Origin of the sequence: Halobacterium sp. DL1 (assembly GCA_000230955.3) — an archaeon.
In the GTDB taxonomy this organism is placed as follows: Archaea; Halobacteriota; Halobacteria; order Halobacteriales; family Halobacteriaceae; genus Halobacterium.
On sequence record CP007060.1, the window covers coordinates 792481 to 847595 of the forward strand.

General features: G+C 69.9%; 61 protein-coding genes (2 of these 61 only partly in view). 34 read left to right on the plus strand and 27 right to left on the minus strand.

The features are described 5' to 3' along the window. The 9 genes in view from HALDL1_05520 to HALDL1_05560 are tightly spaced (at most 39 nt apart) and all read left to right on the plus strand, a layout consistent with a single transcriptional unit that may run on beyond the window. Positions 1–1350, plus strand: partial view of a type II/IV secretion system ATPase gene (locus HALDL1_05520; protein AHG03107.1) — the 3' portion only. The gene continues 450 nt to the left of window position 1, outside the view; 1350 of the gene's 1800 nt are visible here — the last part of the coding sequence; its start codon lies beyond the left edge, outside the window; the stop codon is at positions 1348–1350. Next, positions 1347–2924 (plus strand): type II secretion system transmembrane protein, encoded by a 1578-nt coding sequence (locus tag HALDL1_05525; GenBank protein ID AHG03108.1) that lies wholly within the window; start codon positions 1347–1349, stop codon positions 2922–2924. The genes HALDL1_05520 and HALDL1_05525 overlap by 4 nt, the downstream gene beginning before the upstream one ends. Positions 2925–2956: 32 nt before the next feature. Further along, positions 2957–3427, plus strand: a complete 471-nt coding sequence (locus tag HALDL1_05530) for a hypothetical protein (protein AHG03109.1) — start codon at positions 2957–2959, stop codon at positions 3425–3427. Continuing rightward, positions 3405–3797, plus strand: coding sequence for a hypothetical protein (locus HALDL1_05535; GenBank protein AHG03110.1), 393 nt, complete (start codon positions 3405–3407; stop codon positions 3795–3797). Before HALDL1_05530 ends, HALDL1_05535 begins: the two co-directional genes overlap by 23 nt. Further along, the gene (locus HALDL1_05540; protein AHG05191.1) at positions 3788–4249 is read left to right on the plus strand and encodes a hypothetical protein; all 462 of its coding nucleotides are present in this window, start codon (positions 3788–3790) and stop codon (positions 4247–4249) included. Before HALDL1_05535 ends, HALDL1_05540 begins: the two co-directional genes overlap by 10 nt. Beyond that, positions 4237–7203, plus strand: coding sequence for a hypothetical protein (locus tag HALDL1_05545; protein ID AHG05192.1), 2967 nt, complete (start codon positions 4237–4239; stop codon positions 7201–7203). The genes HALDL1_05540 and HALDL1_05545 overlap by 13 nt, the downstream gene beginning before the upstream one ends. Positions 7204–7242: 39 nt before the next feature. Then, the gene (locus HALDL1_05550; GenBank protein AHG03111.1) at positions 7243–7674 is read left to right on the plus strand and encodes a hypothetical protein; all 432 of its coding nucleotides are present in this window, start codon (positions 7243–7245) and stop codon (positions 7672–7674) included. Further along, the gene (locus HALDL1_05555; GenBank protein ID AHG03112.1) at positions 7674–8567 is read left to right on the plus strand and encodes a sugar epimerase/dehydratase; all 894 of its coding nucleotides are present in this window, start codon (positions 7674–7676) and stop codon (positions 8565–8567) included. The genes HALDL1_05550 and HALDL1_05555 overlap by 1 nt, the downstream gene beginning before the upstream one ends. 20 nt (positions 8568–8587) lie before the next feature. Then, on the plus strand, positions 8588–9676 hold the full coding sequence (locus HALDL1_05560) for an oxidoreductase (GenBank protein AHG03113.1): 1089 nt from the start codon (positions 8588–8590) through the stop codon (positions 9674–9676). 1 nt (position 9677) lies between these two features. On the opposite strand, the gene HALDL1_05565 is transcribed toward HALDL1_05560, so the two are convergent. After that, a complete protein-coding gene (locus HALDL1_05565; GenBank protein ID AHG03114.1) occupies positions 9678–9845 on the minus strand; it encodes a hypothetical protein in 168 nt (55 codons plus the stop codon). A gap of 107 nt (positions 9846–9952) precedes the next feature. On the opposite strand from HALDL1_05565, the gene HALDL1_05570 reads away from it, so the two are divergent. The 6 genes from HALDL1_05570 (at position 9953) to HALDL1_05595 (ending at position 15931) form a co-directional block, all read left to right on the plus strand. After that, on the plus strand, positions 9953–11152 hold the full coding sequence (locus HALDL1_05570; GenBank protein ID AHG03115.1) for an MFS transporter: 1200 nt from the start codon (positions 9953–9955) through the stop codon (positions 11150–11152). Positions 11153–11178: 26 nt separating this feature from the next. Next, positions 11179–12264 carry a glycosyl transferase family 2 gene (locus HALDL1_05575; GenBank protein AHG03116.1) on the plus strand — a complete coding sequence of 362 codons (1086 nt, stop codon included), beginning with the start codon at positions 11179–11181 and terminating at the stop codon, positions 12262–12264. 25 nt (positions 12265–12289) lie between these two features. After that, complete coding sequence (locus HALDL1_05580; GenBank protein AHG03117.1) at positions 12290–12727, plus strand: hypothetical protein; 438 nt, start codon at positions 12290–12292, stop codon at positions 12725–12727. A 30-nt stretch (positions 12728–12757) separates the two neighbouring features. Next, on the plus strand, positions 12758–13351 hold the full coding sequence (locus HALDL1_05585; protein AHG03118.1) for an NUDIX hydrolase: 594 nt from the start codon (positions 12758–12760) through the stop codon (positions 13349–13351). 38 nt (positions 13352–13389) lie between these two features. Beyond that, positions 13390–15015: a phytoene dehydrogenase gene (locus tag HALDL1_05590; GenBank protein ID AHG03119.1), complete on the plus strand. Its 1626-nt coding sequence runs from the start codon at positions 13390–13392 to the stop codon at positions 15013–15015. A gap of 124 nt (positions 15016–15139) precedes the next feature. Beyond that, on the plus strand, positions 15140–15931 hold the full coding sequence (locus HALDL1_05595; protein AHG03120.1) for a luciferase: 792 nt from the start codon (positions 15140–15142) through the stop codon (positions 15929–15931). On the opposite strand, the gene HALDL1_05600 is transcribed toward HALDL1_05595, so the two are convergent. Beyond that, the gene (locus HALDL1_05600) at positions 15932–16030 is read right to left on the minus strand and encodes a hypothetical protein (GenBank protein AHG05193.1); all 99 of its coding nucleotides are present in this window, start codon (positions 16028–16030) and stop codon (positions 15932–15934) included. It abuts the gene before it with no gap. A gap of 195 nt (positions 16031–16225) precedes the next feature. Here HALDL1_05600 and HALDL1_05605 point away from each other — a divergent pair, with 195 nt between their 5' ends. Next, a complete protein-coding gene (locus HALDL1_05605; protein AHG03121.1) occupies positions 16226–17344 on the plus strand; it encodes a sarcosine oxidase in 1119 nt (372 codons plus the stop codon). Here the strand turns inward: HALDL1_05605 and HALDL1_05610 are convergent, their stop codons facing one another. Both HALDL1_05610 and HALDL1_05615 read right to left on the minus strand, forming a co-directional pair. Continuing rightward, entirely contained in the window at positions 17345–17857 is a 513-nt protein-coding gene (locus HALDL1_05610; GenBank protein ID AHG03122.1) for a heat-shock protein Hsp20, read from the minus strand. Continuing rightward, positions 17854–18012, minus strand: a complete 159-nt coding sequence (locus HALDL1_05615) for a hypothetical protein (protein ID AHG03123.1) — start codon at positions 18010–18012, stop codon at positions 17854–17856. The genes HALDL1_05610 and HALDL1_05615 overlap by 4 nt, the downstream gene beginning before the upstream one ends. A 98-nt stretch (positions 18013–18110) precedes the next feature. Between HALDL1_05615 and HALDL1_05620 the strand changes: the two genes are divergently transcribed. Further along, complete coding sequence (locus HALDL1_05620; GenBank protein ID AHG05194.1) at positions 18111–19379, plus strand: hypothetical protein; 1269 nt, start codon at positions 18111–18113, stop codon at positions 19377–19379. A gap of 61 nt (positions 19380–19440) precedes the next feature. Next, positions 19441–21135: a radical SAM protein gene (locus tag HALDL1_05625; GenBank protein ID AHG03124.1), complete on the plus strand. Its 1695-nt coding sequence runs from the start codon at positions 19441–19443 to the stop codon at positions 21133–21135. A 79-nt stretch (positions 21136–21214) separates the two neighbouring features. Here the strand turns inward: HALDL1_05625 and HALDL1_05630 are convergent, their stop codons facing one another. From HALDL1_05630 to HALDL1_05645, 4 genes are all read right to left on the minus strand, one after another. Beyond that, the gene (locus HALDL1_05630; GenBank protein ID AHG03125.1) at positions 21215–21646 is read right to left on the minus strand and encodes a deoxyribonuclease; all 432 of its coding nucleotides are present in this window, start codon (positions 21644–21646) and stop codon (positions 21215–21217) included. A gap of 93 nt (positions 21647–21739) precedes the next feature. Then, on the minus strand, positions 21740–22408 hold the full coding sequence (locus HALDL1_05635) for a hypothetical protein (protein ID AHG03126.1): 669 nt from the start codon (positions 22406–22408) through the stop codon (positions 21740–21742). 75 nt (positions 22409–22483) lie between these two features. Next, positions 22484–23260 (minus strand): metallo-beta-lactamase, encoded by a 777-nt coding sequence (locus HALDL1_05640; GenBank protein ID AHG03127.1) that lies wholly within the window; start codon positions 23258–23260, stop codon positions 22484–22486. A 37-nt stretch (positions 23261–23297) separates the two neighbouring features. Beyond that, complete coding sequence (locus HALDL1_05645) at positions 23298–23564, minus strand: ArsR family transcriptional regulator (protein AHG03128.1); 267 nt, start codon at positions 23562–23564, stop codon at positions 23298–23300. Between the two features lie 142 nt (positions 23565–23706). Here HALDL1_05645 and HALDL1_05650 point away from each other — a divergent pair, with 142 nt between their 5' ends. Next, positions 23707–24099: a pyridoxamine 5'-phosphate oxidase gene (locus tag HALDL1_05650; GenBank protein ID AHG03129.1), complete on the plus strand. Its 393-nt coding sequence runs from the start codon at positions 23707–23709 to the stop codon at positions 24097–24099. 27 nt (positions 24100–24126) lie between these two features. On the opposite strand, the gene HALDL1_05655 is transcribed toward HALDL1_05650, so the two are convergent. Then, positions 24127–24261, minus strand: coding sequence for a hypothetical protein (locus HALDL1_05655; GenBank protein AHG03130.1), 135 nt, complete (start codon positions 24259–24261; stop codon positions 24127–24129). 88 nt (positions 24262–24349) lie between these two features. Here HALDL1_05655 and HALDL1_05660 point away from each other — a divergent pair, with 88 nt between their 5' ends. Together HALDL1_05660 and HALDL1_05665 are read left to right on the plus strand one after the other, a co-directional pair. Then, complete coding sequence (locus HALDL1_05660) at positions 24350–25054, plus strand: S-adenosylmethionine-dependent methyltransferase (protein ID AHG03131.1); 705 nt, start codon at positions 24350–24352, stop codon at positions 25052–25054. A 73-nt stretch (positions 25055–25127) separates the two neighbouring features. Next, a complete protein-coding gene (locus tag HALDL1_05665) occupies positions 25128–26048 on the plus strand; it encodes a glycosyl transferase family 2 (protein AHG03132.1) in 921 nt (306 codons plus the stop codon). Positions 26049–26079: 31 nt separating this feature from the next. Here HALDL1_05665 and HALDL1_05670 read toward each other — a convergent pair whose 3' ends face one another. Further along, entirely contained in the window at positions 26080–26898 is an 819-nt protein-coding gene (locus tag HALDL1_05670; GenBank protein AHG03133.1) for an amidohydrolase, read from the minus strand. 124 nt (positions 26899–27022) lie between these two features. Between HALDL1_05670 and HALDL1_05675 the strand changes: the two genes are divergently transcribed. Continuing rightward, positions 27023–27340, plus strand: coding sequence for a hypothetical protein (locus tag HALDL1_05675; protein AHG05195.1), 318 nt, complete (start codon positions 27023–27025; stop codon positions 27338–27340). Between the two features lie 37 nt (positions 27341–27377). Here HALDL1_05675 and HALDL1_05680 read toward each other — a convergent pair whose 3' ends face one another. After that, the gene (locus tag HALDL1_05680) at positions 27378–28133 is read right to left on the minus strand and encodes an S-adenosylmethionine hydroxide adenosyltransferase (GenBank protein AHG03134.1); all 756 of its coding nucleotides are present in this window, start codon (positions 28131–28133) and stop codon (positions 27378–27380) included. Positions 28134–28261: 128 nt separating this feature from the next. Further along, positions 28262–28792 (minus strand): nicotinamide-nucleotide adenylyltransferase, encoded by a 531-nt coding sequence (locus tag HALDL1_05685; protein ID AHG03135.1) that lies wholly within the window; start codon positions 28790–28792, stop codon positions 28262–28264. Positions 28793–28992: 200 nt separating this feature from the next. Here HALDL1_05685 and HALDL1_05690 point away from each other — a divergent pair, with 200 nt between their 5' ends. The 3 genes from HALDL1_05690 to HALDL1_05700 all read left to right on the plus strand — a co-directional run bounded on the left by HALDL1_05690 (position 28993) and on the right by HALDL1_05700 (position 33225). Then, a complete protein-coding gene (locus HALDL1_05690) occupies positions 28993–31047 on the plus strand; it encodes an ATPase AAA (protein ID AHG03136.1) in 2055 nt (684 codons plus the stop codon). Positions 31048–31296: 249 nt separating this feature from the next. After that, positions 31297–32517 carry an MFS transporter gene (locus tag HALDL1_05695; GenBank protein AHG03137.1) on the plus strand — a complete coding sequence of 407 codons (1221 nt, stop codon included), beginning with the start codon at positions 31297–31299 and terminating at the stop codon, positions 32515–32517. A gap of 39 nt (positions 32518–32556) precedes the next feature. Then, positions 32557–33225: an abortive phage infection protein gene (locus tag HALDL1_05700; protein AHG03138.1), complete on the plus strand. Its 669-nt coding sequence runs from the start codon at positions 32557–32559 to the stop codon at positions 33223–33225. Between the two features lies 1 nt (position 33226). On the opposite strand, the gene HALDL1_05705 is transcribed toward HALDL1_05700, so the two are convergent. Continuing rightward, positions 33227–33691 carry a methylated-DNA--protein-cysteine methyltransferase gene (locus tag HALDL1_05705; protein ID AHG03139.1) on the minus strand — a complete coding sequence of 155 codons (465 nt, stop codon included), beginning with the start codon at positions 33689–33691 and terminating at the stop codon, positions 33227–33229. 75 nt (positions 33692–33766) lie between these two features. On the opposite strand from HALDL1_05705, the gene HALDL1_05710 reads away from it, so the two are divergent. Genes HALDL1_05710 through HALDL1_05725 form a run of 4 tightly spaced genes read left to right on the plus strand, consistent with a single transcriptional unit; the run spans position 33767 to position 37472 of the window. Further along, positions 33767–34534, plus strand: coding sequence for an indole-3-glycerol phosphate synthase (locus HALDL1_05710; GenBank protein AHG03140.1), 768 nt, complete (start codon positions 33767–33769; stop codon positions 34532–34534). Beyond that, positions 34531–35823, plus strand: coding sequence for a tryptophan synthase subunit beta (locus tag HALDL1_05715; GenBank protein ID AHG03141.1), 1293 nt, complete (start codon positions 34531–34533; stop codon positions 35821–35823). Before HALDL1_05710 ends, HALDL1_05715 begins: the two co-directional genes overlap by 4 nt. Further along, positions 35820–36650 carry a tryptophan synthase susbunit alpha gene (locus HALDL1_05720; GenBank protein ID AHG03142.1) on the plus strand — a complete coding sequence of 277 codons (831 nt, stop codon included), beginning with the start codon at positions 35820–35822 and terminating at the stop codon, positions 36648–36650. Before HALDL1_05715 ends, HALDL1_05720 begins: the two co-directional genes overlap by 4 nt. Before the next feature lie 24 nt (positions 36651–36674). Then, complete coding sequence (locus HALDL1_05725) at positions 36675–37472, plus strand: fructose-bisphosphate aldolase (protein AHG03143.1); 798 nt, start codon at positions 36675–36677, stop codon at positions 37470–37472. A gap of 17 nt (positions 37473–37489) precedes the next feature. Here the strand turns inward: HALDL1_05725 and HALDL1_05730 are convergent, their stop codons facing one another. Next, positions 37490–37666, minus strand: coding sequence for a hypothetical protein (locus HALDL1_05730; protein AHG05196.1), 177 nt, complete (start codon positions 37664–37666; stop codon positions 37490–37492). Positions 37667–37745: 79 nt separating this feature from the next. Between HALDL1_05730 and HALDL1_05735 the strand changes: the two genes are divergently transcribed. Next, entirely contained in the window at positions 37746–38912 is a 1167-nt protein-coding gene (locus HALDL1_05735; GenBank protein ID AHG03144.1) for a 3-dehydroquinate synthase, read from the plus strand. On the opposite strand, the gene HALDL1_05740 is transcribed toward HALDL1_05735, so the two are convergent. The 3 genes from HALDL1_05740 to HALDL1_05750 are packed head-to-tail and all read right to left on the minus strand — an operon-like array spanning position 38913 to position 41052. Continuing rightward, positions 38913–39356, minus strand: a complete 444-nt coding sequence (locus HALDL1_05740; protein AHG03145.1) for a hypothetical protein — start codon at positions 39354–39356, stop codon at positions 38913–38915. It lies immediately after the preceding gene. Between the two features lie 42 nt (positions 39357–39398). Further along, complete coding sequence (locus tag HALDL1_05745; protein ID AHG03146.1) at positions 39399–40064, minus strand: 3-dehydroquinate dehydratase; 666 nt, start codon at positions 40062–40064, stop codon at positions 39399–39401. Between the two features lie 34 nt (positions 40065–40098). Next, on the minus strand, positions 40099–41052 hold the full coding sequence (locus tag HALDL1_05750) for a transcription initiation factor IIB 2 (protein ID AHG03147.1): 954 nt from the start codon (positions 41050–41052) through the stop codon (positions 40099–40101). Positions 41053–41189: 137 nt separating this feature from the next. Between HALDL1_05750 and HALDL1_05755 the strand changes: the two genes are divergently transcribed. Next, positions 41190–41900, plus strand: coding sequence for an iron/cobalamin ABC transporter substrate-binding protein (locus HALDL1_05755; GenBank protein ID AHG03148.1), 711 nt, complete (start codon positions 41190–41192; stop codon positions 41898–41900). A gap of 25 nt (positions 41901–41925) precedes the next feature. Continuing rightward, complete coding sequence (locus tag HALDL1_05760) at positions 41926–42423, plus strand: hypothetical protein (GenBank protein ID AHG03149.1); 498 nt, start codon at positions 41926–41928, stop codon at positions 42421–42423. Here the strand turns inward: HALDL1_05760 and HALDL1_05765 are convergent. Then, entirely contained in the window at positions 42420–44255 is a 1836-nt protein-coding gene (locus HALDL1_05765; GenBank protein AHG03150.1) for a glycosyl transferase, read from the minus strand. The genes HALDL1_05760 and HALDL1_05765 overlap by 4 nt on opposite strands. 296 nt (positions 44256–44551) lie before the next feature. Here HALDL1_05765 and HALDL1_05770 point away from each other — a divergent pair, with 296 nt between their 5' ends. Beyond that, the gene (locus tag HALDL1_05770) at positions 44552–44791 is read left to right on the plus strand and encodes a hypothetical protein (GenBank protein AHG03151.1); all 240 of its coding nucleotides are present in this window, start codon (positions 44552–44554) and stop codon (positions 44789–44791) included. Between the two features lie 196 nt (positions 44792–44987). On the opposite strand, the gene HALDL1_05775 is transcribed toward HALDL1_05770, so the two are convergent. The 5 genes from HALDL1_05775 to HALDL1_05795 form a co-directional block, all read right to left on the minus strand. Beyond that, a complete protein-coding gene (locus HALDL1_05775) occupies positions 44988–45593 on the minus strand; it encodes a MarR family transcriptional regulator (GenBank protein ID AHG03152.1) in 606 nt (201 codons plus the stop codon). 98 nt (positions 45594–45691) lie between these two features. After that, entirely contained in the window at positions 45692–46843 is a 1152-nt protein-coding gene (locus HALDL1_05780; GenBank protein ID AHG03153.1) for a phosphoesterase, read from the minus strand. Positions 46844–46883: 40 nt separating this feature from the next. Then, entirely contained in the window at positions 46884–47411 is a 528-nt protein-coding gene (locus HALDL1_05785) for a hypothetical protein (GenBank protein AHG03154.1), read from the minus strand. 32 nt (positions 47412–47443) lie between these two features. After that, entirely contained in the window at positions 47444–47614 is a 171-nt protein-coding gene (locus HALDL1_05790) for a hypothetical protein (GenBank protein AHG03155.1), read from the minus strand. 45 nt (positions 47615–47659) lie between these two features. Next, positions 47660–49393, minus strand: a complete 1734-nt coding sequence (locus HALDL1_05795) for a pyruvate kinase (protein ID AHG03156.1) — start codon at positions 49391–49393, stop codon at positions 47660–47662. A gap of 98 nt (positions 49394–49491) precedes the next feature. Between HALDL1_05795 and HALDL1_05800 the strand changes: the two genes are divergently transcribed. After that, positions 49492–49779: a hypothetical protein gene (locus HALDL1_05800; protein AHG03157.1), complete on the plus strand. Its 288-nt coding sequence runs from the start codon at positions 49492–49494 to the stop codon at positions 49777–49779. A gap of 189 nt (positions 49780–49968) precedes the next feature. On the opposite strand, the gene HALDL1_05805 is transcribed toward HALDL1_05800, so the two are convergent. The 4 genes from HALDL1_05805 to HALDL1_05820 form a co-directional block, all read right to left on the minus strand. Beyond that, positions 49969–52020 (minus strand): methionyl-tRNA synthetase, encoded by a 2052-nt coding sequence (locus HALDL1_05805; protein AHG03158.1) that lies wholly within the window; start codon positions 52018–52020, stop codon positions 49969–49971. 461 nt (positions 52021–52481) lie between these two features. Further along, positions 52482–53045, minus strand: coding sequence for a hypothetical protein (locus HALDL1_05810; GenBank protein AHG03159.1), 564 nt, complete (start codon positions 53043–53045; stop codon positions 52482–52484). 31 nt (positions 53046–53076) lie between these two features. Then, on the minus strand, positions 53077–54141 hold the full coding sequence (locus HALDL1_05815; GenBank protein AHG03160.1) for an L-tyrosine decarboxylase: 1065 nt from the start codon (positions 54139–54141) through the stop codon (positions 53077–53079). Between the two features lie 45 nt (positions 54142–54186). Continuing rightward, positions 54187–55115, minus strand: partial view of a peptidase M48 gene (locus HALDL1_05820; GenBank protein AHG03161.1) — the 3' portion only. Its footprint extends 316 nt past the window's final position; 929 of the gene's 1245 nt are visible here — the last part of the coding sequence; its start codon lies off the right edge, out of view; its stop codon occupies positions 54187–54189.

Below are 55115 nucleotides of genomic sequence, written 5' to 3' on the forward strand. Positions count from 1 at the left end.
GCCGACGCTCGCATCGAACTGACGCCCCCACCCGACGGCCGTCTCCGCGACACCCGCGCGCTCGAAACTGGAGCGACTGTCCGCGAGTACGACGTCCCCGACGGGCTCCCCGTCTACCACCTCGTTCCATCGGAGTACGAACTCGACCCGGACGACTGGCGACTCCTCGCCGACGCTCGACGGAAACTCGCGGACGGCTCGGTTCCGGACGGCGAAGACGCTCCGGGGCGCGCGGTCCGGGCAGTCGTGGGCGAACACCGCGAACCACTCGCCGACGCGCTCAACAAGCACACGCGGGGATTCGGCGTCCTCGAGGACTGCTTCGGCGACCCGCGGGTGAGTGACGTCTACGCGAGCGCGCCGGTCGTCGACGGTTCGCTGCGGGTCACCATTGACGACGAGACGGCACGGACGAACGTCCACTTCACGCCGTCGGGTGTGGCGCGTCTCGCCTCCCGCCTCCGTGCCGAGAGCGGACGACCGTTCTCGCGGGCGAACCCGACACTCGACACCGCCGTCGAGGGACTTGGGACGGCGGGCAGCGTCCGCGTCGCGGGTGTCACGGACCCGGTGAGCGACGGCACCGGGTTCGCGTTCCGCGCCCACGACGCCGACCCGTTCCGTCTTCCAAACCTGGTCGCCAACGACACGCTCACCCCGCGGCTCGCCGGCTTCCTCGACGAAGCGGTCTCGCGCGGCGCGTCAGTGCTGTTCGCCGGTGCGCGGGGCGCCGGGAAGACGACGCTGCTCGGCGCGACCCTCTGGTCGCTCGCGCCCGCCGTCCGCGTGGTCACCATCGAGGACACGCCCGAACTCCCGGTTCGCGCGCTCCGGGCTGACGGTCGGGACGTGCAGGCGCTGTACGCCAGCGAGGACAGCGCGGGCGCCGACGTCTCGATGACCGACGCGCTCCGCACCGCGCTCCGACTCGGCGACGGCGCCATCGCAGTTGGCGAGGTTCGCGGCGAGGAGGCCCGCGTGCTCTACGAGGCGATGCGAGTCGGGTCGAGTGACGCCGCAGTCCTCGGGACGATTCACGGCGACGGCGCTGGGGCGGTCCGCGAGCGCGTCGTCTCTGACCTCGGCGTCGCCCACTCCTCGTTCGCCGCCACGGACCTCGTGGTGACCGTCGCCGAGACCGCGTCTGGTCGTCGCGTGACGCGGGTCGAGGAGGTGACCGAGGACGGCGCTCCCGCGCTCTACGAGGACGACGGGAAGGGCCCCGAACCGACGGGGCGCATCGCCCGGGGGAACAGCGCCGTCGTCGCGTCGCTGGCCGACCCCGGCGAGACGTACGCCGATGTGCGCGAGGCGCTCTCCAGTCGTGCCGTCGCGGCGCCAGACTCGTGACAGTTCCCCACAATGAGCGACGCGCTGCAACGGTCGGTGCCGTGGCAGTCGCCCTCGCGTTCGTGGCGGGTACCATCGCCCCCTACGTCGGTGCTACCGTCGCCGTTATCGGGGTCGCCGTCGCCGTCGCGCTGGTGTACGGCCCGCACCTGCGAGCGGTGGCTCGCCGTTCGCGAACGCTCGGCGCCGCGCCCGACGTCGTCTGTCTCGTGGTCCTGTCAATCCGTCTCGAACCCGCGCTCGAACGGGCCACGCGGTTCGCCGCGTCAGAGGGCTCGGGGCGACTCGCGGACAGTCTCGCTGCCCACGTCCGAGAGGCGCGCGGCAGGCCTGCGGCGGGGTTCGACTCGTTCGCGTCCACGTGGGCCGACCACCTACCGTCCCTGCGGCGCGCGGCCGCGCTCGCAGACGCCGCCGTCGAGGCACCCGCTGGTGACAGAGAACGGCTCCTCGACCGGGCGATCGCCGTCGTCGTCTCCGGCACTCGCGAGCGCACGAGCGAGTACGCCGACGCCGTCCACGGACCAACCACGGCGGTGTACGCGTTCGGCGTCGTTTTGCCCCTCGCGCTCGTCGGCGTCGTGCCGGCCGCCGCGAGCGCCGGACTCCCGTTGACGGTCGGCGCCTTCGCGCTCGTCTACGGCGTCGTCCTCCCGGTCGCCGTCCTGGCCGCCGTCAGCTGGGTCCTCGCCCGCCGCCCGGTCGCGTTTCCGCCCGCGACGGTCCCCGCTAATCATCCCGCGTTGGCTGGTCGAACTCGGAATGCCGCAGTTGCGGCGGCCGTCGGCGTAGCTGCGGCCGTCGTGGCCGCCCGGTTCCTGCCGCCCTGGTCGCTCCCCGTTCTCCTGGTGGGTTGGCCGCTCGGCGGCGCGCTCGTCTACTGGTTCCGGCCCGCCTGCGAGGTGCGCGAGGACGCCCGGGGCCTGGAGGACGGTCTCGCTGACGCGCTCTCTGTGCTCGGCCACCGGATTCGGAGAGGGGAATCGGTCGAGGCGGCCGTCACCGCTGTCGGAGACACGCTCGCTGGACCGACGGGCGATGTGTTCGTCGCCGCGGCGCGCCGGATGCGACGACTCCGCGTCGGCGTCGAAGCGGCGTTCCTCGGTGAACACGGTCCACTCACTCGCGTTCCCAGCGAACGCTCGCACGCCGCCGTCGCGCTTCTCGTCCACGCGGCCGACGCCGGTCCGGCCGGCGGTCGCGTTCTCGTCGACGTCGCCGGACTGTTCGACGACCTCGCGTCGCTGGACCGGGACGTCCGGCGCCAGTTCGCCGCGACGACGCGCACGCTCCGGCACACCGCGCTCGTGTACGCGCCGCTCGTCGCCGGCGTGACAGTCGCGCTCGCCGGCCGTGTGAGCGGCCTCGACGGAGCGTCCGCACTTCCACAGGCGGCCCTGGCGCTCGCCGTCGGCTGCTACGTGCTGTGGCTCGCCGCCGTCCTCCCCGCGCTCGCGGTCGGCCTGGACCGCGGCCTCGACCGGGCGCTCGTCGGCTACCACGCTGGCGTTTCGCTCGCGGCCGCGGCCGCCGTCTACCCGGTGACGGCGATGGCCGCGACTCGCGTCCTCTAGCTTTAAACGGGAGAACGAGACCATCCCGTGCCATGCTCGATGTACCCGCCGACGTGCCGCCGCTACTGGTCGCGCTCTCGCTCGCCAGCACTGCCCTGCTCGGCGTCGTGTTTGCCACGAGTCCCGCGCCCTCGCCGCGCGAAGCACCGCTGGCCGACACCGTCGACACCGTCGCGGCGGCCGACACGCCCGGCGTCGAGACCAGAGCCGTCGACGTCCCTCAGATTCGAATCGAGAGCCAAGAACTCGCAGTCAGTGGGCCGGGCGGGACTTCCCACGCGTCGTTCGCCTACGGTCCGGTCGTCCCCGTACACGCCGACACGCCGCTGTGGCGCGTCCTGCGCGGCACGCCTCCCGACGAGGTCTTCGAGAGTCAGTTCGCGTTCGCCAACGCCGCCGCTGCAGCGTCCACGCGGGACGCGCAGTGGCGCCGCGGTGTCGACCGACTGACCGTCCGTCGCGTCAACTGGGGTGGTGTCGATGTCACGCTCGTCGGCGCGTAGGGCCCAGGTCGAGCCACTGCCCGCGCTCGTCGCGGTCGCCGTGCTCTGTCTCGCGGTCGGCGCGTACGCGTCGGTCCGCGCGGGCGTCGCTCCCGTCGGCGGCAGCGGTCCACCCGCCGACGCGGTGCTGTCGGAGACGGTCGACGCAGCCACCGACTCGGGGTCGGTCGTCGTCACTCCGAGGGCCCTCAGGGTCGTCGCGCCGCCGGGCTACGAGGCCACTGTCACCGTGACGGTAGGCGACCAGTCGTGGACCGCGGGCGCGAGTGACCCGCCACCGGACGCCGCGACGGCGAGCAGACGCGTTCCCGTCCGGATCACACCGGGAGAGGTCAACCCGGGTCGCCTCGACGTGGAGGTGTGGTCGTGAGTCGCGCCATCAGCACGGTGCTCGACGTCTCGCTCGCGCTCCTGCTCGTGAGCGCGGCCGTCGTCGCACTGGTGACAATTCCCGGCGGCGACCGTCGGCCACCAGACCCCGATGCGGCCGCGCGCACCGTTCTCGCCAGTACGGCGACCGCGACGTACGGCCCGCCCGAGGACCGGCGGTCAGTCTCCGGGCGCGTCTCGACGCTCGTCGGGCAGGCCGCGGTCGCCGCCGACCGTGGGACCGACCCGGCGTTCGTCGACGCGGTCGAGGGCGCCGTCCACTACGTCCTCGTGCGGACGGACGGGAACGTGGAGCTCTTCGCACGGGCCGGCGACTCGACCGTCCGGGTCGGCCCCAGGCCGCCAGTGAGTGCGTCCGTCGCGGCCGTCACGCACGAGGTCGACCTGCGGAACACGACTGCGACGGTCACCGTCCGGACGTGGTCGCGATGAACTTCGCGGACGACGAGCGCGCTCGCGTCCCGTTCGCGCTGGTCGGTGTCGTGCTGCTGGTCACCAGCGCCACCGCCGCGGCCGCGCTCGCCGCCCACGACCCGGCGCCCGACCGCACTCGCGGCGACCGGGCCGCCGACCGGGTCGAGACTGGAGCGGACGTCGCGCTCGCTAGCGCGACCCGGACCGCGCTCTCGGCGGCCGCACGCGACCCCGTCGTCGTCACTGCTGGCACACGGTACGGGGCCGCTATCGACCCCGAGAATGCGTTCCGTGAGTCGCTCTCACTCAGGGTGTACGCCCGAACCGAGCGCGCCCTGCGGACCGTCGACGCGACCGCTGGCGACGTCACCGCGTCGGTCTCTCTCCCACGCGTCCAGACGACGGGGGACGCCGAGCGCGCCATCGACGCCGTGGCCGTCGAACGCGTGAACGAATCGGTCGTCCGCGTGACGGTCACCGGTGTCGGCGTCGTGCTCCGGCGGGACGGTGACGTCGTCTCCCGGTCGCGAACGAACGTCTCCACCTCGGTCCACAGCTCCGTCCTCGCGCTCCACGACCGCGTCCAACGCTTCGAGACGATGCTCGACCGGGACGCCTTCGACGGTCCGGGCCTCGACCGCCGCGTCACCGACCTGCTCCACCGCGTCGTCTGGCTCCGCGGCCCGCTCCAGTACGCCGGTCTCCCGGTCTCGAACGTGCTCGCGAACCGGCACGTCGAACTCGCGACGAACCGCGCGCTGCTCTCGCTCCAGGACACCGCGCTCGGCCGGAGCGACCACGCGGGAGACGAGGCCTACCGTCGGGCGCGGAGTCGAGTCGGCCTCCGTGACGTGGTCGCGGCCGTGGAAACGGACGCGACTGACCGCGCTACGGGCGTTCTCACTCGGTCGGGAGCGCCTGAGGGGCCGGTGAAGGTCGGTCTCTCCACTGCGACCGACGCCGCCAGAGCGGCAGGACAGGTCGTCCCCGTCGGCGTGAACGTCACCGCTGACCGGGCGTTCGTCTCGTTCGTCGACGGCGAGTCCCCACAGACGCTCGCTGGCACGCTCCGGGACGCGTACACCACGACCGTACGACGGTCCGTCGACGTCACGCGACTCGACACGACCACCACGCAGTCCGGCAGCGTGCCCGAGAACTGGACGCTCGACGCCACAAACCGGGAGTCACACACTCGCGTGGCCGGGAGGGTCGAGGGTGGCGATGGGCGGGCGACGAGTGGCCGCACCATCTCGACGCACGGCCGCCGCGTCGTCGTCACCGAGCGAACGACCCGTCGCTACGTCGACGGGAACGACGAGCAAACTGTCGTCGAGACGCGGCGCGAGACGTACCGCGTCACCGTCGTGCTTGAGTACGAGGTGACGCCGCCACCACGTACGCCATACTCCGAGCGCGCGGAATCCATCCTCGACGCCTCGGCAAGCGGCGTCAGCGAACGCGTTCACGACCGCATCGCGGCGTGTGCGACGGACGTCCTGCTTGCGGACACGAGCGTCGAGTCGCTCGCCCGCCGCGCCATCGACGAGGACATCCACACGCAGGAGCGCCACGTCCACCCGCGCGTTCCTCGCTCGGTCCGGGAGCGAGCGTACGGGGCAGTGGCACGCCTCCGAGAGCGCGCCCGTAACGTGACGGAGAACGTGTCGACTCACGCGCTGGCGAACGGTCGCGTCCCGGTAGACTCCCTCCGCTCGCGGGTCGTCGGCCTCAACGACGCAGCGCCTTCCTACGACTCGCTGTCCGACCGCGCAGTCGCCGCAGCCAGCGAGGCGTATCTCGCGCGGGTCGACGCTCGCCTCATGGAGCGCCGCGCAGACGGTGCACTCTCCGACGTGGGCGAACAACTCGGCGACCGCGGCCTCGAATCGCCACCAGACGCCCGGGCTACCGACGCCGACGCCGGCCCCGTCGCCGCCGTAGACGGCGCGCCGACGTACCTGACGCTCGCCGAAGTCACGCCGGCGATGGCGCCCGACGTCGAGCACGCCTTCCACCCGCTCGCCGCCCGGAACGTCAACTGGTTCACCGTCCCCCACGGCGACGCGGCCCAGGCGGTGCTCTCCCGGGCGCTACCGGACCCCCCGGAGACGGCGCGACTCGGCACCGCGGGGCAGGCGCTCCACTCCGCCAACCGGACGCTCGCCTCCGCCAGCAACCGGACGCTCCGACAGCGACGCGACGCCCTGCAGTCCGCCGTCGAGGAGGGCGTGTCCTCAGCCGCTCTCGCATATCGTGGCGTGCTCGCGGCGTCGAACCTCGCGTTCACCGAGGCGGAGCGACGCCGTGCGACGCGGTCGGCGCTCGCCCGCTGGGGGAGCCTCGACACCCGGGCGAGAGCGATAGCCAACGGCTCGGCGGCCCGGGCCGTCGCCACCGAAGCCGCCCGGATCGCCGACGCCGACGGCGTCAAGCGCGACCGATTGGCGGCCCTTCTCCGGTCGGAAGCTCCGAAAATCGCTCAGCGAGGCGCGGTCCGCGTCGAGTCGGGTCTGGTGTCGGACGCCGTCCAGTCGACGCGCCACGTCGGCCGCCTCGTCGCCGAGAACGCACTCTCGGAGGCCGGCGCCGCGACGGCCGAGCGCGTGGCCAGGCGCCTCGGCGCCGCCGACGTCGGGGCGGTGCCGGCCGGCCTGCCGCTGGCGCCCGTCCCCGGGTTCTGGTACGCGACGGCGAACGCGTGGTCCGTCTCGATTCGGGGGGAGTGGGCCCGGTTCGCCGTGCACGCCGCGGGCGGGTCACCGACCGGCCCGGGCAACGGGACCGCGTACGTTCGCGAGTCTGAACCGGTCGCGTTCGACGTGAACGGGGACGGCCGACCGGACCGCGTCGGCCGGAACGAGCGCCTCGCCTTCGAGGTCGAGGCGACGGTCGGCGTGGTCGTGCCCGCCGGGCCTCGCGGCGTCGGCGACGTGGGCGGTGACGCCGACGAGCAGTCGGCCGGCTGGTGAGTCGTAGCCTCCTTGAAGGCTGGGTGCCTACGTGGGGGCGTGCTAACCGACGACATCGCCGATCCGGACGCGGTGACCCCCGAAGAACTGCGTGCGGACTACCTGTCGACACTCCGGGACGTCGTCGAGTCGGGCGGCGTCGACGCCGTCGCCGAGCAGTCCGGCGTCTCGACCGAGCGACTCGACGCGCTGGTCGCGGGGGAGTCGCTGACGTTCACCCTCGAGGAGGCGGCGGGAATCCTCGGAACGAGCGACGACTGGCCGGCCGCCGAGGACATCCTCCTCGAGGTCCGGGACCACGTGATGCTCCAGATGAGCTCCGCCGTGATGGACGTGGACGCGCTCGCGGCCGGCCTCGACGGCGACCTCGACCCGAAGGAGATACAGCAGAAGATCGAGGGGCGACAGCCGATGACGCTCGCGGAGTACGCCCGCATCTACCGCCACATCGCCAGCGAGAACCCGTACTGATGGACGTCGCCGTACTCGGCTGTGGCTACGTGGGCCTCGAACTCTGCCGGCAGCTGACGGTGGGGGGCCACGACACGGTCGGCGTCCGGCGCTCCCCAGACGGCATCGACGCCATCCTGGAGGCGGGCTTCGAGGCGGTCCGCGCGGACGTCACCGACGCCGACTCCCTGGCCACGATTCCGGACGTCGACGCCGTCGTCTTCGCGGCGAGCTCCGGCGGCCGCGGGGCCGACGCGGCGCGCGAGGTGTACGTGGACGGACTGCGGACCGCGGTCGAACAGTTCGGCTCTCGGGAGAACCCGCCCGACCAGTTCGTCTACACGTCCAGCACGGGCGTCTACGGCGACCACGGCGGCGACTGGGTGGATGAGGAGACGGCCCTAGACCCGACGACAGAGAAGACGACGGTGCTCGCGGAGGCCGAGCGGGTCGCGCTCGAAGAGGGGTCGGCGGCGGGGATGGACCCGACCGTCGTGCGGTTCGCGGGGTTGTACGGTCCGGACCGCTACCGGCTGACGCGCTACCTCGACGGGCCGGTGACCGAGGGCTACCTGAACATGGTCCACCGCACGGACGCCGCCGGGGTCGTCCGCTTCGCGCTCACCGACGCGGACGAGGACGTGCTGCTCGCGGTGGACGACGAACCGGTGTCGAAGTGGGCGTTCGCGGACTGGCTCGCCGACGAGTGCGGCGTCTCCCGGCCCGACAAACAGACCGTCGAGGAGCGCCTGGACGAGGGCGACCTCTCGACGCCAGCCGAGCGCCGCCTGCGCACGAGCAAGCGCTGCTCGAACGATCGACTCCGCGAGCTGGGCTACGGCTTCTCCTACCCGACGTACCGGGAGGGCTACCGGCCCGCCATCGAGTCGTTCCGTCGCGGGGAGTACAAGTGAGCGGCGGGGCAACGTGAGGTATGGCCACCGCAGACGCGACGTTCCGGTACAAGGAGCGGTTCGGCGAGGGGATGGCGCGGACGTACTTCCGCCGCGTCGGCGACCGCGCGGTCTCCAGCGTCGGCCTCGGAACCTACCTCGGCGACCCGACCGACGCGGTGGACGAGGCGATGGGGGAGACGGTGCGGGCGGCTGTCGAGTCCGGCTGTAACGTCGTGGACACTGCCATCAACTACCGCCACCAGCGCAGCGAGCGCGTCGTCGGCCGGGCGCTCGCGGACGCCGACGTGGACCGAGAGGCAGTCTTCGTCTCCACGAAGGGCGGCTTCGTCCCCTTCGACGGTGAGCGACCCGAGAACCCGGGGGAGTACGTTCGTTCGGAGTACGTCGACACGGGCATCGTCGACCGCGAGGACCTCGCCCACGGCAGCCACGCCGTCGCGCCCGGCTACATCGAGGACCAGGTCGACCGGTCGCTGCGCAACCTCGACGTCGACACCATCGACCTCTACTACGTCCACAACCCCGAGACGCAACTCGACGAGCGGTCCGCCGACGAACTGTACGACCAGCTAGAGGCCACCTTCGAGCGCCTGGAGGAGCGGGCGGCCGCGGGGGACATCCGGCACTACGGCGTGGCGACGTGGGACGCGTTCCGCGTGCCCCGCGACCACGAGCGCTACCTCGACCTCGGCGAACTCATCTCCCGGGCGCGAGGGGCGGCGAAGTCGGTCGGGAACACGGCGACGCATCTCCGCGCGGTGCAGGTGCCGTTCAACGTCTACATGGCCGACGCGTTCACCTGCGATGCGCAGTCGGGGCCGGAGGGTGACCAGAGCGTGCTGTGGTTCGCCCACGAGGCGGGGCTCAACGTGTTCACGTCCGCGAGTCTCGCGCAGGGCGAGGTGGTTCAGGGGATCCCCGACGCCGTCGACGCGAAGCTCTCGGGAGAGACGGCTGCCCAGCGCGGCCTCAACTTCGCGCGGAGCGCGCCAGGCGTCACGTCGGCGCTCGCGGGCACGACGAACCCGGACCACGTCCGCGAGAACGTCGCCGCTGGCGCCGTCGAACCGCTGGGTGCGGACGCCTTCGACGCCGTCTTCGAGTAGCTCAGCGGAGCTGTTTCCACTCGCGACCGCAGTCGGGGCAGGCCCGCCGCCAGCCGACGCCGCCCCGGTCACGGGTGGTCAACTGCCTGTTGCAGTCCTCACACACCAGTCGCTCGTACGTGTCCTTCCGCACCGCACCGGAGCGTAGCGCCTTGGTCACCGAACTCATGGCACATCGTTGCCCACACAGTACCTTCAGTAAACGCCGGCTAACACCCGGGATACGGCCCGCTCCGGAACCACAACTGTTGAGGCGTCGGCCCGTCAACTCCGGCCGTGTCCACTCCGTCAGCCGGGAGCGACGCGGGGCGCGTCCGCCTGTTCGGGTCGCTGCTCGCGCTCGTGTTCCTCGTGAACTTCGGGCGCGTCGTCTTCGCGCCGCTCGTCGCACCCCTCGAGTCGGAGTTCATGGCGAGCGAAGCGGCCGTCGGCCTCGTCGCGACGCTGGCGTGGCTCGGCAGCGCGCTCCCGCGCCTGCCGACGGGCTACCTGCTGACGCGCGTCGAGCGCCACCGGGTCGTCCTCGGGACGGGCCTCCTGCTCGCCGTCTCCTCGCTGGGGATGACGTTCGCGCCCACCATCGAGTTCGTGATGCTCGGCGCGCTGCTCGTCGGCCTCGCCTCGGGGGCGTACTTCGTCGCGGCGAACCCCCTCATCAGCGAACTGTTCCCCCAGCGCGTCGGCCGCGTCGTCGGCGTCCACGGCACCGCCTCGCAGCTAGCGGCCGTCGTCGCGCCCGTGCTCGTGGGGCTGTTGCTCGCGCGCTACGACTGGCGCGCGCCGTTCTGGCTGCTCTCCGCGGCCGCCCTCGTCGTCACCGCCGTCATCTACGTCTTCGCGGGGCGCGCTGACCTGCCGGAGGCCGGGAACGCCGACCGCAACCTGCTCGGCGCCATCCGCCGCCAGTACCGCATCGTCCTGCTCGGCGTCGTCGTCGTCGGCACCGCCGGCTTCGTCTGGAACGGCTTCTTCAACTTCTACATCAAGTACCTCACTAGCACGAAGGACGTCTCCGCGGGGACGGCCCAGACGCTGCTCACCGTCGTGTTCGCGGCCGGTGTCCCCGCGTTCTGGTACACCGGCCGCCTCGCCGACCGCTTCCGCCACGTCCCACTGATGCTGACGGTGCTCGGCGGCTTCGTCCTCTCCCTGCTGGCGATGACCGTCGTCGAGAGCGTGGTCGGCGTGGCGCTCGTCTCGTTCGTGCTCGGCTACGCCATCCACAGCCTCTTCCCGGCCATCGACACGTTCCTGCTCGACAGCCTCCCGGACGCCGACCGCGCCAGCGCGTACGCCGGCTACAGCGGGGCGATGATGGTCGCGCAGGCGTTCGGGAGCGTCGTCGTCGGCACGCTGCTCGGGATGGAGTACGGCTACGACCTCGTCTTCCGCGTCGGCGCCCTCGGTGTCGGCGTGCTCCTCGTCGGCCTGGTCGTCCTCTACCGGGCCGACCGCCTGCCCGCTGGCGCAAGCTAGTTGGGACGCGCGTCCACAGACGGTGTATGGACTACACGCAGGAGCGCGTGGCGACGCTCCACGACTACGGGGGTGCCAACCCGGCCGCGCCGACGGACCGCGCCGCCGTGGTGGTGCCGATGACGGACCGGGAGTACGCCGGTCTCGCCCCCGAGCGCGTCTTCTCGGAGCTGGAGACCGTCGACCCCGCGGAGGTCGTGGTGCCGCTGCGCGCGCCCGCCGAGCGCGTCCCCGAGTTCCGGGCGTGGCTCGACGGATTCGACGTCGACCTCACCGTGCTCTGGTGTGACGGCCCGCGCGTCGAATCGCTGCTCGCGGAGGCGGACCTCGACGGCGCGCGCGGGAAGGGCCGGGACGTCTGGCTGGCGCTCGGCGTCGCCGCCGACAACGACTACGTGGTCGTCCACGACGCAGACACGACGACGTACGAGGCCCGCGACGTCCGCAAACTCCTGTTCCCGCTCTCGGCGGGCTTCGAGTTCTCGAAGGGCTACTACGCCCGCGTGGAGAACGACCGGCTGTACGGCCGGCTGTTCCGCCTGTTCTACGAGCCACTCGTGGCCGCCCTGGACGACGCCCACGACCACGAGGTGCTGTCGTTCCTCGGCGCGTTCCGCTACGCGCTCGCCGGGGAGTGCGCGATGACCGGCGACGTCGCCCGCGGGCTCCGCGTGCAGCGCAAGTGGGGTCTCGAGGTCGGGACGCTCGGTGAGGCGTTCCGCCTCGCGGGGACCGAGGGCGCTGCGCAGGTGGACCTCGGGCGCTACGAGCACGACCACCGCGCTGTCTCCGGACCGACCGGACTCTCAGAGATGAGCGAGGGCGTCGGGAGCGCGCTGTTCCGCGCGCTCGAGGACGCCGGCGTGGACGTCGAGTACGACACGCTGCCCGAGCGCTACCTGGACCACGCCGAACGGTTCGTGCGGGCCTACGGCGCCGACGCCGCGTTCAACGACCTGGACTACGACGCCGCGGACGAGCGACAACAGACCGAGACGTACGCCGGGGCCATCGACGCGCCCGGTCCGGATACCCGCCTGCCGGCCTGGGAGGACGCGCCCCTCGACCCCGACGAGGTCGCGGCGGCCGCCGCGGCGGACGCGGAGGATTGAAGCCACGCGGGCGACACCCCAGTCCATGGACGGCGACGAACTCGCGGGCATCGCGGACCTCTTCGGCGGGCTGACCCGCGAGGAACTCGACGACGCACTCGACGAACTGGCGTTCAAACGCGGCGAGGATGTCGCGGACGGCGACGCGGACGTGGAGGCGGCGCTCCGGGACTACTACCTCGTGGCAGTCGAGCACGACGATGAGGCGCTGCTCGCGCCCGGCCCAGTGGCGTTCCCCGAGCTCCCCGAGAACGCCGCCGACCTCCCGCACATCATGGACGTCGAGCGACGGCGCATCGACCGCGAGGCGCTCGCCGACGCGGTCAGGGAGCGACTGGAAGCCGACGCCGCCGGGGCCGACGACGAGCGCGCCCGCTACCTCGTCGACGTGACCTACGACGCGGAGGCGTGGGCGCCCGTCGAACTCGAGGCGGTCCGGCAACGATTGACCGGCGACGCGTGAGTTAAGGGCGTCGCGTCCGTCTCCGCCACCATGGACCTCTCGCGGGTGGCCGCCCACCGTCCGAAGCAGATCACGGACGAGGAGCGGGACGCGGCGGTGCTCGTCCCCGTCGTCGAGCGCGAGGCGGGCCCCGCGCTGCTGTTCACGATGCGCGCCGACCACCTCGGCGAACACCCCGGCCAGATGAGTTTCCCGGGTGGCGGCCGGGAGCCAAGCGACGCGGACCTCCGGGAGACGGCGGCCCGCGAGGCCGACGAGGAGATCGGTCTGCGCCGCGAGGAGCTCTCCTTCGTCGGGCAACTGGACGACATCAGCACCGTCAGCAGCTACGCCGTGACGCCGTTCGTCGGCCGCGTCCCGGACCGCGACTACGTTCCCGACGAGCGCGAGGTCGACGAGGTCGTCGTGCTCCCGATATCGGGGCTCACGGAGCCGGCGAACTACGAACTCGAGAAGCGCCGCCACCCGTCGTACGGCGAGGCGCTCGTCCACTTCTTCCACGTCAACGACTACACCGTCTGGGGGGCCACCGGCCGCATGCTCGTGCAGTTCCTCGAACTCGCCTGCGACTGGACGCCGCCCGACCGCGACCCGGACGTCGTCGAGATGGACCCGGACGTGTAGGAAACACGCTGAAGGTGACACGGCCCCAATAGCCGCCGATGTCCGACTCGCCGACCGTCGCAGTACTCGGGGGAGGAATCGGCGGCCTGACCGCGGCCCACGAGCTCGCCGAGCGCGGCTTCGACGTGACCGTCTACGAGGCCAACGACCGCGTCGGCGGGAAGGCCCGCTCCATCCCGATATCGGACGACGAGGCGGGGCTGCTGGGCGAGCACGGCTTCCGCTTCTTCCCCGCCTACTACCGCAACGTCGTGGACACGATGGAGCGCATCCCGGACGGTGACGGGACCGTCGCGGACCACCTTGTCGCGACCAGCGAGACGCTCGTCGCGGGGACCGGTGACCTCGCGGTCCGCGCGTCCACGGAGCGCCCGTCGACGCCCCGCGAGTGGTTGGACGCCTTCCGGCCCCAGATCGCGGGCGGCTCCGTGCCGCGCCACGAGATAGCCCACTTCCTCTCGCGGCTCGCCGTGTTGCTGACGAGCTGCCGGGAGCGCCGCGAGGACGAGTTCGAGCGCACGTCGTGGTGGGAGTTCATCGACGCCGCGGAGATGTCCCCCGCGTACCAGAAACACCTCGCGGCGTCCACGCAGGCGCTGGTCGCGCTCCGGCCGGAGGTGGGGAGCGCGCGCACCGTCGGCACCATCTACCTCCAGTTGCTGTTCGGCCAGTTCGACCCCGACAGGCCCGCCGAGCGCGTGCTCGACGGCCCGACGAGCGAGGTGTGGTTCGACCCGTGGGTCGCGTACCTCCGCGACCTGGGCGTCTCCATCGAACTCGAGGCCCCCGTCACGGCCATCGAGAGCGACGGCGAGCGGGTGACCGGCGCCGTGGTGGACGGCGAGCGCGTCACCGCGGACTACTACGTCGCCGCGCTCCCCGTGGAGGTGATGCGGCGCCTCGTCACGCCCGACCTGCGCCGCGCCGCGCCCTCCCTGGCGGGCGTCGACCACGTCGAGACCGCGTGGATGAACGGCGTCCAGTTCTACCTCGACCGCGACGTCCCCATCGTGGGCGGACACGCCGTCTACGTCGACTCGCCGTGGGCGCTCACGTCCATCAGCCAGCGCCAGTTCTGGGTCGACCACGACCCCGTCGCGCGCTCCGGCGGCGAGGTCGAGGGCGTGCTCTCCGTCATCGCCTCCGACTGGGACACCCCCGGCGTGCTGTACGGCAAGCCCGCCAGGGAGTGCACGCGCGAGGAGGTCGTCGAGGAGATCTGGGCGCAGGTGCAGTCCCACCTCGGCCCCGAGGAACTTCCCGACGAGGCCCGCGTCTCGCACTTCCTCGACCCGGCGCTCGGGCAGGGAGAGGGCGGACTGACGAACGACGCGCCGCTGGTCATCAACACGGTGGGGAGCCTCCGCCACCGGCCCGAGGCCGGGACGGAGGCCGAGAACTTCGTGCTCGCGGCCGACTACGTGCGCGTCGAGACGGACCTGGCGACGATGGAGGCCGCCAACGAGGCCGGCCGCCGAGCCGCCAACGCGGTCCTCTCCCGGTCCCGCGTGCACGCCCGCCCCTGTGAGGTGTGGGGGCTGGACGAACCCGCCGTCTTCGACCCGCTGAAGCGCCAGGACAGGCTCCGCTACGAACTCGGCCTCCCCCATCCCGGCGAGGTGGGCCACGACGCCTGGGCGGTTCTCAACTCGCTGCGGCCGTAATTCGCGATGGCGACAGCCTTTTGCCGGTCTGTCCGGTAGCCGGGGTATGGTCGCAGAGACGATGGATCGAGTTCCGCTACTGTACTGAGAGTCAACTGCGTCTCGCGGCCCGGGGTGAACTGTCGTGTTGAGAAGCGACAGCCACGCCGCGGTCGCGGGCGTCGACGCCGTCGCGCTGAAACCCGCCGAGACTGACTACCGACGCATCCCGGAGCTCCACGAGGCGCTCGACACGGTTGTCATCGACTACGAGGGCCACGAGCACCTCCCGGAGTTCGACGCCGTCGCGGACCTCGCGAACGGCGACCGCGAGGTTCGGCTCACGACGCCCGTCCGCGCGGACGGCTTCGACCCTCTCGGAGACGACTCGCTGGCCACCGAACTCCCCGAGCACGTCGGTCGCGTGGTCGTCGCCGGCCACGGCGCCTACCTCTCCGAGGCCGAGGCCGAGCGCGCGGTCGCTCCCCGGTTCGGCGCCGCCGTGACGGCCGACGCGGACGCCTGGGTCGGGACGGAGGGCGTCGAGCGCGCCGCGCTCGCGACGGGCGCGACCCAGTTCGAGTTGCTCGCCCGGCAGACCGAACGGGCCGTCCGCTCGCTGCGAGCGGCGGGGTACGACGGCGAGATAGCGGTCTACGCGCCCACCGTGCTGAGCGACGACGAGAACGAGATACTGGACGCAGTCGGCGCGTATACGGCGCGACGGAAACCAGTGGCGCGCGCGTTGCCCGATGGCGCAGCCGCGGACGGGACCGCCGACGGCCGCGCCCGCGAGGTGCTGTCGAAGGCCGTGCGGGACTACGCCCTGGTGGGCGACGAGGAAACCGTCCGCGAACGCGTCGAAGCGCTCCGCGAGGCGGGCGTCGACACCGTTGTCGCCTATCCCGCGGCCGGCATCGACGCCTTCCTGGCCTGATTACTCGACGGTGACGAGGAACGTCTTCCCGCCGCGGCGCTCGAGGAACGCGTCGTCGGCGTGGCTGTCGGCGTAGGCGGCGACCCCCGCGGCGGTCATCTCCGACACCTCGATGCGCCGTTCCGAACTGTCGGCCCTGCGCGGCGAGCGTCGGCGTCTTCCTTGGAGTGACATATCTGGAAATCAGACGGTATCCGCTTTAACCTCACCCGTGCGGGGTGAAAGTGAAACTAACTGCAGGCGTCCGGGCGCCGCGTCCGCGGCAGTTATGCGGGTGCCACCGTACGAACTGGTATGGACGACTCACGCAGCGACCCGGAGAGGCGGGTCGCGGTGGTCGGTGGCGGCGCGGTGGGTCTCACCGCAGCCCACGACCTCGCGACGCGGGACGCCGCCGTGACGCTGTACGAGGCCAGAAAGGTCGGCGGTGAGAGCACCGGACGGGCCGCTGGCATTCTCTACGACGCGTTCGCCGAGGACGTCGACGCCCGCATCGGTGCGCGCGCCATCGAGCGGTTTCGTGAGCTCTCGGGCGACGGCGACTTTGCGCTCCGCGAGACGCCGTACCTCTGGTTCGTCACCGAACCTGGCGCGAAGGCTGCGGCCATCCGCGACCAGGTCGCGGGGATGCAGCGCCACGGCCGTCGCGTCGAGCGAATCGACGCCGGAACGATCTCCGAGCGCTTCCCTGCGCTCCGGACCGACGACGTGGTCGAAGCTGCCATCGCTCGGGACGCTGGCGTGGCGGACACGAGCGCGTACGCCGACCTGCTCGCGTCGAAGGCAGCGGACGCGGGCGTCGAGGTGCTGGAGCAGACGCGGGCGGCGGTCCGGACCGACCCACCCCGCGTGAACGGCGAGCGCTACGACGCCGTGCTGGTCGCGGCGGGTGCGCACACGAAGCGCCTGCTCGCCGACGCCGGCCTCTCGGTTCCGCTGAAGCCGTACCGCGTGCAGGCGCTCACCGCCGGTGGCCCCGGCGAGATGCCGACGTTCTACGACGCGACCGGGGGCTACTACGCCAGACCGCACCCGACGGGGGTGCTCGCGGGCGACGGCACCGAACCCGTCGAGGCGGACCCGGAGTCCTACGACCGGGCGGGCGACGACTGGTTCGTGGACGCGATGCGCGACCGTCTCACCGACCGGCTCCCGGGCTACGACCCCGACGTGGAGCGGGCGTGGGCGGGCCTCTGCACCGCCACGCCGGACCGCGACCCCCTGCTCGGCGAACTCACGGACGGGCTCTTCGTCGCCGCTGGCTGGCAGGGCCACGGCTTCATGCGCGCGCCGGCCACGGGCGAAGCAATCGCAGAACAGATGCTCGGTGGTGACGGCATCCCCGCGTTCGACCCGGCGCGGTTCACCGGCGACGAGTCCTTCGATATCGTCGAGGGGATGACCGTCGAGTAGCTACTCGAGCGGGACGTCGTCGTGGTCCGACTCGTCCTCCGGTTCGCTGGCGTGTGCGCCACTCTCGGCGGTCGGTTCACCCGCCTCGACGTCCTCGTCCTGAGTTCCCTCGGTGACGTCGATGCGGGTGCTGTCGCCCTCGCCCTTCGGCAGGAAGACGTACAGCGTGCCGTCGTCGTTCAGTTCGGCGTGCGCGCTGTCGGCCTCTACGACGGCGTCGCCGGGCAGACGCGTTTCGCCATCCAGGGCCAGGCCGCGGCCGGGAAACAGCATGTCGAACCCCTCGCGGTACTCCCGGAAGCGGTCGACGCGTACCGACACCGTGTTGTCCGCGTAGTTCACCTGGACGTCGCTGGTCAGCGCGCCCGGGACGTCGAAGACGACGAGGTACTCGTCGTCGCTCTCCAGGACGTCGACCGGGAGCGGCGACTCCTCCTGGAACTGTGAGGCAGCCTGCCCCATCCGGCGCAGCACCGCGCCGCCGACCGCTTCGGCGAGCCTGCGTCCCCTCATAGCTCGATCTCCTCCAGCGGCTCGGTCTCCCGGCAGTACGGGCACGCGAAGTCCGACAGCCCGACGCTGTCGGGCATGTCGTACGTGTAGTGCATCTCGAACATGTCCATCTCGCAGTCGTCGTTCGTACAGCGGACCTCGAGCGTGGCGGGCATACCTCGACGTTGGGACGCCGTGGGCATAAAGCGGCCGGCCGCGGTGGGACGACCCCTGCCACCGGAACACGAAAGTGGCCCCAGTGGCACGTTCTCCCGTGCCACCGACCCCCGGATTCCGGTCGCTCCCCGAGCGCGCCAGGTGGTTCGCCTCGACGGTCGCGTCGACGCACGCCACCCGATTCGTCCTCGCGGCGGCCGTCGTCTCGGGACTGCTCACCGCCCTCGTCTTCCCCGCCAGGAACCCCGGGCAGGTCGCGCTCGCTAGCGACGTCTACTACGCCGCCGGCCGCGCCCTCCTCGACGGCCAGCCGCTGTACGACACCGGCTTCCTCTACCCGCCTCCGGTTGCCGTCGCCTTCGTCCCGAACGCCCTCCTCGGCAGCGCCACTCTCGCCTTCTCCGTCCAGATACTGGTCGGTGTGGTCGCACTCGGCGCCGTCGCCGTGGTCTGCGTCCGTCTCACCGAGCGGGCGGGCGCCACCCTCGACCCTACCGACCGCTGGCTCGTCGGCGCTGCCGTCCTCGTCAGTTCGCCGTCGGTCGTGAACCTCGTCAACGGCCAGGTCAACCCCGTGCTCGCGGCCGCCGTCGCAGCGGGATTGCTGGCGTTCGAGTCGGACCGCGAGTGCGCGAGCGGCGCGGCGTTCGCGCTCCCAGCGCTCGTCAAACTGTTCCCCGCGTTCGTCGGCGTGTGGCTCCTCAGGCAGCGCGCCTGGAGGGCCGTCGCCGCCGCCACCGCCATCGGTCTGGGCGTCCTGCTCGCCGGCCTCGCCGCCTTCGGCCCCGGGTCGTACGAGACGTTCGCCACCACCGTGCTCGGCGGCGAGGCGAACGTCGCCACCTTCCCCGACGGCCCAGACCCAACGGCGCCCTACGCCACCCTCAGACGCCAGCTGGTCGCCGTCGCACCGGGGCTCTCCGGGGGAGCGCTGCTGGCGACCAGCCTCGCCATCCTCGCGCCCGTCGTCGCCGCAGCCAACCGGGTCACCGCCACGCTCACCGACCGACTCGTCGGCCTCCACGCCGTCCTCACGGCAATCCTCGTCGCGTTCCCGCTGGAGCCGTTCTACGCAGTGCTCGCGTTCCCCACGCTCGTACCTTTGCTGTACGCCCTCGACGGCACCCCTCGGAAACTGTTCCTCGTCGGGTCGCTGCTCACACTCGTTCCGATCGCGCTCGGCGACGTCGCAATCGTCGCCGCACTGCCCGTGGTCCCGTCGGCCGTCGGAAACGCCGTTTCGGGTGGTGCCGAGACTGCATTCACGTACGTCCTGCCGCCCACCGTCGGCGCCGCGCTCACCCTCGTCGCCTGCGTCCTCCAGCAGCACCGCCGTGCCCCCGAGGCTGCTCCGAGAGCCGGGTAGTGGGGCCGGCAGTCGCCCCGTGTAGTCACGTTCTTACGCGTCGACCCCCAATCCCCCGCCAATGAACGACCCCGCGGAGCTGGACGTGACGCTCGTGGACGGCTACGTCGACGAGCCGGCGCACTTCGGCGTGCCGCCGTACATCTCCACGTACCCGCGGTACGCCGCCGGCGCGATGGTGGACGCCGGCGTCGACCCCGAGAACGTCACCTACCACACCATCGACGAACTGCGCGACGACCGCTCGAAGTGGGCCGACGTGGCGGACGCGGACCTCTTCGTCTACGTCGGCGGCATGACCGTCCCCGGGAAGTACGTCGGCGGGACGCCCGCCGAACCAGACGAGGTGCGGGAGCTGGCGTGGGTCGCCGAGGGGACGAGCGTGATGGGCGGTCCCGTCCGCTTCGGCGTCGGCGAGGAGAACGCGGGCGCCCAGGAGATGGAGCGCTCGGACCTCGACTTCGACTTCCTCGCGATGGCGGACGTCGAGGCCGCGGCCTACGACCTCGTGAACAACGGTCTAGATGGGTTCGAGGACCGCTACCGCGACAACGACGAGATCGACCGCTGGGGCGCGAAGGGCGCGTTCGTCGTCGAGCAGCACCCCAACTTCCCGGAGTACCTCATCTGCGAGATGGAGACCTCCCGTGGCTGCGCCTACCGCTGCTCGTTCTGCACGGAACCGATGTACGGCGACCCCGGCTTCCGGAGCGCCGACTCCGTCGTCCGCGAGGTCGGGAACCTCTACGACGCCGGCGCGCGGCACTTCCGCCTCGGCCGGCAGGCCGACATCCTCGCGTTCGGCGGCGACGGCGAGGCCCCGAACCCGGGCGCCCTGCGCGACCTCTACGAGGGTATCCGCGAGGTGGCGCCCGACCTCGGGACGCTGCACCTCGACAACATGAACCCCGTGACCATCGTGGACTACCCCGAGAAGTCCCGGGAGGCCATCCGCATCATCGCCGAGCACAACACCGCGGGCGACACCGCGGCGTTCGGCCTGGAGTCCGCGGACCCAGTCGTCGCCGAGGAGAACCACCTGCTCGTCTCCGCCGACGAGTGTCTCGAGGCAGTCCGCGTCGTCAACGAGGTTGGCGGCTGGCGTCCTGGCGAATCCCCGGAAGACGCGCCGACGTTCGGCGACGAGGCCGCGAACCGGCTGCCGAAACTGCTCCCCGGCATCAACCTCGTCCACGGCCTCAAGGGCGAGAGCGCGGAGACGTTCGAGCACAACAAGCAGTTCCTCCAGCGCGTGCTCGACGAGGGGCTGATGCTCCGGCGCATCAACATCCGGCAGGTGATGACTTTCGAGGGGACGGAGATGGCAGAAACGGGCGTCGAACTCGCCGAGAACCACAAGCAACTGTTCAAGCAGTACAAGACGGAGGTCCGCGAGGATATCGACAACCCGATGCTGAACCGCGTGGTGCCGCCCGGAACCGTCCTGGAGGACGTCCACCTCGAGTACCACCAGGACGGCAAGACGTTCGGCCGCCAGCTCGGCACCTACTCGTTGCTCGTCGGCATCCCGGGCGAGCGCGAACTCGGACGGACCATCGACGTGGCGGTCACCGACCACGGCTACCGCTCGGTGACCGGAGTGCCGTACCCCCTCGACCTCGACAGCGCGTCGATGGCCGAACTCACCGCTATCCCCGGCATCGGCGACCGGACGGCCGGCGACATCCTCGTCGACCGCCCCCACGACACGACCCCGACCGTCGACGACGCAGACATCGCGAAGTTCGTCCGCTGAGAGCGGTGCCGTCGCTGCCAGCATCGCGGGCCGCAGAAGGGAGCCGTTCGGCGACCGCGACCGCTCGGCAGTCCGCGTCTCAGTACGTCTCGTCGATGATCTCGCCGACGGCGAAGTTCGACTTCACTTCCGTCACCTCGACCTTCACGCGCTCGCCGATTTCGGCGTCCGGGACGATGATGACGTAGCCGCGCTCGACACGCGCGATGCCGTCGCCCTGCTTGCCGATGTCCTCGATCTCCACGTAGCGCACCTCTCCCTCCTCGACGGGTGGCTGTGGCTCCGTCGATGCCGTCTCCGTGCCGGACGAAGACGAAGCGGAGGAGGACGACGAAGACGAAGACGAGGTCTCCTCGCTCTCCGTCCGCGAGATGAGCGCGACGCGGTACACCTCTCCCGGGTCCACGGACCCGGCCTCGATTTCGCTGCGCGGCACCTCGACGACGTACTCGTCGTCTTTCACAGTCACTTCCGCGTTGAACAGACAGAGTAGCTGGTCAGAGATTTCCATGTCGAAGCCTCCACTGAAGCGTGTTGGTCCCGTGACTTAACCGTTGTCACGAGTTACCCCGCCCGGGGGCGCCTGCGACGCTCCGCTCCCTCGTTATCCTTCGTACTGGGTTCCGTCGGGGCGCTTGGCGCCTTCGGAGTCGTGGACCACTGCCTCGCCTGGCGCCGGGTTCGCCGGCTCGAAGTTGTCCCGGACCGAGATTGCCTCCTCCAGTTCCCGCACGGCGCGCTCCTTCAGCGCTGCGGCCAGCGACTCGGCGTCCTCGCGGGAGATGTCGCGGCCGAGTCCCTCGCACTCGTGTGCACGCACCATCCCAGCCTCGTCGACTGCCTCGCCCATCGGCTGACTGGTGCCGCCGAGCGCGACGCTGAACGGGTAGGTCTCGCAGATGAGCGGTCGGCTGTCGTGGACCGTACACTTCCCAGTCCCCTCGTCGTCCTCGTCGTAGAACGTGCAGTCCCCGCACGAATTCGTCTGGAGCGCCCACTCGAACGTCTCGCCGTCCCCGTCCTCGTCGAGGCCGTAGGGCATCGGGCGCGCGACGTCTCGCCAGTCGCGTTCGTCGCTCTCCCCCTCCACCCCCGCCTCCTGCAGTTCCCGCACCTCGTCCGGGAAGACGGTCGCCGTGTGCGGGTCCTCCTCTTCGCTCTTGCAGCAGGCACCACAGCGCGTGCACTCGAAGCCGATGGTCTCGATGGCGTCTGCGAGGTCCGCGACCGCGAGTCCGCGGGCCCGGTCGAGTTCGGCTTCGAGGTCGTTCACAACTCCAGTTCGGAGCGCTCGGGGAAAAGCTACGCGGGGGCGGCGTGCTCGCGGGTCGCTGCGCTCCCCGCTCGTTCAGAACGTGGTCTCGTTACGCTCGACTACGCGCGCCCCGTCCCACTCGACCCGGCCCTCGACGGCGAGTTTGTCGAGGTGCGCGCGGACGGTCTGGCCCGCGAGGTCCCGCACCCCCGCGAGGTCCTTGTCGTAGGCGGCGTCGAGGACCTCCTCCACCGTCTCGGCGCCAGATTCGACGGCCGCGAGCACGCGCCGTTCGCGGTCGCGGCGGTGTTCGTAGAGGGCGGCGAGGCGCTCACTCGGGGATTCGATGGCCGGCCCGTGGCCGGGGTGGAGGCGGTCGAAGTTCCGGGCGCGCACACTGCGCAGCGAGGCGAAGTAGGCGCGCATGTCTCCGTCGACCGCGCCGACGAACACGCTCCCGTCGGCGAACACGAGGTCGCCCGTGACGGCCTCGTTCTCTTCGACGAACGCCACGTGGTCGGGCGCGTGGCCGGGTGTATCGAGGACGGTGACGCCGGTGTCGCCGAGTTCGTCTCCCGGACGGAACAGGCGGTCTGCGGGAACGCCGGTCGCGCGTTCGAAGCGGTCGGCGAACGCCGCGTGGGCCCACACCGTCGCGTCAGCTTCGGTCGCGTACTCGGCGACGGCGCCGACGTGGTCCGGGTGGGCGTGGGTGACCGCGACGTGGTCGACGTCCGTCGCGGCGGCGTCGAGGGCTGGCGTGCGACCCGCCGGGTCGACGAGAAGTCCTTCGGGAGTCCCCAGGCGGTACGCGTTCGTCTCACCCTGTGGGGCACGCGTCTCGACGCGGACCGGGTACTGCTCGGGCACGGACGTGCAGAGGGACGGCGGCGGGAAAAGTGTCGCGTCAGTCGGCCAGCGAGTACACCTGCTTGCGGGCGTCCTGGAAGCTGTAGCGGGAGTCGACCAGGTCCTCGTCGTCGAGGCGGTTGAGGGCGTAGCGTACGGTGCGGTCCGGGAGCAGCGACTCGTCGGCGAGTTGCCCCTGGGAGAGGGGCGCGTCGATCTCGAGGACCTTGGCGACGAGCTTGGCGCTCGGGGGCAGTTCGCGGAGGCGCTCGCGGAACTCGTCGTCGTCTTCTGGTGGCTGGCTGTTCTTGGTGGACGTGCTCATGGAACTCCATCACATACTGGTGTAGGTAAAGGTTGTCTACCCCTGCGACTAAATACCTAATATCGTATAAGGTCGCAGGTGGCGTGTAGCGGCGGTCTGCGGCGACCACACGTTTTTGCCGGATTCGGTCGAACGTCCAGGCATGGCGACCATCCCGGAGGAGTACCACGACCTCTTCGAGAAGCGCTCGTTCCTCAGTTTTGGCACGCTCTCCCCGGACGGCAAACCCCACGTCACGCCCGTCTGGGTGGACTACGACGGCGAACACGTCCTCGTGAACACCGCCAGGGGCCGCCGGAAGGAGCAGAACCTCCAGCAGGACGAGCGAGTGGGGGGTTGCATCCTCGACCCGGACGACCCCTACCGGTACGTCGGCTTCCAGGGGACAGTTGCGGAGATAACGACCGACGGCGCCGTCGACCACATCGACGAACTCGCCGCCCGCTACTTCGACGTCGACGAGTACCCTCACCACGGCGAGGAGCAGGGAGAGCGCGTGCTCGTGCGCATCGAACCGACGCGCGTGTTCGACTGACGAGGGGATTCGCCAACGGCGCGCAGGTCAGTGCGTGTGGTCGTTGTAGGTCCCGAAGTGGTGGCCGCAGTCCGGACAGTGCACGCGGTGAATGCCCTCGTGGTCGTGGTGGGTCAGCTCCTCGAGGTCGAACTCCCCGTCGCAGTCGGGGCACGTTCTCATACCTCACGGTACGCGCCGAGCGGGCAAAGTCGTTCCGCGGTTTCCAGTACGGTTTTAACCGCCCCCCTACGATGTTGGCGTGAGAAGCGTGAAGGGACAGGAGTGGTACCAGGCCACCGAGGTCGCGGAGGAGTACGACGAGAAACGGTTCTCTCGCGGTGGCCGGCTCATCGACCGCCGGGAGAAGCAAGCAGTGCTCGACGCGCTCGGGCCCGTCGAGGACAAACGTGTCCTCGAGATAGCCTGCGGTACCGGCCGGTTCACGGTGATGCTCGCCGAGCGCGGCGCGGACATCACGGGCCTCGACATCTCGGGGCCGATGCTCCAGGAGGGCCGCCAGAAGGCCAGCCAGTCCGGCGTCACGGACAACCTGGAGTTCATGCGGGGGGACGCCGCCCGCCTGCCGTTCCCGGACGACCACTTCGACGCCGTTTTCGCGATGCGATTCTTCCACCTCGCGGACACGCCCGCGAAGTTCCTCACGGAGATGGCGCGGGTCGCCGAGGAGCAGGTGTTCTTCGACACGTTCAACCGCTTCAGCACGCGCTCGCTGTACAACTGGCTGCTCCCGATGGGGTCGCGGCTGTACGGCGCCAGCGAGGTCGAGGGACTCGTCGAGGGCGCGGGGCTCCACCTCGAGGACGCCGAGCACGACTTCGTCGTGCCGTACGGCTTCTACCGCGCGGTCCCCGACTGGGTCGCTGGCCCGGTCCGGACGGGCGACACGGCCATTGGCCGGACGCCGCTGGGCCGACCGCTCTCCTCGGTCTCCTACTGGGACGCCCGAGTGTAGCCCGAGCGCGGCCGCGGATTCCGGTCTATCGGAACCCGAGACGTTTTTACCGGCGCCGAGAGTGAACGGAACTATGGATATCTCGGTAGTGGTGCCAACCCTCAACGGGCGCGAGGCGCTCGCCGCGTCTCTCGACGCGCTCGCGACCCACGCACCCGACGCCGAGGTCGTCGTCGCCAACGGGCCGTCCGCGGACGGCACCTCCGGGATGGCCCGCGACCACGACGCGGTCGACGTGCTCCTGGAACTCGCAGAGCGGAACCTCAACGCCTCCCGGAACGCGGGCATCGCGGCCGTGACCGGGGACGTGGTCGCGTTCGTCGGCCAGGACACCCGAATCCGGGAGGGGTGGGTGCCGGCCATTCTGGACGCGCTCGCGGACGGCGCGGACGCGGTCACCGGCCCCGTCCACCGCAACGTCGAGGGCGGCGTCACCACCGAGTCCGTCGAGCGGCGGACCGTCTGTGGCCGCGAAGTGACGTACTTCGACGGCGGCAACGTCGCGTTCACGCGCGCCGCCATCGAGGCCCTCGACGGCTTCGACGAGTACCTCCAGACAGGCGCCGCGCGGGACGCCGCCCACCGCCTCGCGGGGATGGGCCACGACGTGGTCTGGGGGCGAGACGCCGTGGTGCTCCGCGAGGAGAAAGACGACATCGTCCACCGACTCCCGGAAGACCCCGAGGAGTCCGCGTGGGGGCTGAAGTACCGTTCGCTCGCCTACCGCCTCGTGAAGAACTACGGGATGGGTGTGCGAATCGGGGCGCGAGTCGTCCGCCACGCAGTCGGCGACGCGCTCTCCGTCGGCGGCGACGTGGCCCGCGGGAACGCCAAACTGACGGAGTGGTCCGCCGCGGGCGCCGCCGTCGTCCCGAACATCTGGCGCGGCAGCCAGGACGGCCTCTCCGCGCGGATGGGCGACCGGAGTCCGCGGCGCAACCCGAACGGCGTCTCCGCGCGGATGGACCGCGCGGTTGCGCGCTACGACAGGTAGGCAGCCAGCGACCACCGACTGTCGGCGCGACTCACTCCCGGTCGAGGCCGGGAATGACCCGCACCGGATTCTTCCCGAACACCTTCCGCATCGCGTCCTCTGTCACGTCGAGCGTCAGAATCTCCATCACCGCGACGTTCGGGTGGACGGCGGGCGCGCCGCTCCCGAACAGCACGCGGTCGGGGTGTTCGACGATGGCTCGTTCGAGCAGCTCCCGGTACCTGACGGCGGCCGTGTCGAGGTAGAGCTCCTCGTGGGTCTCCAGCATCGCGACCGCCTCGTGCATCAGCGAGCGGTCGAGCGGGTGGCCGCCGAAGTGCGCGAGGACGACGGGGAACTCCCGGCCGAGCAGCGTCTCCTCGAGCGCGCTCGGCGAGAAGCCGCGGCCGCCGTGGACGAGCACCGGGAGGCCGACGTCGTCCATGACGTCGAGCACGTCGGCGTCCGGGAGGCCGTCCCGCGTCGGGTCGAGTTTGAAGCCGTGGAAGCGGTCGTCGTATGCGTACTGCTCGATGTCCTCGGGGGAGGTCTGCCACTCGCGGCGCGACGACCGCAGGTTCCGCAGCTTCGACGTCGCGCCGTCGCCGGGGTCGCGGGGGCCGTCGATGCGCGCGAACGCGATGAACGGGCGCTGGGCGGCCTGCCGCGCGACGGCGTTGTTCGCGCGGAGGTAGCCCTGTTCGCCCTTCTGCGGGCCGGGGAACACGACGGAGCGGACGATGCCGGACTGGTGCATCTCGCGTTCCAGGTCCTCCGCGTCGATGGTGTTGCCGCGCACGGGCCGCCCCGGTCCGGCGTGGAGACGCACGTGGGCGTCCACGACGCGGAACCCGTGCTCCAGTTCGAGCATGGGCCAACGTATCCGGCCGACTATTTTGGTGTGACGGTGTGTGTAGTCCCATTTTGAGGGTCGACTGAGAACCCGATCACCCGGCCACAACGTGTAACCGGATCACTGCCCTCACGGCGACACGATGGCCGAGCAGCTCGGGCTAACCGAGTGCGTGTCCATCGCCCTCGGTGGCATGATCGGCGGCGGCATCTACGCCGTTCTCGGGGTCGTCGCGAAACTCACGATGGCGGCAACGTGGTTCGCGTCGCTGTCGTTCATCGTCGTCTTCGGCGTGGTCAGTCTACTGGCGTTCCACGAGCGTGACGCCGACGACGTCCACCCGGTTCCGCCCGCGCTCGGTGCCGTCGGCACCGTCGCGGTCGAACTCCTCTACTTCGAGCGGGAGCTCCTCGAGCAGGAACTCGCGTCCACCGAGGACAGCGTCGGGTCGCTGCGGTGAGCGTCGGTGTACTGGGTGAGCCGGGTGCCGGCTCCCCTCACCATGCCAGTTCCACCGGACTCTCGGGTTCGACGCCGAACGCCTCGTCGCCGCGCCCACGGTTCACCGCCAGCTCGACGTTCCCGTGGCTCCCGACTGTGACGAGTCGCTCGCCGCTCCCGACCGCCGCGTACGTCCGCTCGACGGAGACGCGTTCGCCGTTCACTGTGACGACCTCCCCGAACCTGTCCGCCAGGACGCGACCCGGGACGTTCGTGATGGCGTTCCCGAAGCCGTCTACGACGAGCACCTCGCCGCGGAGCGCGTCGCCCGCGAGGTCCGGGTCCGGGAACGCGAGCGTCTCGTAATCGTCCGTGCGCTCGTAGTCGCTGTACTCGTGGAACGTCTCGACGCCGCGCGCGTGGACGTCGGCCGCCGCGGGTGCGAACACGTCCCGGCCGTGGAACGTCGAACTCGCGGGGTCCTCGACGGCTATCTCGAACACCTCCACGTCCTCGGCTATCTGCCGCGCCGCGGGTATCGCCACCCCGTTGTCAGGCGCGACGAGCGCGTGACGACCCGCTCGCACCACGACGGCCGCGCGGTCGGTGCCGACGCCCGGGTCGACGACTACGAGGTGGACCGCCGGCGGGAAGTACGGCAGCACCTCGCGGAGCCAGAACGCTGCCGCGCGCACGTCCTGCCGCGGGAAGTCGTGGGTCACGTCGACGAGACGCGCGTCCGTGGACTGCAGGACGACGCCCTTCATCGCCGCCGGGTAGGGCGACCCGAAGTCGGTACTCAGCGTTATCATACCCGGTAGTAGTCGCGTCCTCGTTGAAAACTGCTCGTTCTGGGCTAGTCGAAGTCGGCGAACGGGGGCTTTCGAGGTCGTAGCCACCACTCCGTCAGTCTCAGAAGCAACCGCGAAAATCGACAGTACTAGGCCGGATTCGGGTCGCCGTTCGAGTCCGTGTCGCTGATCTTCTGGATGCGGTCGATGCCCTCGATCTCCTCGATGACGTCCGCGACGGTTCCCGGGACCAGGCTCTCCCAGTCGCCGTCCTCGGCCATCCGTCGGCGGATCTCGGTGCCCTCCAGAACCTCTCGGTCGAACATCGGCGACTGCCGGACCTCGATGCCGGCCTCGTTGAACAGGCGGATGACCAGCGGGTTGTTCGAGTACGCCACGTCGAAGTTCGGGCTCATCGACTGGACGTGGCTCACCCAGACGGCGTTCCGGTCCAGGTCCTCGATGGGGACGGCGTACGTCACCAGGTCGAACTCCACGAGCGACTTCGTGATCATCATGATCCGCTCGCCCGCCGTGAACGGGTTCCGGGCGCTGTGTGAGTCGCCCGCGCTCCCGATGCCGACGACGAGTTCGTCGACCTCCGTCGCTATCTGCTCGACGACGCGCTGGTGGCCGTTGTGGTACGGCTGGAAGCGTCCGATGTAGAACCCGCGAGTCATTCCTCTGGTGGACAAACCACTGCAGCGACCATAAGAATGGCGAGTCCGGCAGGTCCGAGTCCGTTACCCTCCGTTTCGAGTCGAACTACGGAATCGCTGTATAGGGCCTGAAAGCGGAGAATACGGCCGACTCGCGGTTTCGCCGAGGGAGAAAGTATATCAGTCGCCCTCCCCTGTTTTCGACTGTCGAAATCACTTCAATGAGTAACGAATCGAACAAGGACAGACCCCTCCACGACGACGACAACTCCGAGGAGGCTCCGGCCCCCGGGCCCGACGAGACCACGGGCGACCTCGAGGACCTCGGGAGCGACGTCGGCGTCGAGGGAGACCTGTCCATCAACGAGGATATCGCCGAGGACGACCTGCTCGGCGGCCTCGAAATCGACGACACGTCGAACATCGAGGTTCCCGACCGACTGGTCGACCAGGTCATCGGCCAGGAGGAGGCACGCGACATCATCCTGCGCGCCGCCAAGCAGCACCGGCACGTGATGATGATCGGCTCCCCCGGGACCGGCAAGTCGCTGCTTGCGAAGGCGATGAGCCACCTCCTCCCGAAGGAGAGCCTGCAGGACGTTCTCGTCTACCACAACCCGGACGACTCCAACGAACCGAAGGTCCGGACGGTTCCCGCCGGGAAAGGCGACCAGATTGTCGACGCGCACAAGGAGGAAGCCCGCAAGCGCAACCAGATGCGGTCGTTCCTGATGTGGATCATCATCCTCATCGTCGTGGGCTACGCGCTGCTGATGGTCAACCAGCCGCTGCTGGGCATCCTCGCGGCCGGCGTCATCTATCTCGTCTTCCGGTACTCCAACCGCGGCAGCGACGCCATGGTGCCGAAGCTCCTCATCAACAACGCCGACCGCAAGATCGCGCCGTTCGAGGACGCCACCGGCGCCCACGCCGGCGCGCTGCTCGGCGACGTCCGCCACGACCCGTTCCAGTCCGGCGGCATGGAGACGCCGAGCCACGACCGCGTCGAGGCCGGCGCCATCCAGAAGGCGCACAAGGGCGTGCTGTTCATCGACGAGATCAACACGCTCGACGTCCGCAGCCAGCAGAAGCTGATGACGGCCATCCAGGAGGGCGAGTTCTCCATCACCGGCCAGTCCGAGCGCTCCTCGGGCGCGATGGTGCAGACCGAACCCGTCCCGTGTGACTTCATCATGGTCGCGTCCGGCAACATGGACGCGATGGAGAACATGCACCCCGCGCTGCGCTCCCGAATTCGGGGGTACGGCTACGAGGTGTACATGGAGGACACTATCGAGGACACCCCGGGGATGCGCCGGAAGTACGCGCGCTTCGTCGCCCAGGAGGTCGAGAAGGACGGCCAGCTCCCGGCCTTCTCCCCCGAGGCGGTCCGCGAGGTCATCCTCGAGGCGAAGCGCCGCTCCGGCCGGAAGGACCACCTCACGCTGAAGCTGCGTGACCTCGGTGGTCTCGTCCGGGTCGCCGGCGACATCGCCCGTTCGCGGGACCACGAACTCACCACGCGGGACGACGTCCTGCAGGCGAAGAAGCGCTCGCGGTCCATCGAACAGCAGGTCGCCGACGACTACATCGAGCGCCGCAAGGAGTACGAGCTGAAAGTCTCCGGCGGCGAGGCGGTCGGCCGCGTCAACGGCCTCGCCGTGATGGGCGGGGACTCCGGCATCATGCTCCCCGTCATGGCCGAGATCACGCCCAAGCAGGGCGAGGGTGGCGAGGTCATCGCCACCGGCCAGCTGAAGGAGATGGCCGAGGAGGCAGTCGACAACGTCTCCGCCATCATCAAGAAGTACAGCGACCAGGACATCTCCCAGAAGGACATCCACATCCAGTTCGTCCAGACGGGCCAGGGCGGCGTCGACGGCGACTCCGCGTCCATCACGGTCGCGACCGCCGTCATCAGCGCCCTGGAGGACATCCCGGTCGCCCAGGACCTCGCGATGACGGGCAGCCTCTCTGTCCGGGGCGACGTGCTCCCGGTCGGTGGCGTCACGCACAAGATCGAGGCCGCCGCGAAGTCCGGCTGCAAGCGGGTCATCATCCCGAAGGCCAACGAGCAGGACGTGATGATCGAGGACGAGTACGAGGAGATGATCGAGGTCATCCCCGTCTCGCACATCAGTGAGGTCCTCGACGTCGCGCTCGTCGGCGAACCCGAGAAGGACTCGCTGGTCGACCGCCTCAAGTCCATCACCGGCAAAGCCCTCGAGGGCGGGGTGGACTCCGGCACGACCGGCGGCAGCCCCAGCCCGCAATAGGACCTTTTTCCTGCGTTCGGCGCGCTTCACGCGCCTCTCTTGCAAAAAGCTACGCTAAAAAGCCGTCACGGCCCCCCTCGCGCCCTCTGGGCGCGGTGGTCGCCGCTTGGCCCGCTCGCGCACTTCGTTCGCTCGTGGTGAGTGTGCTCGTATCGGGTGTTCCGTCGTCGCACCTCTCAAAATGACAGTTCATCTACTAAAATTGAGTCTCGGGAACGGCTTTTGTCGAGGCGTTCGTAGCCCACTTCGATGCAGAGCAGTCGGCGCACCGTCTGGCGCTACTACGCCTACCTCGCGACGACGGCGTACGGGTTCTACCTCCCGGTCGGCCTGCTCTACCTCCAGTCGGAGTTCGGGTGGGCCGTCGTCGGCCTCACGCAGGGCGTCTTCGCGTTCGCGCTGCTGCTCGCCGAGATTCCGACCGGCTACCTCGGGGACCGCATCGGTCGGCGCGCCAGCCTCGCCGTGGGGAACGCGCTGTCGGCGGGGGCGCTCGGCATCTTCGTCTTCCTCGACTCCCCGCTGGAGTACGTGTTACTGTACGCCGTCTGGGCGGTGGGATGGGCGTTCCGCTCGGGCACCGAGCAGGCGTGGCTGTACGAACTGCTCCAGTCCCGCGGGGACGACGACGAGTACGCGCGAGTCAGCGGCCGCGGAAGCACTGTAGTTCTGCTCGTGTCGGCCGTGACAGCCGCCGCGGCAGGCCTGCTCGTGACCTACGGCTGGGAGGTGCCGCTGCTCGCGAACGCCGCGCTCTCCGCGCTGGGCATTCCGGTCGTGCTGTCGCTGCCCGCCGTCTCCCCCGACGGCGACGCCCCCGCCGACGCGGACGTGTTCCGGGTCCGGGACGCGCTCCACACCCTCCGCCTGCAGGTCGGACGGCCGGAGGTTCGCTGGGTGGTCGCGTACGTCGCGCTGTTCCACGTGCTGTTCGCCGTGACACGACCCTACGAGTCACCAATCGCCGAGCAAGTCGGCGTCCCGGTGGCCGCCCTCGGTCTCCTGTTCGCCGGGTTCAAACTCGTCTCCGCTGGCGCGGCCTCGACCGCGGGCTGGTTCCGGGAGCACCTCGGTACCCGCCGCGTCTTCGTCCTGCTGATTCCCGTGTACGGGCTCGCCTACGCCAGCGTCGCGCTCCTGCCGGTGCTCGTTCTGCCGGTGTTCTTCCTCAACCGGAGCGTCCAGAAGGTCGTGCGACCGCTCCGCGACCAGTACCTCAACGACCGACTGACCGACGTCGGCCGTGCGACGGTGCTGTCGGGCGCGTCGATGGTGCTCTCGCTGGCGTCGGGGACGGCGAACCTGGTTAGCGGCTCGCTGGTCGAACTGCTCGGCCCGTTCCGGTTCCTCGCGGCCGCGGGCGTGCTGCTCGCTGGACTCGGTGGACTGCTGTGGCTCGCCGTCTCGCCGGTCCGGACGAGCGAGGGGACGAGCGCGACTCCCACGGCCACCACGGCTGACGCGGACTGACCGCCAGTTTTCTGTCGGCGTCCCGCGTGGGTCGTCCCGATGGAGACGTACTGGGTCTCGTTCGCGGTGGTCGCTCTCGCGCTGACCGCGGTCATCGTGGTGCTCACGAGACTGTCGGCGTCGCTGTTCGACGAGGACGCGACTGACCTCACGTCGACGGAACTGCTGGTGAACACGACCGCCTCCCAGGTCACGCTGGCGGCCATGCTGCTCGTCGCGGGGTGGCTGGCGGGGATTCCGACAGCGTCGCTCGGAATCGAATGGTCGCCGGAACTGCTGGCCGTCGGCGTCGCAGCGGGCCTCGCGTTCGCCGCCGGAAACGAGGCGCTGATGCGGGCGTTCGACGCCGTCGGACTGGGCTACGACGACTCGCTGCGGGACGCGCTCACGCCGACGACGCTCCCGGGCTGGCTGCTGTTGCTGTTCGTCGCGCTCCCCGTCGTCGCGGGCTTCGAGGAACTGCTGTTCCGCGGCGTGCTCGTTGGGGCGTTCTCCGCGGGATTCGGCCTCTCACCGTGGATTCTCGCGGTCGCCTCAAGCGTCGTATTCGGCGCGGCCCACACCGCACAGGGCTGGGTAGGCGTCTTCGTCACGACCCTCCTGGGGCTGGTGCTCGCCGCCGTCTACGTGAGCACGGGGAGCCTGCTCGTCGTGTTCGTCGCCCACTACGTCGTCAACGCCGTGGAGTTCACGGTCCACGCGCGCTGACTCAGGATTCGAGTTCGCGCAGCCGCCGGGCGACTCGTTCGGGCGCGCCGCTGGGTGCGTTGCTGACGCGGTGGTCGGGGACGAACAGCGGAACCGGGTTCTCCGCGAGCGCTGTGCGCGCGAGTTGACGGTCAGCCTCGTCTTCCGGGTCGCGCTCGGCGACCATCGTCAGGAGCGTGTCGAGGGTGATTCGGTCGCCGTACGGGACGTTCCGCACGGCCTCGAGGACGGCGCGCTGGTCGGTCGGGACGGTGAGTCCGACCGCGACGTCGTCGAAGTCGTCCGCAGCGCCGTCGAGATAGGCGTCGACGCGGTCGAACAGCGGGTGGTCGTCGTTCGCGTCCTCGGGTGCGTCCTCCGGGAAGGAGACGCTGACGACGCGGTCGCCCGCGACGCCGAGCTGGAGGAAGCAGTCGAGGAGCGGCGATTCGTGCGCGTAGATGCCAGCCGCGGTCATGGTGGACATCTCGCCCCTCGCGTCCTTGTACGTTCGCCACGCGACACAAGTCTTATGTACAGACTAGGCCATCAATGAACAACAATGAACGAGACAGCGGAGTTGGCGCCCGCGGTGCGCTCCATCCTCGACGCCGCCCGGGAGCGCGACGCGCCCGACGGCCGTGTGTCCGTCGAGCCACGGTCGCTGCCGGACGCGTTCGCCGCCGCCGAGGCCGACGGCCGGGTCCCCACGATAGCCGAGGTGAAACCGACCAGTCCGACGACCGATGGCGAGCGGAACGGCGACCCGGCCGAACTGGCCAGCGAGATGGTCGACGGCGGTGCGGCCGCCATCTCCGTCCTCACCGAGCCGGAGCACTTCGGCGGGACGACCGAGGACCTGGTGGCCGTCCGCGAGGCCGTCGACGTGCCCGTCCTCCGGAAGGACTTCCTCCTCCACGAATCCCAACTCGACGCCGTCGAGGCGGACGTCGTCCTGCTCATCGCGCGGTTCCTCGGCGACGACCTGTCCGTGATGCTCGATGCGGCTCGCGAGCGCGGCTTCCAGGTGCTCGTGGAGGTACACGACCGGGCGGAGCTCGAACACGCAGTCGACGCGGGCGCGACGCTCGTCGGCGTCAACAACCGCGACCTCGCGGAACTCACCGTCGACCTCGGGACGTTCGAGCGGGTCGCACCGCACGCGCCCGACGACGTCACGGTAATCGCGGAGAGCGGTGTCGGCTCGCCCGCGGACGTCCGCCGGATGCGCGAGGCGGGCGCCGACGGCCTGCTCGTCGGAAGCGCCATCATGGACGGGGCCGAAGCGGGGACCGTGACCGAGCAGACGCGACGCATCGTGAACGCATGAGCCGAGAACAACCACCGGAGGACGGACCCAGCGGGAAGTTCGGCGACTACGGCGGCCAGTACGTCCCCGAGGTGCTGATGCCCGCAGTCGAGGAACTCACGGACGCCTACGAGCGCTACGTGCTCGAAAACGAGGACGGCTTCGTCGACGACTTCCGGAGCCGAATCCACGAGTTCGGCGGCCGACCGACGCCGCTGTCGTACGCGGAGAACCTCACGGAGCGCTACGGGTTCGACGTCTACCTCAAGCGCGAGGACCTCCTCCACGGCGGCGCGCACAAGCTGAACAACGCGCTCGGACAGGTGCTGCTCGCGAAGTACATGGGCAAGGAGCGCATCGTCGCGGAGACGGGCGCCGGCCAGCACGGCACCGCGACCGCGATGGCCTGCGCGTACCTCGACATGCCCTGCGAGATATACATGGGCCGAACCGACGTGAACCGCCAGCGCCCGAACGTCTTCCGGATGCGCATCCACGACGCCGAGGTCAACCCCGTGGACGTCGGGTCGGGCACACTGAAGGAAGCCATCAACGAGACGATGCGGGACTGGGCGACGAACGCCGAGGACACCCACTACGTCATCGGGAGCGTCGTCGGCCCGCACCCGTTCCCCGCGATGGTGCGGGACTTCCAGTCGGTCGTCGGCGAGGAACTGCGCGTCCAGAGCCGCGACCAGCTCGGCGAACTCCCAGAGGCCGTCATCGCGTGCGCGGGCGGCGGGTCGAACACGATGGGCGCGTTCGCGTCGTTCGTCGGGAGCGCCGAACTGGCGGGGGCACCGGAGGGAACCCAGGACCCTGCATCGGAAGTCGACCTGCTCGCCGTTGAAGCAGGCGGCTCCAGCCTCGCCGTGGACGCCGAAGCGGGCTACGCGCCGAACTCCGCGAGCCTCTCGACGGGCACGGAGGGCGTGCTTCACGGCGCGCGCACCAAACTCCTCCAGACCGACGAGGGACAGATCGTCGACTCGCACTCCGTCTCGGCGGGCCTGGACTACGCGGGCGTCGGCCCGGAACTCGCCCACCTCGTGGATACTGGCCGCGTGACGCCGGTCAACGTCGACGACGACGCGGCGCTCGCGGCGTTCCACCGCCTCTCCCGCGAGGAGGGCATCATCCCCGCGCTCGAGTCCAGCCACGCGGTCGCGTACCTCGAGGAGTACGAAGGCGACGGCCCGGTCGTCGTCAACGTCTCCGGGCGCGGCGACAAGGACCTCGACACGGTCATCGAGGAGTCGACGGCCCGCGACCTGGACGCCGCGCCGACCATGGAGGTGTTCGAGGAGTGACCCGCAGCGACCTCCAGGCGGCCTTCGACGACGGCCCCGCGTTGATCTCCTACATCGCCGCGGGCGACCCGAGTGCGGCGGCCAGCAAGGCGTACGTCGAGGCGCTCGTCGAGGGCGGCAGCGACGTCATCGAGCTCGGCCTCCCGTTCTCCGAACCGGTCGCGGAGGGCCAGACCATCCAGCAGGCCATCAAGCGCGCGCTCGACGCGGGAATGACCCCTCAGTCCTACCTCGACCTCGTGGCCGACCTGGACGTCGACGTGCCGGTCGTCTGCATGACGTACTACAACCTCATCTACCAGTACGGCGACGAGCCCGGCCCCGAGGAGTTCGTCGCGGCCGCGGCCGAGGCGGGCATCTCGGGGTTCGTGGTGCCGGACCTCCCGGTCGACGAGTCCGGCCCGCTGTACGATGCCTGCCGCGAGCACGGGCTGGACCTGGTGTTCATCGTCGCGCCGACGACGACGCCCGAGCGACTCGACCGACTGCTCGACCGCACGACAGGATTCGTCTACGTACAGGGGCGCCTCGGCACGACGGGCGCCCGCGACGAGATGAGCGACGACACACCTGCCTCCCTCGAACGCCTGCGCGACGCGGCCCTCCCGAAGGCCGTCGGGTTCGGCATCTCCTCGGGCGAGCAGGCCCGCGAGATCGTCGCCAGCGGGGCCGACGGCGTCATCGTCGGGAGCGCGTACGTGGACATCGTAGCGGAGGGCGTAGAGAGCGACCGACCGACGGCCGAGGTGGCCGACCGCATCGCTGCGCTGGCCCGCGAACTGAAGGCGGGCGCCGTCGAAGCGGTGCCGGAACCGGAACGCAAATAGCGGACCGTTTGCTACTCACTACCAATGACAGCAGCAGGGAACACAGCGAGGCTAAATCGAATCGGTCGTGACGGGCGTTTCGTCACGATTCCGATGGACCACGGGCTCACACTCGGCGCGGTAGACGGGCTCGTCGACATCGAATCGACCATCGACGCAGTGACGGAGGGCGGCGCGGACGCCGTCCTCACGCAGAAGGGCATCGCGCCGCGCGTCCACCCCAACAAGAACGACGCGGGCTACATCGTCCACCTCAACGGGTCGACGACCATCGGCCCGGACGCCAACGACAAGCGCCTCACGGGCACCGTCGAGGAAGCCGTGCGCGCGGGCGCCGACGCTGTCTCTTTCCACATCAACGTCGGCAGCGAACACGAACCCGACCAGATCACGCAGCTCGCGGAGGTCTGCGACGACGCCGAACGACTCGGGATGCCCGTCCTCGCGATGGCGTACGCCCGCGGCCCGGGCGTCGACGAACACGACGCCGAGAACCTCGGCCACGCCGTCCGCCTCGCCGAGGAAGTGGGCGCGGACGTCGTGAAGACCGCCTACTCCGGCGACAGCGAGAGCTTCGAGCGCGTCGTCGAGTCGACCAGCAAACCCGTCATCATCGCGGGCGGCAGTCCGCAGGGCGACCGCGCGACGCTCCGCAACATCCGCGGTGCGATGGACGCGGGCGGCGCGGGCGTCTCGATGGGTCGCACCGTCTTCCAGCACGAGGACCCCGGCGCGATGGCATGCGCCGTCGCCGCCGTCGTCCACGACGACGCCACCCCCGAGGAGGCGCTCCGCGTCGCCGGCCTCCCGGTCGAAGCCTGAGTCTTCTCCCCGTCTTCTCAGAGTCGCCGGTCGAGGAAATTCGCGAGAAGCGCGAGCGGTGACTCCCCGTCGGCGTTCGCCCCGAAGTGGCCGCTCCCGGCGAGTTCGTGGTACTCGAAGTCCGCGTTCTCGCCCGCCTCGTAGCCGCAGTCCAGCAGCGCGTCACGGAAGTTGCGTGCCTGCGAGACGGGCACCCGTGGGTCGTTCTCGCCGCGTCTCGCAAGACCGGTCCCCTCCGGTACGTTGAAGGCCGCGTGCCGTCTCCTTCCGCCAATGACACGGTCCGTCTGGCTGAAGGCCGACGACGCGGTCGGCGACTGGGAGACCCGGAAGCGACGCATCACCGCCGGACTGGAGGCCGGCGTGGACTGGGTGCTCGTCGACGAGGAGGACGTCGAGAAGGTCCGCGAACTCGGCGCCGTGAACGTCGCGGCGTTCCGGACGGACGACGTGGACGTCATCGACGAGGCCGACCCGGACGAGGACGCGGAACCCGACGCGTGGGTCGTCGGGAAGGGCGGCGAGGGCGACGGCACCGTCGACCTCCCCGCGGACTTCTCGGGGAGCGCGGACCTCTCGGCCCTCCGGCGCGGGAACGCCGACGCGGGCTACGTCCACATCCTCGGCGAGGAGTACGAGTCGTTCGCGGAGGCCGCCGCCGAGGACGCCGAGTTCACCATCGTCGTGGGGAAGGACTGGACCATCATCCCGCTGGAGAACCTCATCGCGCGCATCGGCGGGGAGACGACGCTCGTCGCGGGCGTCGAGTCGGCCGAGGAGGCCGAGACGGCATTCGAGACGCTGGACATCGGCGCGGACGCCGTCCTCCTCGACAGCGACGACCCGGACGCCATCCGGCGCACCATCGCCGCTCGCGACGCCGCAGAGCGCGAGCAACTCGATATGTCGTGGGCGACGGTCACGACCGTCGAGGAGGCGGGGAGCGCGGACCGCGTCTGCGTCGACACCGGGAACCTCATGGAGGACAACGAGGGGATGCTCGTCGGGTCGATGTCTCGGGGCCTCTTCTTCGTCCACGCCGAGACGGCGGAGTCGCCCTACGTCGCCTCGCGCCCGTTCCGCGTGAACGCGGGCGCCGTCCACGCCTACGTCCGGACGCCCGATGGCGGCACGAAGTATCTCGCGGAACTCACCAGCGGCGACGAGGTGCAGGTCGTCGACCGTGACGGTCACACCCGGACCGCGGTCGTCGGCCGCGCGAAGATAGAGAAGCGCCCTATGTTCCGCGTGGAGGTCGAGACGGAGGCCGGCGACCGCATCGAGACGCTGCTCCAGAACGCCGAGACGATCAAGGTGTCCACGCGGGAGGGTCGGACCGCCGTCACCGACCTCGAAACGGGCGACGAACTGCTCGTCTACCTGGAGGAGGGTGGCCGGCACTTCGGCGAGGCCATTGAGGAGCGCATCATCGAACAGTAGCTACGCCGCGTTCTCCTCGCTCTCCTCGTCGGCGTCCCGCTGGAATCGCATCGTACACCACGGACAGAAGTCGAGTTCCTGGTCGAGTTCGCCGCCGCAGCTCGGACAGTTCTCCGCCGCCTCATCACCACTCATCGCGTCGGCGGCCGCCTTCGCCGCGGCGTCGCGGACGGCGACGAGGTAGGCGTCGGCGACGTTCAGCGCGCGCACGGCGAGCAGGCTCAGCGTCACCTCGGGGCCGAAACTCTTGCTCGCTTCGACCAGTCCCTGGATGCCCTGGGTGTCGAACGCTTCGATGGCCGACGGTGGGACGACGAGCACGGCGGTCGCGAGGGCGAGCGCGAACCAGGCGAGGGCACGCAGCCACCGCCGGAGGTAGACGTGTCCTAACCCGGGATAGACGAGGCCGAGCACGGCAGCGAGAACGCCACGTCGGTTGACCACAGTTACCTCACCTCGGCACCCCGTACTCCTAAACCCACCGAACTATCGGAGGTCCGCGACGAGTTCCCGGAGCGTCGCCGCGTCGTACTGCCCGGGCGCCGTCGCGTCCTCGGCATCGACGGGCGCGTAGCCGATGCTGGAGCCGTACAGTGGGGCGACTGCGCGGGTGTGGCGGCCCGCCTCGCCCATCGCCATCGTCGCGACGGTCATCCCCGCTGCGCTGTACTCGTGGGTCACGCGCAGCAGGTCGAGGGCGTCGCCGCGCTCCTCGGCGGTGACCGCGAGTTTCCCGACGTCGCCGAGCGAGCACGCCTCTCCGAGCGTCTCCGCGAGGTCCGAGAGGTCCGGCGTCCCCTCGAAGTCGTGGGCTGAGACGATGGTCGTCGTCTCCGTCGAGCGCGCCGCCGCGAGCGCCTCCGCGCCGTCGTCGGTGAGCGCGGCGAGCTCGATGTCGACTGCGTCAACGCAGTCCATCCGCGAGGCCTCCGAGAGCGCGTCGATGCGCCCCGAATCCTCGGCCTCGCCGCCCTCCCACTCGGGGCGGTTGGTCGCGATGAGCGGGAGGTCGCCGTCGTAGTCGTCGAGCGCCTCGAGCGGGTCGCTCGCGAGGTCCATGCGGAACTCGACGGCGTCCGCGTGCTCGCGGGCCGCCGCCTCGTCTGCGAGGTCGGAGACGCTCGCCGCGAGCACGAAGTCACTGAAGTCCATACCGGAAAACTCGCGGCCAGCGGGAAAAACCTCTCTAGACCGGAATCGTCTCCTCGGCCTCGAGGAGTTCGTGGTAGCGGTTGCGGATGGTGACCTCGGAGATGTCAGCGACCTCCGAGACCTTCGCCTGCGTCGTCTTCTCGTTGGTGAGCAGCGCGGCGGCGTAGACGGCGGCCGCGGCGAGGCCGACCGGTGACTTCCCGGAGTGGACGCCCTTGTCCTTGGCCGTCTTCAGCAGTTCGCGGGCGCGGTGGGAGGCCTCGTCGGAGAGTTCCAGCGAGGAGGCGAACCGCGGCACGTAGCTCTCGGGGTCCGCGGGCGCGACCTCGAGGCCGAGTTCGCGGATGACGTAGCGGTAGGTGCGGGCAATCTCGGCCTTCTCGACGCGGCTCACGTCGGCGATCTCGTCGAGGCTGCGCGGAACGCCGGCCTGGCGCGCGGCGGCGTAGACGCAGGAGGTGGCGACGCCCTCGATGGAGCGCCCCGGCAGCAGGTCCTCCTCGAGCGCGCGGCGGTAGATGACCGACGCCGTCTCGCGAACGCTGTCCGGCAGGCCCTGTGCGGACGCCATGCGGTCTATCTCGCCGAGGGCCTGCTTGAGGTTGCGCTCCTTGGCGTCGCGGGTGCGGAAGCGCTCGTTCCACTTGCGGAGGCGCTGCATCTTCTGGCGCTGATTGGAGGACAGCGAGTTGCCGTAGGCGTCCTTGTCCCGCCAGTCGATGTTCGTCGAGAGTCCCTTGTCGTGCATCGTGTTCGTCGTCGGGGCGCCGACGCGGGACTTCTGGTCTTTCTCCTTGGAGTCGAACGCGCGCCACTCCGGTCCGCGGTCGATGCCGTCCTCCTCGACCACGAGGCCGCAGTCTGCGCATACCGACTCGCCGTGCTCCTCGTCCTGGACGACCAGCCCGTCGCACTCTGGGCAGCCGTCCGTCGTCTCCGTCTCGTCTGTGCGCTCCCGCTCTCTGGAACGCATGCGTGTGTCTGTCATGTGGCGTACATCCCCCGGAAAACCGGATGAGTCGTGGACAACTCGTTGTCCCAAATCACACTTAAGGGTTCCGGAGCTACGACGACCGAAATCGCCAGAACACGTCAACTTTTACCACGCAACTCCAACGGTCGTTCATGCACGTCGTCTCGCTCGCGCCGAGCGCTACCGCTACCGTCGCCGCCCTCGGCGGTGCCGGCCGACTCGTCGGCGTCACGACACATTGTGACGTCGACGCACCGGTTGTCGGCGGCTGGCTCAACCCCGACTACGACCGCGTCGCCGACTGCGACCCCGACGTCGTCCTGACGAGCGACGACCTCCAGCGCGACATCCACGACGAACTCGAAGACCGCGGCTTCGACGTGGCACACGTCGAACCGTCGACGCTCGACGACGTCCTCGCCTCGTTCGGCGACATCGGCGACGCCGTCGGACTGCCCGAGGCCGGCGAGGAACTGGAGGCCGAGAGCCGCGAGCGAGTCCAGAGCGTCCGCGAGCGAGCGCCCGATGACGGCCCCGTGGTCTACTGCGAGGAGTGGTCGGACCCGCCGATGGCCGCGGGCAACTGGGTGCCCGACGTGGTCGAGGCCGCTGGCGGCCACTACCCGTTCGTGGACGCCGGCGAGCGCTCCCGTGAAATCGCCGGGAGCGCCGTCGAACGCGCCGACCCGGACCACGCCGTCGTCCACGTCTGCGGGAAGGGCGAGCGCGTGAACAGCGACCCGGCCGCCCGCTGGGGACTCGACGCCGACGTCCACGTCGTCGACGACAGCCTGCTGAACCAGCCGAGTCCCCGACTCCTCGACGGTCTCGAGACGCTCGCGGCGACGCTCCGGGACGACTAAGGTCGAGGCGCCCCCTCCCCTCTCCATGCGAGTCGCAGTCGGTTCGGGGAACCCGGTGAAACGCGCGGCCGTCGCTGCGGCACTGCCTGACGCGACGGTCGAGGCCGTCACGGTGGAGAGCGGCGTCGCCGAGCAGCCGTGGGGCGACGACGAGACGGTCGAGGGAGCACGCAATCGCGCCCAGCGGGCGCTGGGCGAGGGATACGACCTGGGGGTCGGACTGGAGGGCGGCGTGCATCAGCGAGGCGGTCAGTTGTTCCTCGTCATGTGGGCGGCGGCGACAGACGGCGAGCGCGTCGAACTCGGTGGCGGCCCCCGCATCCGACTCCCGAACGACGTGGCCGCCCGACTCCGCGACGGCGAGGAGCTCGGCCCGGTGATGGACGACCTGCTGGACACGTCGGGGGTCGCGGAGAACCAGGGTGCAGCGGGCGTGCTCACGGACGGAATTACGGACAGAACAGAAGCGCTCCGGGCGGCCGTTGCGGGCGCGCTCGGACCGTTCCGAACCGACTACTACTAGTCCTCGGCCGACGGCGCTTCGGCCTCGAGGTCCCGTTCCGTGCCGTCGACGGCCTCGGTCAGCGAGACGTTCAGTGACAGCATCGACACCGCGCCGCCGGCGACTGTGACGAGGTTCTTCACGATGTGGTCGACGATGGCGACGCCCACTGCCGTGCCGAACGTGACCGGCAGTAGCGTCGAAACGATGGCCGCGAACGCCGCCTCGTAGATGCCGATGCCGCCCGGCGGCCCCGGAATCACCTTCGCGAGGTTGCCGACGCTCACCGCGAAGAAGCCCACCGCGAGCAGACTCACCAGCGAGAGGTCGAGGCCGAACGCGAGGAACACGAGCAGCGCCGTCGCCACGTCGATGGTCCAGATGAGGACGCTCGACGCGCCGATGCGGCCGAACGACCGGCCGTCGCCCGCGACCCGCTGGATGTCGCCGACGAACGACTCGAAGACGCTCGCGACGAGCTCCGTGTAGGAGTCGTCGCTCGCCCAGTTGACCACCCGGCGCACGTAGTTCGAGTCCGAACGCGCCGACCAGACGATGGCGACGACCGACGAGATGGCGAGCGCGCCCACCACGGCGGCGACGACGACGGCCTGCTGGACCGCCCGGGACTCCTGGCCACCCAGCCCCTGCCCGGACGCCGTCGCGGCGAGTTCGGCGAGCGTCGACGGCGAGAACGCGGCGAGCGCGACGAGCACGCTGCCCGCCAGCACCGTGATGGTGAGCAGGTCGAAGACGCGCTCGACGGCCAGCGACGCGAACCCGGTCGTGTACGGGACGCCCCGCCGCGCCTTCACGACGTACGCGCGGATAGCGTCGCCCGCCCGCGCTGGGATGACCAGGTTTCCGGTCTGGCTGATGAACACCGCGCCCGTGAGGAAGCCGACGCTCTCCCGGTACCCCAGTTCAGAGAGGATGTCGCGGTAGCGGAGGCCGCGCAGCGGCCAGGAGAGCACGTAGACGACGGCGCCCGCGGCGACGAGCGCGGGGTCGGCGTTCGAGACGGCGTCGACGAACGCGTCCACGTCGATGTAGACGAACATCAGCGCAAACGCCGCAACCGACAGCAGCGTCCCGACGAGCATCCCGGTGCGGCGGTTGGCGTACGGACTGACGGAGAACTCCCAGAAGCAGCGCAGTATCTGGCTCCCCATCCCGAAGACGTCCCGCACCAGGTCGACCTTCGAGTCGCCCTTCGGCTCCCAGTCGACGGCGAACTCCTTGACGCGGAAGCCGCGGCGCTGGGCGCGCACCAGCATCTCCGTGTCCCAGAACCAGTGTTCGTCCTCGACTTCGCCAACGAGGTCCTCGAAGGCCGCCCGGCTGAACGCCTTGAACCCGCACTGGTGGTCGCGGAGGTCCGAGCGCAGCAGGGTTCGGACCGCGAAGTTGAACCCCTTGGACGGGACGCCGCGCTTGGCGGGCCGGTCGGCGGTGTTGTCGGGCATCCACCGCGACCCCGTCGCGACGTCGTAGGCGCCCGAGCGAACGCTCTCGACGAGTTCTTCGAGGTGGCGCATGTCCGTCGCCATGTCCGTGTCGAAGTAGACCAGCGTGTCACCACGGGCGTCAGCGAACGCCGCGTTCAGCGCGCCGCCGCGCCCCAGTCGCTCGTCGCTGTGGAAGTGCCGGACGCGGTCGTCCGCTGCCGCGAGTCGGTCCGCGATCTCTGGTGTCTCGTCCTCGCAGCCGTCCTCCGCGACGACGACCTCGTAGCTGCCGTCCGGCAGGAAGCCGCTCAGGGTCTCGAGTGTCGTCCGCACCGTCGTCTCGATCGTTCCCGCCTCGTTGTAGGCGGGGAGGACGACACTCACCTCGACGGCGGAATCGCTCATTGGTCAAGGAATCGGCTCGAAGCCTGTAAGTACCTTCTGTCTCCGCCCGCCCCATCACGCCGTGTACGGCCGGTAGCGGACTGTACGCCGGACTGAACCCTGTTGTCCGCGCGGTGGTTACCGGCTGTCGGCGAGTAGGCGTCTCGAACCGCGTAGCCCGCTGTTAACCGCACCTACCAACGGGGGTGGTCCCCAGCCCGGTAGCCCACCGCGGAACCGACCAAAACCGCAAGACGGAAGCGAGTTTTACCGGTCGTACCAAACCCCTCTTGGGGGGACAGCACAACCCTACGAACATGAGCGCGACTGCCACGGCGACCGCGTCACTCACTCCCAAACAGCACCGCATCCTCGACTACCTCCGAGAGCACGCCGACGAGCGGACCTACTTCAAGTCCCGGCTCATCGGCGACGAACTCGAACTCTCCGCGAAGGAGGTCGGTGCCAACATGCCCGCCATCGAGAGCGGCGAGTTCGACGTGGACGTCGAACGCTGGGGCTACTCCTCGAGCACCACGTGGAAGGTCGAGGCCTGAGTCGGCTCTCGTCCCGCCGTCCCCACCCGCGACTGTCGTCCAGGCCCGTCATCCACCCGGACGACGCCCCCATTGACGCTCGCAGCGTCACTCGCCGGCCACAGTATCTGTCACTCGCGGTCCTGGCGGACCGCGCTCGTTCTACACTCCACAGCGCCGCCGCTGGGCAACCGAATTCCGGAGCACTGTCGACCGGTCAGGGGTCGTAGGAGAGCAGGTTCGCGGCCTCCCCGGCGAACTCCGCGGCGTTCGCGTCGAAGGAGTCGGCGTACCGCACGAGCAGGGTGACGAGGACTTCGGGCTCCTCTACCGCGTAGCCGTCCGCCCGGGAGAGCAGGCCGGCGTCCTCTAACTGGGCGGCGTACTTGCTGACCGTCGCCCGCGAGACGCCGAGAGCCTCGGCGATGTCGCCGCCCGTCGCGTCGGGATTCCGGAGCAACTCGACGACCATCCCGCGCGGGGTGTCCCGGCGGAGGTAGCCCAGCGCGCGGCGCTCGAACGGCGAGAACCGGCCCGCCGGGAACAGCCGGCGGTAGTCGCCGTCGCGCTCGCTCTCGACGGCGCCGTCCTCGAGCAGGCGCTTGAGGTGGTGCTGGGTCTCGCCGGTGCCGAGTTTGAGGTCGTCCCGGAGCTTCGAGAAGTGCGCGCCCGGCGTCGTCGTGAGGTAGCCGGCGATGGCGTCACGGACGTCGCTGTCGTCGCTGGCGTCCGCGTCGTCGCCGGCGAACCGGGTCAGCGGACTCGCAGCGCCCACGGCGGCGAACCGCCGGAGTGTCGAGCGCTTGTCCTCGTCGATGCCCATTCGACTCCGGGTAAGGCGTCCGGGGAGAAAAGGGTTCGGTACGCTGAGACTACCGTGTCACTACCACGCCAGTACGGCGCCGAAAAGACGGGTGGTTGTCAGGTGCTGGCGTTGTCGTCGTCGGTGTCGCCCGCCCCCTCCTCGCCATCGAGTTCCGCGTCCATCTCGTCGATGACGGCGTCGGCGTCCTTCAGGCCGGCGTCCTCGCCGCGCTGGACCGCCTCGGCCTTCTCCTCTAGTTTCGCGGGGTCGACGTCGGCCTCCTGGCTGATCTGGTTGAGGATCTCGTCGATGTCGTCGAGGCCGATGAGTTCGCGGGTCTCCACGTCGAAGTCGAGGCTGTCGAGTTCGGTGCCGTCGCCCGAGACGTCGCTCCCAGCGAGGTGTTTGCCGTACCGGCCGACGAGGCTGGACAGCTCCTGCGGGATGACGAACGTGTTGGACTCGCCCTCGCCGATGCCCTCCAGGGTCTCCATGCCCTTCTCGATGATGGCGCGCTCGCCCATCGATTCGGCGGACTTCGCGCGGAGCACCGTCGAGATAGCGTCACCCTGCGCTTCGAGGATCTGGGACTGCTTCTCACCCTGCGCGCGGATGATGTTGGACTGCTTGTCACCCTGCGCGTTCTCGATGGCGGACTGCCGTTCACCCTGGGCCTCCAGGATCATGGCGCGGCGGCGGCGCTCGGCGCTGGTCTGTTGCTCCATCGCCTTCTGGACCTCCTGGGACGGGTTGACCTCCCGGACCTCCACGCTCTCGACGCGAATCCCCCACTCGTCGGTGGGTTCGTCGAGTTCCGTACGGATGCGGGCGTTGATCTCCTGGCGCTTGTTGAGCGTGTCGTCGAGTTCCATGTCGCCGAGCACCGCGCGCAGCGTCGTCTGCGCGAGGTTCGACACGGCGGTCTTGTAGTTGTCCACCTCGAGGAACGCGCGCTTGGCGTCCCGCACGCGGATGTAGATCACGGCGTCGGCGGTGACGGGGGAGTTGTCGCGCGTGATGGCCTCCTGGCGGGGCACGTCGATGGTCTGCGTGCGCATGTCGAATCTATACGTGCGCGAGACGAACGGTGGCACGATGTTGATGCCCGGTTCGAGCAGGCCGCGGTACTCCCCGAACACCGTCAGCGCCTTCTTCTCGTAGGCGTCGACGATCCGGACCGTCTGGTAGACGACGACCGCGAGTAGTAGCAACAGCAACAGTCCGACGACGGTCACCACCGCGCCGCCGGTCTGGAGTGGTGTGAACATCGACTAGACTGTTCGGCGAGCGGACAATAAGGTTGCCGCCTCAGGCGGTGTCGCTCCCCTCGCGCTCCCGGTCGAGCTCGCGGTCGATCTTGTCGTCGCCGTCCACCACCTCGACGGTGACGATGTTGCCGCCGCCGGGGTCGACGACGACGACGTCTTTCCCCTCCGGGATGGTCCCCGAGATGGAGCGAGCGCCGTACGAGGAGTCGAAGCCGCCGGACTCGAGTTTCACGCGGCCGGACCGCGGCGTCACCTCCTCCACGACGTACCCCCGCTTCCCGCGGAGGTCACTGGAGTCCTGGGTCTGTCCGCGCCCGGTCCCCTCGTACAGTTCGTAGTAGCGGTAGACGTACAGCGCCCCCAGGCCGACACCGAGCACGACGAACGCTAGGACGAACGGCGTCGCCACCGCCGGGACGAACAGCCCCAGCAGTCCGGCGGCCAGCACCGCCACGCCGATGACGATGAAGTGCGCGCCCGGTGCGAACGCCTCGAAGATGCAGAGCCCAACCCCGATGAGGACGAGCAGGAACGACAGCGACTGCCCGAATATCGTAACCCCGGTCATACGGTGTGGTTAGGACCGGGTTGGGAAAACCGTTACCCGAACAGCAGGAGTCCGATGACGCCGAGCATGAACGCGACGCCGAGCAGGAAGAAGACGACGTTCTCCGCGCTCGGCGACCCCGGCTCTATGGAGTCGCCCTCTGGCTCCGCGTCCGGCCCGACGTCGTCGAGGCCGTACCGCCACGACCCGTCGTTGTCCGCCATACGTGGAGTTGACCGCGGACGCGGAAAAACTCGTGGGTCGTGTGGTCAGGGGTCGGCGGCGTACACCACGCCGCGCTCGCCGTCCACCGTCACCAGCGTGTTCGCAGGGACGGTCGCGACGTCGACGTCGCCGACCATCGGGACGTCGAGTTCGCGCGCGACCATCGCCGGGTAGCCGGTCATCCCCGACTGGGCGCTCACGATGCCCGCCACCTTCGAGAGGTCGCCGCTGAACTCGTCGTCGAACGTCGAGTCCAACACGAGCACCGCCCCCTCAGGCACGTCCGCGAGGTCGCCGTCCTCGACGTGCGTGGCAGTCCCGGTCGCGCGGCCGTCGACGACCGACCGCCCGGAGGCGAGCGTCTCGGCGGCGACGTGGACCTTCAGCGTGTTCGTCGTGTTCGCGCCCTCCAGTTCGGTCATCATCCCAACGAGCACGACCACGGTGTCGCCGCTCTCGACCAGGCCGGAGTCGACGGCCGCCTGCACCGCGTGCTCGACGACGGTGGCCGGGTCGCTGTCGACGACCGCCGCGTACTCCGCGTGGACGCCCCAGTTGAGGCCGAGCTGGCGGCGAACCCTGTTGGACGGGGTCGCACAGACGACGGGGACGCGCGGCCGGAACTTCGCCGCCTTCCGCGCCGTGTACCCCGACTCGGAGGCGACAACCACCGCGCTCGCGTCGATGTCCCGGGCGAGGTAGCGCGCCGACCGCGCCAGCGCGTCGGTCTTGGCCGCACCGTCGGACTCGGGCACGCGCTGCTCCATGAGTTCCGCGTACTCGTCGCTGGCCTCCACCTGGCGCACGATGCGGTCCATCGTCTCGACCACGCGCGTCGGGTCGTCGCCGACGGCCGTCTCCGCGGAGAGCATGACCGCGTCGGTGCCGTCGAGGACCGCGTTCGCGACGTCGGAAGCCTCTGCGCGGGTCGGCCGCCGCGCGTGCACCATCGAGTCGAGCATCTCCGTCGCCGTGATGACCGGGACGCCCGCCTCGTGGCACCGCCGGATGATGCGCTTCTGGATCATCGGCACGTCCTCCATCGGGCACTCCACGCCGAGGTCGCCGCGGGCCACCATCACGCCGCTGGCGGCCTCTACGATGCCCTCGAGGTTCTCCACCGCCCCCCGCCGCTCTATCTTCGCCACGATGGGGATGTCGGCACCGAAGGACTCGACGACGCGGCCGACCTCCAGGACGTCCTCGGCGTCCCGGACGAAACTCGCCGCGAGGTAGTCGACGTTCTGTTCTGCGGCGAACTCGATGTCGCGGCGGTCCTTCTCGGTCACCACGTCGAGGCCGAGCTCCGCGCCCGGCACGTTCACGCCCTTCTGGCTACCCAGGTCGCCGCCGGACTCGACGCGAGCGAAGACGCGCTCGCCCTCGACCCGTTCGACCACCGTCTCGATGCGCCCGTCGTCGAGCAGCACCCTGGTCCCGGGGTCGACCGCCGCGATACTCGTCGAGAGCCCCACCGTCTCGCCGGTCGTCTCACCGTCCGGGACGAACTCGACGAGGCTGCCGGACTCGAGGTGAACTGGCGACTCGGTCGCTGCGGTCCGCACCTCCGGCCCCTGCGTGTCCAGCATCACCGCCAGCGGCTTCTCGGTCTCGTCGTCCACGCGCCGCGCGGTGTCGACGAGCGCCGCCCGGTCCTTCAGCGTCCCGTGGCTGGCGTTCACCCGGGCGACGGTCATTCCGGCGTCCGCCAGCGCCCGCACCGACGCCTCGTCGTCGGTCGCGGGCCCAAGCGTGCAGACGATCTTGGCGTTCCTCATTGCCCGGCGATACGCCGCCCCCCGGGAAAAACCCACGTGGGGGACGGCTGCCACACCGGGCCACAGTCGTTTTGACCCCGGCCAGCGAACAGGAACGCATGCAGACCTACGCCGCCTTCGCCAACGTCGAGACCGGGGAGTACCAGAACACGCAGGAACTCGCGTCCATCTGGGGGGACCTCCGCCAGGACCTCGAGAACCGGAACTGCGAACTCCGGGACGCCTACATCCTTCTGGGCGAGCGCGACGTGCTCCTCCTCCTCGACGCCGAGGACCGACAGGCCGCGCTCGAGGCCTCTATCGCGGCACAGCACTACGGCATCGGGCTGGAGACGATGGAAGCCATCCACGTCGACGACCTCGGTCAGTTCGTCGACGACGCCTAGTACGCCCCTTTTGCGCTATCCGTCGAAAGAACGCTCGCGCTACTCGGCTGGCGAAAACTCGCCTCGACTACTGCGTAGCTTCAAGTGACAAGCCGGGACCAACCCGGCGCGTGACCTGAGACGCCGCCCGGTGCGCCCGGACTCGGTAGCGCGGCGCCGCGTACCGGAGCAGTCCGCCGCCTGTTCGCCCTACTTGACCTTCGTGCCGGGGACGCTGTCGCCGTGGGTCGTGAGGAGGTCCGCGGCCTCGCCGGCGGCGAGCACCATCCCGTTGGACTCAACGCCGAACAGCTCCGCTTTCTCGAGGTTCGCGACAACGACGACCTTCGTGCCGGGGAGGGCGTCGAGGTCGTGGAGCTGTTTGATACCGGCGACGATCTGGCGGACCTCGTGGCCGATGTCGACCTCGAGGCGCGCGAGGTCGTCCGCGCCCTCGATTCCCTCAGCGGTCTGGATTTCGCCGACGCGCAGGTCGAGGCTCTGGAACTCCTCGAAGCCGATGCGGTCGTCGGCCAGCGGTTCGAGTTCGACGTCTGATTCTTCGCCTCCCTCCGTCTCCTCGGAGTCGTCGGCGCTCGCGGCCTCGATCTTCTCCTGGAGCGTCTCGTCCAGTTCCGCGACCCGGTCGTCCTCGACCTTGGTGAACAGCTCCTCGGGCTCGCCGAACTCCGCGGGTGGCTCCTGCAGACAGTCCGCGATGGTGGCGTCCGCGACTGTGTCCGCCTCTTCGAGTTGCTGCCAGACCTCCTCGGCCTTCTCCGGCGTGAACGGCTGGAGCAGCACGGCGACGGCCTTCACCAGCTGCACGCAGTCGCGGATGACCGGCGTGGCCTCCTCGTCGTCGAGCTTCCAGGGCTCGTTGCGCTGGATGTACTCGTTGCCGAACCGCGCGAGTGCGACCGTGCGCTCGCCCGCCGTCCGCAGGTCGTAGTCGTTGAGCGCGTCCTCGTAGTCGTCCATCGCCTGCGCGATCTCGGTCTCCACCTCGTCGGAGAGGCCGGCCTCCGGCGTGCCGCCGAAGTTCCGATTCGCGAACAGCAACGCGCGGTAGACGAAGTTGCCGACGACGTCCGCGAGTTCGCTGTTCACGCGCTCCGCGAAGCGGTCCCACGAGAAGTTCACGTCGCGCTCGAACCCGCTGGCGGTCGTCATGTAGTACCGCAGGAGGTCGGGATCGAACCCTTCGTCGAGATACTCCTCGGCCCAGATGGCGCGGTTCTTCGACGTCGAGAGCCCCTTACCGTCGATGTTCACGAAGCCGGCCGCGCAGACCGCTCGCGGCTCGGCGTAGTCTGCGGCCTCCAGCATCGCCGGCCAGTAGACCGTGTGGTGCTGGATGATGTCGCGGCCGATGACGTGGACGATCTCGCCGTCGCCGTCCTTCCAGACGGACTCCCAGTCGAGGTCGCCCGCGCGCTCGCTGTACTGCTTCGTCGCGGAGACGTACTCGATGGGGGCATCCACCCAGACGTAGAGCACGAGGTCCTCGGCGCCCTCGCCCGGGTAGTCGATACCCCAGTCCATGTCCCGGGTGATGCAGAGGTCCTGCAGTTCGCCCTCGATCCACTCCCGTGGCTGGTTCTGGGCGTTGCTCGTCCCCTCGACCCGGTTGATGAATCCCTGGAGATGTTCCTGGAGGGCAGACAGCCGCAGGAACTTGTGCTCGCGGCGGCGGTACTCCGCGGGGTTGCCGGTGATGGTCGAGACGGGGTCTTCGATCTCGCCGGGTTCGAGGTGGCGCTGGCAGCCCTCGTCGCACTCATCGCCGCGGGCGTGCTCGCCGCAGTACGGGCACGTCCCCTCGACGAAGCGGTCGGGGAGCCACTGGTCGGCCTCCGGGTCGTAGGCGACGTCGATCTCCTTCTCGTGGACGTAGCCGTTGTCCTCCCAGGCGCGGACGAACTCCTTGGTCAGTTCCGTGTTCGTCTCGTCGTGGGTGTGGCCGTACTGGTCGAAGTCGACGTTGAACTTCGGGAACGTCTCCCGGTACTGCTTGTGGTGGCGGAGCGCGAACTCCTCGGGGTCGACGCCTTCCTCAGCCGCGTTCACGGCGATGGGGGTGCCATGCATGTCGCTGCCACAGACGTAGACGGCCTGCTGGCCGAGTTTCTGGAGCGCGCGGGTGAACGCGTCCGCGCTCACGTAGCTCCGGAGGTGTCCGATGTGGAGGTCGCCGTTGGCGTACGGCAACCCCGCCGTGACCACCGCTGGGTCGTCCGTGGGGTAGTCCTCGTAGCTCATACTCCCTCGTTCTGCTGGCGCGGGCCTAAAGCCCGCTGGTTGTGTCGTGACATTCCGGTTCCCTGTGGCGTGGCTGCTCGGCGATTCCTGCGGGGAGAACGGTGTTCGCGCCCGCCAGGCGATCGCATGAGGGCCCGAGGGCAGGCGGTTCGCACCACCGCCAGAAATTCGTTCCTCAGCGCTCGACGGTGACCCCGCCGAACAGCGCCAGTCCGGTCAACACGAGGTCGACGCCCTCACCGCTGGTGGCCGGCGGCCGCGGTCCTCGCTCCCGCCGAACAGCGAGGGGAAGAAGTCCCACAGTGAATCTGTGGGGACGAAATCGGTCGTGGTCAACAGCAAGAGGACGCCGACGAGGATGATGAGCCACCCGTGGTCGTCCGGTCGGAACGGGGACGTGACATACCCAGGCGTGAACGCCAGCCGACATAACCGTTGTCACGATTCTCCGGGCCCGCGTCTCAGACCACGAACAGCGCGCCCTCGAGGACGAGGATGGTGACACCGAGGCGGCCGACGCTGCCCGCGAACGTGGCCGCGGCGAACTTCGCGTACTCCTTCTCGATGACGGAGAACGCGTAGATGGAGAGCGTGTCCGGGAAGCCGGGGACCGAGAGGCCGAGGGCCATCCCGGCGTAGCCGTACCGCCGAACGAGTTCGACCATGCGGGCCTTCGACCAGGCGACAGGGTCGAACCCCACGCGGCGCAACGCTCGCACGACGAGGCCCGAGTGGCTGGCGCCGTAGCCGACGTACAACGCGATGACGCTGCCGAGTGCCTTCCCGGCGCTGCTGACGAGGACGACGACGGCGACGAGGATGGGGCCGGGGACGCCGAGTCCCAGCGTCGCACCCGCCGCGCAGACGTAGCCCGCGGGACAGAGCACGATCTCGCTGGGGAGCGGGAGGACGAACGCGATGAGGAACGAGTAGAGGAAGATGATCGCCAGGCCCTCCGCTCCGGACGCGGCCCGGACGCCGTTCTCGAAGGTGTGCAGGTCGATGCCGAACAGGAGGGCGGTCACTGCCGGAGAGTCACCCCCGAGTGTGAAAATGCTACTGGATGTTCGCTATATCTGCGAGGAACCGGTCGAGCATCCCACGAGTGACGTGGGGCATGCAGACGACGCGGAGTTCGCCGCCGGCCATGCGCGAGATACGCCAGCCCCGCTCGCGGAGCGCCGCGAACTCGTCGTCGGGGAGGTCGGCGGCGACCAGCGGGAGCACCGGGTCGACGACGTCGTAGCCGCGACCCTCGAGTTCGGCCGCGAGGAACTCCGCGTTCGCCATCGAGCGCTCGTACTGCTCGCGGTAGCCCGCGGGCCAGAGCGCCTCCAGGGCGGCGTGGGCACCCGCGACACCCGCCCCGGAGCGCGTGCCGCCGAGCGTCGGCTGGGTCTCCGATTCGAGGTACGGTGTCCGGATGGACAGCGCGTCTAGCGTCTCCGGGTCGCGTGCGAGGAACCCCCCGGAGGGGATGGGCGCCTGCCCCATCTTGTGCGGGTCGATGGTCATCGTGTCGACGGGGGCGTCCGCGAAACTCCAGTCGTGGTCCGTGAACGGGAGGACGAAGCCGCCCCAGGCCGCGTCGACGTGGAGGTTCGCGCCGACGTCCGTGGCCACCTCGCCGAGCGCGGGAATCGGGTCCACGCGCCCGAACTCCGTCGTGCCCGCGACGCCGACGACGAGCGCCGTGTCGTCGTCCGCGAGGTCGGTGACGGCGCCCACGTCCGCGCGGTGGTCGTCGTCCAGCGGCGCTAGTCTGAGTTCGACGTCGAGGACCTCTGCGGCCTTCTGGAAGCTGAAGTGCGCGCTCTCCGGCGCGACGACGTTCACGTCGCCGTCCGCGAGGTTGCGGGCGGCCCGCACCGCCTGCAGGTTCGCCTCGGTACCGCCGGAGCCGACGTAGCCGTGGGGGTCGTCGAGGCCGACCACGTCGCCGAGCATTCCGACTGCCTCCGCCTCCAGTTCGGATACGGCGGGGTAGGTCGCGGGGTCGCCGGGGTTGTCCGCGAGGAACTCGACGGCCGCCTCGCGTGCCGCCGGGTGGGGCTCGGTACACATCGAGGAGAGCACGCGGTCGAAGTTCTGTGGGGCGGGTCTGGGCTCCGCACGCGTCATAGCTCCGAGAACTGGGAGGAGTGGTTTAGCGGTTCCGCTCTCGGTCTACGGCGCCTCCTCGGTCAGGTAGCGGATGCGCTCGGGAACCGGCGGGTGCTGGTAGTGAAACGTCTCGTAGAGGGGGTGCGGGAACGGGTTGCCGAGGTTCTCGCTAGTGAGGTCCGCGAGCGCGTCCGCGAGCGGAGCGCCGCTGCCCATCACGTCGACGGCGAAAGCGTCGGCCTCGCGCTCGTTGGCGAGCCAGAGCTTGTTCTGGATGGGCGAGGTCAGTTCGTCGAGGGGCTGGAGCCACAGCGCCGCGAGCAGCAGGCCGGCGGCTGGCTGCTGAGGGACGGCGAACATCTCGTAGAGCCACGCCGACTCGACGAGGAACTGCGCGACGAACAGCAGCACGGCGACCTGCACGGCGCTCGCGGCCACGTTCTGCCAGATGTGCCCCTTCTTCCAGTGGGCGAGTTCGTGGGCGAGCACGCTCTGGACCGCCGTCTCGTCCATCTGCTCGACGAGCGTGTCGAAGAGGACGACGCGCTTGGTGCGCCCGAACCCGGTGAAGAAGGCGTTCGAGTGGCTCGACCGGGAGCTCGCGTTCATCACGTACACCTGGTCGCAGGTGAAGCCGGCGCGCTCGAAGACGTCCTCGACGGCGTCCCGCAGGCTCCCGTCCTCGATGGGGTCGAAGTCGTAGAACAGCGGCATCACGACCCGCGGGACGAGCACCTGGCTCGCGAGCAGGAACGCCACGACGACGCCCGTCGCGGCCAGCCACCAGAACGCGGGGAACCACTCGACGGCGAGCAGCACGCCGCCGCCCAGTATCGCGGTGAAGACGACGGCGACAGCGGTGCCGACGAGCTTGTCGCGCGCGAACAGCTGCGGCGACTGCTCGTTGAAGCCGAACGCCTCCTCGACGCCGAAGGTGTCGGCGGCGTCGAAGGGTAGCGACAGCACCTGGAGGGCGACGACGGCACCGACGA

Coding starts and splice junctions, on each gene's coding strand:
- HALDL1_05530 (AHG03109.1), top strand. CDS start 2,957: ATGCTCGATGTACCCGCCGACGTGCCGCCGCTACTGGTCGCGCTCTCG.
- HALDL1_05535 (AHG03110.1), top strand. CDS start 3,405: ATGTCACGCTCGTCGGCGCGTAGGGCCCAGGTCGAGCCACTGCCCGCG.
- HALDL1_05555 (AHG03112.1), top strand. CDS start 7,674: ATGGACGTCGCCGTACTCGGCTGTGGCTACGTGGGCCTCGAACTCTGC.
- HALDL1_05560 (AHG03113.1), top strand. CDS start 8,588: ATGGCCACCGCAGACGCGACGTTCCGGTACAAGGAGCGGTTCGGCGAG.
- HALDL1_05565 (AHG03114.1), bottom strand. CDS start 9,845: ATGAGTTCGGTGACCAAGGCGCTACGCTCCGGTGCGGTGCGGAAGGAC.
- HALDL1_05575 (AHG03116.1), top strand. CDS start 11,179: ATGGACTACACGCAGGAGCGCGTGGCGACGCTCCACGACTACGGGGGT.
- HALDL1_05580 (AHG03117.1), top strand. CDS start 12,290: ATGGACGGCGACGAACTCGCGGGCATCGCGGACCTCTTCGGCGGGCTG.
- HALDL1_05585 (AHG03118.1), top strand. CDS start 12,758: ATGGACCTCTCGCGGGTGGCCGCCCACCGTCCGAAGCAGATCACGGAC.
- HALDL1_05590 (AHG03119.1), top strand. CDS start 13,390: ATGTCCGACTCGCCGACCGTCGCAGTACTCGGGGGAGGAATCGGCGGC.
- HALDL1_05600 (AHG05193.1), bottom strand. CDS start 16,030: ATGACCGCCGCGGGGGTCGCCGCCTACGCCGACAGCCACGCCGACGAC.
- HALDL1_05605 (AHG03121.1), top strand. CDS start 16,226: ATGGACGACTCACGCAGCGACCCGGAGAGGCGGGTCGCGGTGGTCGGT.
- HALDL1_05610 (AHG03122.1), bottom strand. CDS start 17,857: ATGAGGGGACGCAGGCTCGCCGAAGCGGTCGGCGGCGCGGTGCTGCGC.
- HALDL1_05615 (AHG03123.1), bottom strand. CDS start 18,012: ATGCCCGCCACGCTCGAGGTCCGCTGTACGAACGACGACTGCGAGATG.
- HALDL1_05625 (AHG03124.1), top strand. CDS start 19,441: ATGAACGACCCCGCGGAGCTGGACGTGACGCTCGTGGACGGCTACGTC.
- HALDL1_05630 (AHG03125.1), bottom strand. CDS start 21,646: ATGGAAATCTCTGACCAGCTACTCTGTCTGTTCAACGCGGAAGTGACT.
- HALDL1_05645 (AHG03128.1), bottom strand. CDS start 23,564: ATGAGCACGTCCACCAAGAACAGCCAGCCACCAGAAGACGACGACGAG.
- HALDL1_05650 (AHG03129.1), top strand. CDS start 23,707: ATGGCGACCATCCCGGAGGAGTACCACGACCTCTTCGAGAAGCGCTCG.
- HALDL1_05655 (AHG03130.1), bottom strand. CDS start 24,261: ATGAGAACGTGCCCCGACTGCGACGGGGAGTTCGACCTCGAGGAGCTG.
- HALDL1_05665 (AHG03132.1), top strand. CDS start 25,128: ATGGATATCTCGGTAGTGGTGCCAACCCTCAACGGGCGCGAGGCGCTC.
- HALDL1_05670 (AHG03133.1), bottom strand. CDS start 26,898: ATGCTCGAACTGGAGCACGGGTTCCGCGTCGTGGACGCCCACGTGCGT.
- HALDL1_05675 (AHG05195.1), top strand. CDS start 27,023: ATGGCCGAGCAGCTCGGGCTAACCGAGTGCGTGTCCATCGCCCTCGGT.
- HALDL1_05680 (AHG03134.1), bottom strand. CDS start 28,133: ATGATAACGCTGAGTACCGACTTCGGGTCGCCCTACCCGGCGGCGATG.
- HALDL1_05685 (AHG03135.1), bottom strand. CDS start 28,792: ATGACTCGCGGGTTCTACATCGGACGCTTCCAGCCGTACCACAACGGC.
- HALDL1_05690 (AHG03136.1), top strand. CDS start 28,993: ATGAGTAACGAATCGAACAAGGACAGACCCCTCCACGACGACGACAAC.
- HALDL1_05695 (AHG03137.1), top strand. CDS start 31,297: ATGCAGAGCAGTCGGCGCACCGTCTGGCGCTACTACGCCTACCTCGCG.
- HALDL1_05700 (AHG03138.1), top strand. CDS start 32,557: ATGGAGACGTACTGGGTCTCGTTCGCGGTGGTCGCTCTCGCGCTGACC.
- HALDL1_05705 (AHG03139.1), bottom strand. CDS start 33,691: ATGTCCACCATGACCGCGGCTGGCATCTACGCGCACGAATCGCCGCTC.
- HALDL1_05710 (AHG03140.1), top strand. CDS start 33,767: ATGAACGAGACAGCGGAGTTGGCGCCCGCGGTGCGCTCCATCCTCGAC.
- HALDL1_05715 (AHG03141.1), top strand. CDS start 34,531: ATGAGCCGAGAACAACCACCGGAGGACGGACCCAGCGGGAAGTTCGGC.
- HALDL1_05725 (AHG03143.1), top strand. CDS start 36,675: ATGACAGCAGCAGGGAACACAGCGAGGCTAAATCGAATCGGTCGTGAC.
- HALDL1_05735 (AHG03144.1), top strand. CDS start 37,746: ATGACACGGTCCGTCTGGCTGAAGGCCGACGACGCGGTCGGCGACTGG.
- HALDL1_05745 (AHG03146.1), bottom strand. CDS start 40,064: ATGGACTTCAGTGACTTCGTGCTCGCGGCGAGCGTCTCCGACCTCGCA.
- HALDL1_05750 (AHG03147.1), bottom strand. CDS start 41,052: ATGACAGACACACGCATGCGTTCCAGAGAGCGGGAGCGCACAGACGAG.
- HALDL1_05755 (AHG03148.1), top strand. CDS start 41,190: ATGCACGTCGTCTCGCTCGCGCCGAGCGCTACCGCTACCGTCGCCGCC.
- HALDL1_05760 (AHG03149.1), top strand. CDS start 41,926: ATGCGAGTCGCAGTCGGTTCGGGGAACCCGGTGAAACGCGCGGCCGTC.
- HALDL1_05765 (AHG03150.1), bottom strand. CDS start 44,255: ATGAGCGATTCCGCCGTCGAGGTGAGTGTCGTCCTCCCCGCCTACAAC.
- HALDL1_05770 (AHG03151.1), top strand. CDS start 44,552: ATGAGCGCGACTGCCACGGCGACCGCGTCACTCACTCCCAAACAGCAC.
- HALDL1_05775 (AHG03152.1), bottom strand. CDS start 45,593: ATGGGCATCGACGAGGACAAGCGCTCGACACTCCGGCGGTTCGCCGCC.
- HALDL1_05780 (AHG03153.1), bottom strand. CDS start 46,843: ATGTTCACACCACTCCAGACCGGCGGCGCGGTGGTGACCGTCGTCGGA.
- HALDL1_05785 (AHG03154.1), bottom strand. CDS start 47,411: ATGACCGGGGTTACGATATTCGGGCAGTCGCTGTCGTTCCTGCTCGTC.
- HALDL1_05790 (AHG03155.1), bottom strand. CDS start 47,614: ATGGCGGACAACGACGGGTCGTGGCGGTACGGCCTCGACGACGTCGGG.
- HALDL1_05795 (AHG03156.1), bottom strand. CDS start 49,393: ATGAGGAACGCCAAGATCGTCTGCACGCTTGGGCCCGCGACCGACGAC.
- HALDL1_05800 (AHG03157.1), top strand. CDS start 49,492: ATGCAGACCTACGCCGCCTTCGCCAACGTCGAGACCGGGGAGTACCAG.
- HALDL1_05805 (AHG03158.1), bottom strand. CDS start 52,020: ATGAGCTACGAGGACTACCCCACGGACGACCCAGCGGTGGTCACGGCG.
- HALDL1_05815 (AHG03160.1), bottom strand. CDS start 54,141: ATGACGCGTGCGGAGCCCAGACCCGCCCCACAGAACTTCGACCGCGTG.